At 44.0% G+C, this 57,671-nt stretch carries 50 protein-coding genes (1 of these 50 running past the window's edge); 24 read left to right on the top strand and 26 right to left on the bottom strand.

Annotated elements, in window-relative coordinates; translation table 11 throughout:
* From kaiC to IGQ44_07060, 4 genes are all read left to right on the top strand, one after another.
* A protein-coding gene (gene kaiC, locus IGQ44_07075; protein HIK37734.1) for a circadian clock protein KaiC crosses the window boundary here: on the top strand, positions 1 to 1,086 show its 3' portion. 435 nt of this gene lie to the left of the window's left edge; 1,086 of the gene's 1,521 nt are visible here — the last part of the coding sequence; the start codon falls outside the window, past its left edge; it ends in the stop codon at positions 1,084 to 1,086.
* Position 1,087: 1 nt separating this feature from the next.
* Positions 1,088 to 1,705: an alpha/beta hydrolase gene (locus IGQ44_07070; GenBank protein HIK37733.1), complete on the top strand. Its 618-nt coding sequence runs from the start codon at positions 1,088 to 1,090 to the stop codon at positions 1,703 to 1,705.
* A 104-nt stretch (positions 1,706 to 1,809) separates the two neighbouring features.
* Positions 1,810 to 2,538: a heme oxygenase (biliverdin-producing) gene (locus IGQ44_07065; GenBank protein ID HIK37732.1), complete on the top strand. Its 729-nt coding sequence runs from the start codon at positions 1,810 to 1,812 to the stop codon at positions 2,536 to 2,538.
* Positions 2,539 to 2,623: 85 nt separating this feature from the next.
* Complete coding sequence (locus IGQ44_07060; GenBank protein ID HIK37731.1) at positions 2,624 to 3,799, top strand: aminotransferase class V-fold PLP-dependent enzyme; 1,176 nt, start codon at positions 2,624 to 2,626, stop codon at positions 3,797 to 3,799.
* A 61-nt stretch (positions 3,800 to 3,860) separates the two neighbouring features.
* Here IGQ44_07060 and IGQ44_07055 read toward each other — a convergent pair whose 3' ends face one another.
* Entirely contained in the window at positions 3,861 to 4,616 is a 756-nt protein-coding gene (locus IGQ44_07055; GenBank protein HIK37730.1) for a phycobilisome rod-core linker polypeptide, read from the bottom strand.
* A gap of 222 nt (positions 4,617 to 4,838) precedes the next feature.
* Here IGQ44_07055 and IGQ44_07050 point away from each other — a divergent pair, with 222 nt between their 5' ends.
* From IGQ44_07050 to IGQ44_07030, 5 genes are all read left to right on the top strand, one after another.
* Complete coding sequence (locus tag IGQ44_07050; GenBank protein HIK37729.1) at positions 4,839 to 5,741, top strand: RnfABCDGE type electron transport complex subunit D; 903 nt, start codon at positions 4,839 to 4,841, stop codon at positions 5,739 to 5,741.
* Positions 5,738 to 7,069 carry a DUF2330 domain-containing protein gene (locus IGQ44_07045; protein ID HIK37728.1) on the top strand — a complete coding sequence of 444 codons (1,332 nt, stop codon included), beginning with the start codon at positions 5,738 to 5,740 and terminating at the stop codon, positions 7,067 to 7,069. The genes IGQ44_07050 and IGQ44_07045 overlap by 4 nt, the downstream gene beginning before the upstream one ends.
* A gap of 79 nt (positions 7,070 to 7,148) precedes the next feature.
* Complete coding sequence (locus IGQ44_07040; protein HIK37727.1) at positions 7,149 to 8,078, top strand: SDR family oxidoreductase; 930 nt, start codon at positions 7,149 to 7,151, stop codon at positions 8,076 to 8,078.
* Positions 8,079 to 8,117: 39 nt separating this feature from the next.
* Positions 8,118 to 9,467 (top strand): UDP-glucose/GDP-mannose dehydrogenase family protein, encoded by a 1,350-nt coding sequence (locus IGQ44_07035; GenBank protein HIK37726.1) that lies wholly within the window; start codon positions 8,118 to 8,120, stop codon positions 9,465 to 9,467.
* Between the two features lie 23 nt (positions 9,468 to 9,490).
* A complete protein-coding gene (locus IGQ44_07030) occupies positions 9,491 to 10,561 on the top strand; it encodes a mannose-1-phosphate guanylyltransferase (protein HIK37725.1) in 1,071 nt (356 codons plus the stop codon).
* A gap of 54 nt (positions 10,562 to 10,615) precedes the next feature.
* On the opposite strand, the gene yqeK is transcribed toward IGQ44_07030, so the two are convergent.
* Positions 10,616 to 11,179, bottom strand: coding sequence for a bis(5'-nucleosyl)-tetraphosphatase (symmetrical) YqeK (gene yqeK, locus IGQ44_07025; protein HIK37724.1), 564 nt, complete (start codon positions 11,177 to 11,179; stop codon positions 10,616 to 10,618).
* Between the two features lie 72 nt (positions 11,180 to 11,251).
* Here yqeK and IGQ44_07020 point away from each other — a divergent pair, with 72 nt between their 5' ends.
* Positions 11,252 to 12,337 carry an AI-2E family transporter gene (locus IGQ44_07020; GenBank protein ID HIK37723.1) on the top strand — a complete coding sequence of 362 codons (1,086 nt, stop codon included), beginning with the start codon at positions 11,252 to 11,254 and terminating at the stop codon, positions 12,335 to 12,337.
* Positions 12,338 to 12,381: 44 nt separating this feature from the next.
* The gene (locus IGQ44_07015) at positions 12,382 to 14,745 is read left to right on the top strand and encodes a dynamin family protein (protein ID HIK37722.1); all 2,364 of its coding nucleotides are present in this window, start codon (positions 12,382 to 12,384) and stop codon (positions 14,743 to 14,745) included.
* 58 nt (positions 14,746 to 14,803) lie between these two features.
* Here the strand turns inward: IGQ44_07015 and IGQ44_07010 are convergent, their stop codons facing one another.
* From IGQ44_07010 to IGQ44_06960, 11 genes are all read right to left on the bottom strand, one after another.
* Complete coding sequence (locus IGQ44_07010) at positions 14,804 to 16,993, bottom strand: lipase (protein ID HIK37721.1); 2,190 nt, start codon at positions 16,991 to 16,993, stop codon at positions 14,804 to 14,806.
* A 53-nt stretch (positions 16,994 to 17,046) separates the two neighbouring features.
* Positions 17,047 to 18,219, bottom strand: a complete 1,173-nt coding sequence (locus IGQ44_07005; protein HIK37720.1) for an aldo/keto reductase — start codon at positions 18,217 to 18,219, stop codon at positions 17,047 to 17,049.
* Between the two features lie 103 nt (positions 18,220 to 18,322).
* Positions 18,323 to 19,909, bottom strand: a complete 1,587-nt coding sequence (locus tag IGQ44_07000) for a serine/threonine protein kinase (protein HIK37719.1) — start codon at positions 19,907 to 19,909, stop codon at positions 18,323 to 18,325.
* 87 nt (positions 19,910 to 19,996) lie between these two features.
* The gene (locus IGQ44_06995; GenBank protein HIK37718.1) at positions 19,997 to 20,464 is read right to left on the bottom strand and encodes a hypothetical protein; all 468 of its coding nucleotides are present in this window, start codon (positions 20,462 to 20,464) and stop codon (positions 19,997 to 19,999) included.
* Between the two features lie 76 nt (positions 20,465 to 20,540).
* Positions 20,541 to 21,203 (bottom strand): class I SAM-dependent methyltransferase, encoded by a 663-nt coding sequence (locus IGQ44_06990; GenBank protein HIK37717.1) that lies wholly within the window; start codon positions 21,201 to 21,203, stop codon positions 20,541 to 20,543.
* Between the two features lie 116 nt (positions 21,204 to 21,319).
* The gene (gene sppA / locus IGQ44_06985; GenBank protein HIK37716.1) at positions 21,320 to 23,104 is read right to left on the bottom strand and encodes a signal peptide peptidase SppA; all 1,785 of its coding nucleotides are present in this window, start codon (positions 23,102 to 23,104) and stop codon (positions 21,320 to 21,322) included.
* A gap of 33 nt (positions 23,105 to 23,137) precedes the next feature.
* Positions 23,138 to 25,543 (bottom strand): HDIG domain-containing protein, encoded by a 2,406-nt coding sequence (locus tag IGQ44_06980; protein HIK37715.1) that lies wholly within the window; start codon positions 25,541 to 25,543, stop codon positions 23,138 to 23,140.
* Positions 25,544 to 26,202: 659 nt separating this feature from the next.
* Entirely contained in the window at positions 26,203 to 26,892 is a 690-nt protein-coding gene (locus IGQ44_06975; GenBank protein ID HIK37714.1) for a phosphatidate cytidylyltransferase, read from the bottom strand.
* A complete protein-coding gene (gene ictB, locus IGQ44_06970; protein HIK37713.1) occupies positions 26,873 to 28,273 on the bottom strand; it encodes a putative bicarbonate transporter, IctB family in 1,401 nt (466 codons plus the stop codon). The genes IGQ44_06975 and ictB overlap by 20 nt, the downstream gene beginning before the upstream one ends.
* A 77-nt stretch (positions 28,274 to 28,350) precedes the next feature.
* On the bottom strand, positions 28,351 to 28,824 hold the full coding sequence (locus IGQ44_06965; protein HIK37712.1) for a hypothetical protein: 474 nt from the start codon (positions 28,822 to 28,824) through the stop codon (positions 28,351 to 28,353).
* Positions 28,821 to 29,159 (bottom strand): STAS domain-containing protein, encoded by a 339-nt coding sequence (locus IGQ44_06960; GenBank protein ID HIK37711.1) that lies wholly within the window; start codon positions 29,157 to 29,159, stop codon positions 28,821 to 28,823. The genes IGQ44_06965 and IGQ44_06960 overlap by 4 nt, the downstream gene beginning before the upstream one ends.
* A 209-nt stretch (positions 29,160 to 29,368) precedes the next feature.
* Between IGQ44_06960 and IGQ44_06955 the strand changes: the two genes are divergently transcribed.
* The gene (locus IGQ44_06955) at positions 29,369 to 29,644 is read left to right on the top strand and encodes a hypothetical protein (protein HIK37710.1); all 276 of its coding nucleotides are present in this window, start codon (positions 29,369 to 29,371) and stop codon (positions 29,642 to 29,644) included.
* A 102-nt stretch (positions 29,645 to 29,746) separates the two neighbouring features.
* On the opposite strand, the gene IGQ44_06950 is transcribed toward IGQ44_06955, so the two are convergent.
* The 4 genes from IGQ44_06950 to IGQ44_06935 all read right to left on the bottom strand — a co-directional run bounded on the left by IGQ44_06950 (position 29,747) and on the right by IGQ44_06935 (position 33,947).
* A complete protein-coding gene (locus tag IGQ44_06950) occupies positions 29,747 to 30,376 on the bottom strand; it encodes an RNA-binding protein (GenBank protein HIK37709.1) in 630 nt (209 codons plus the stop codon).
* A gap of 1,054 nt (positions 30,377 to 31,430) precedes the next feature.
* Complete coding sequence (locus tag IGQ44_06945) at positions 31,431 to 31,676, bottom strand: hypothetical protein (protein HIK37708.1); 246 nt, start codon at positions 31,674 to 31,676, stop codon at positions 31,431 to 31,433.
* Positions 31,677 to 32,277: 601 nt separating this feature from the next.
* A complete protein-coding gene (locus tag IGQ44_06940) occupies positions 32,278 to 33,465 on the bottom strand; it encodes a DNA double-strand break repair nuclease NurA (protein ID HIK37707.1) in 1,188 nt (395 codons plus the stop codon).
* A gap of 20 nt (positions 33,466 to 33,485) precedes the next feature.
* Positions 33,486 to 33,947 (bottom strand): phosphoribosyltransferase, encoded by a 462-nt coding sequence (locus tag IGQ44_06935; protein ID HIK37706.1) that lies wholly within the window; start codon positions 33,945 to 33,947, stop codon positions 33,486 to 33,488.
* An 84-nt stretch (positions 33,948 to 34,031) separates the two neighbouring features.
* Between IGQ44_06935 and IGQ44_06930 the strand changes: the two genes are divergently transcribed.
* Positions 34,032 to 36,905 carry a UPF0182 family protein gene (locus tag IGQ44_06930; protein ID HIK37705.1) on the top strand — a complete coding sequence of 958 codons (2,874 nt, stop codon included), beginning with the start codon at positions 34,032 to 34,034 and terminating at the stop codon, positions 36,903 to 36,905.
* Between the two features lie 91 nt (positions 36,906 to 36,996).
* On the opposite strand, the gene IGQ44_06925 is transcribed toward IGQ44_06930, so the two are convergent.
* The gene (locus IGQ44_06925) at positions 36,997 to 37,266 is read right to left on the bottom strand and encodes a hypothetical protein (protein ID HIK37704.1); all 270 of its coding nucleotides are present in this window, start codon (positions 37,264 to 37,266) and stop codon (positions 36,997 to 36,999) included.
* A 103-nt stretch (positions 37,267 to 37,369) separates the two neighbouring features.
* A complete protein-coding gene (locus IGQ44_06920) occupies positions 37,370 to 38,077 on the bottom strand; it encodes a DUF3120 domain-containing protein (protein ID HIK37703.1) in 708 nt (235 codons plus the stop codon).
* 136 nt (positions 38,078 to 38,213) lie between these two features.
* Here IGQ44_06920 and IGQ44_06915 point away from each other — a divergent pair, with 136 nt between their 5' ends.
* From IGQ44_06915 to IGQ44_06900, 4 genes are all read left to right on the top strand, one after another.
* Positions 38,214 to 39,509 carry an NAD(P)/FAD-dependent oxidoreductase gene (locus IGQ44_06915; protein ID HIK37702.1) on the top strand — a complete coding sequence of 432 codons (1,296 nt, stop codon included), beginning with the start codon at positions 38,214 to 38,216 and terminating at the stop codon, positions 39,507 to 39,509.
* Entirely contained in the window at positions 39,506 to 40,156 is a 651-nt protein-coding gene (gene tmk, locus IGQ44_06910) for a dTMP kinase (protein HIK37701.1), read from the top strand. Before IGQ44_06915 ends, tmk begins: the two co-directional genes overlap by 4 nt.
* A 202-nt stretch (positions 40,157 to 40,358) precedes the next feature.
* A complete protein-coding gene (locus IGQ44_06905) occupies positions 40,359 to 40,745 on the top strand; it encodes a hypothetical protein (protein HIK37700.1) in 387 nt (128 codons plus the stop codon).
* 126 nt (positions 40,746 to 40,871) lie between these two features.
* On the top strand, positions 40,872 to 41,339 hold the full coding sequence (locus tag IGQ44_06900) for a hypothetical protein (protein HIK37699.1): 468 nt from the start codon (positions 40,872 to 40,874) through the stop codon (positions 41,337 to 41,339).
* A gap of 551 nt (positions 41,340 to 41,890) precedes the next feature.
* On the opposite strand, the gene IGQ44_06895 is transcribed toward IGQ44_06900, so the two are convergent.
* From IGQ44_06895 to IGQ44_06880, 4 genes are all read right to left on the bottom strand, one after another.
* Complete coding sequence (locus tag IGQ44_06895; GenBank protein ID HIK37698.1) at positions 41,891 to 42,514, bottom strand: DUF3038 domain-containing protein; 624 nt, start codon at positions 42,512 to 42,514, stop codon at positions 41,891 to 41,893.
* Positions 42,515 to 42,583: 69 nt separating this feature from the next.
* The gene (locus IGQ44_06890; GenBank protein ID HIK37697.1) at positions 42,584 to 43,003 is read right to left on the bottom strand and encodes a TerB family tellurite resistance protein; all 420 of its coding nucleotides are present in this window, start codon (positions 43,001 to 43,003) and stop codon (positions 42,584 to 42,586) included.
* A 3-nt stretch (positions 43,004 to 43,006) separates the two neighbouring features.
* The gene (locus tag IGQ44_06885) at positions 43,007 to 44,368 is read right to left on the bottom strand and encodes a 16S rRNA (cytosine(967)-C(5))-methyltransferase (GenBank protein HIK37696.1); all 1,362 of its coding nucleotides are present in this window, start codon (positions 44,366 to 44,368) and stop codon (positions 43,007 to 43,009) included.
* Between the two features lie 39 nt (positions 44,369 to 44,407).
* On the bottom strand, positions 44,408 to 45,571 hold the full coding sequence (locus tag IGQ44_06880) for a glycosyltransferase family 4 protein (protein ID HIK37695.1): 1,164 nt from the start codon (positions 45,569 to 45,571) through the stop codon (positions 44,408 to 44,410).
* 222 nt (positions 45,572 to 45,793) lie between these two features.
* On the opposite strand from IGQ44_06880, the gene IGQ44_06875 reads away from it, so the two are divergent.
* The 3 genes from IGQ44_06875 to IGQ44_06865 are packed head-to-tail and all read left to right on the top strand — an operon-like array spanning position 45,794 to position 48,891.
* Entirely contained in the window at positions 45,794 to 47,710 is a 1,917-nt protein-coding gene (locus tag IGQ44_06875; GenBank protein ID HIK37694.1) for a 1-deoxy-D-xylulose-5-phosphate synthase, read from the top strand.
* A 50-nt stretch (positions 47,711 to 47,760) separates the two neighbouring features.
* Positions 47,761 to 48,447 carry a LapA family protein gene (locus IGQ44_06870; GenBank protein HIK37693.1) on the top strand — a complete coding sequence of 229 codons (687 nt, stop codon included), beginning with the start codon at positions 47,761 to 47,763 and terminating at the stop codon, positions 48,445 to 48,447.
* Positions 48,448 to 48,465: 18 nt separating this feature from the next.
* A complete protein-coding gene (locus IGQ44_06865) occupies positions 48,466 to 48,891 on the top strand; it encodes a PPC domain-containing protein (GenBank protein ID HIK37692.1) in 426 nt (141 codons plus the stop codon).
* A gap of 6 nt (positions 48,892 to 48,897) precedes the next feature.
* Here IGQ44_06865 and IGQ44_06860 read toward each other — a convergent pair whose 3' ends face one another.
* Together IGQ44_06860 and IGQ44_06855 are read right to left on the bottom strand one after the other, a co-directional pair.
* Positions 48,898 to 50,430: a hypothetical protein gene (locus IGQ44_06860; GenBank protein ID HIK37691.1), complete on the bottom strand. Its 1,533-nt coding sequence runs from the start codon at positions 50,428 to 50,430 to the stop codon at positions 48,898 to 48,900.
* Between the two features lie 15 nt (positions 50,431 to 50,445).
* Positions 50,446 to 51,669 (bottom strand): ABC transporter ATP-binding protein, encoded by a 1,224-nt coding sequence (locus IGQ44_06855; protein HIK37690.1) that lies wholly within the window; start codon positions 51,667 to 51,669, stop codon positions 50,446 to 50,448.
* Between the two features lie 160 nt (positions 51,670 to 51,829).
* Between IGQ44_06855 and xth the strand changes: the two genes are divergently transcribed.
* The 3 genes from xth to cobQ all read left to right on the top strand — a co-directional run bounded on the left by xth (position 51,830) and on the right by cobQ (position 54,782).
* Complete coding sequence (xth, locus tag IGQ44_06850; protein ID HIK37689.1) at positions 51,830 to 52,615, top strand: exodeoxyribonuclease III; 786 nt, start codon at positions 51,830 to 51,832, stop codon at positions 52,613 to 52,615.
* A gap of 92 nt (positions 52,616 to 52,707) precedes the next feature.
* The gene (locus tag IGQ44_06845; GenBank protein ID HIK37688.1) at positions 52,708 to 53,289 is read left to right on the top strand and encodes an AAA family ATPase; all 582 of its coding nucleotides are present in this window, start codon (positions 52,708 to 52,710) and stop codon (positions 53,287 to 53,289) included.
* Positions 53,290 to 53,297: 8 nt separating this feature from the next.
* Positions 53,298 to 54,782, top strand: coding sequence for a cobyric acid synthase CobQ (cobQ, locus tag IGQ44_06840; protein HIK37687.1), 1,485 nt, complete (start codon positions 53,298 to 53,300; stop codon positions 54,780 to 54,782).
* An 8-nt stretch (positions 54,783 to 54,790) separates the two neighbouring features.
* On the opposite strand, the gene IGQ44_06835 is transcribed toward cobQ, so the two are convergent.
* Positions 54,791 to 55,999, bottom strand: a complete 1,209-nt coding sequence (locus IGQ44_06835) for an argininosuccinate synthase (GenBank protein HIK37686.1) — start codon at positions 55,997 to 55,999, stop codon at positions 54,791 to 54,793.
* 173 nt (positions 56,000 to 56,172) lie between these two features.
* Between IGQ44_06835 and IGQ44_06830 the strand changes: the two genes are divergently transcribed.
* Positions 56,173 to 57,357: an N-acetyltransferase gene (locus IGQ44_06830; GenBank protein HIK37685.1), complete on the top strand. Its 1,185-nt coding sequence runs from the start codon at positions 56,173 to 56,175 to the stop codon at positions 57,355 to 57,357.
* Positions 57,358 to 57,671: the final 314 nt, after the last annotated feature.

Raw genomic sequence — 57,671 nt, 5'->3', positions numbered from 1 at the left:
ACCCACCTCAACGACAGTGCCCAGGTGCGGAGTGACTTATTCCGTCTGGCCTCTGCTTTGAGGGAGTTGGGCGTCACTGCCGTAATGACTGCTGAAAGAACCGAAGAATACGGGGAAATCAGCCGTTACGGCGTGGAGGAATTTGTAGCCGACAATGTGGTTATCCTCCGCAACGTACTCAGTGATGAGAAACGTCGTCGGACGATTGAAATACTGAAGTATAGAGGGACAGACCACCAAAAGGGAGAATATCCCTTCACCATCGTTAAGGGCAAGGGGATTGTTATTATACCTCTGTCGGCCATAGAATTAGAACAAAGATCCTCCAATATCCGCATCACCTCGGGCAACAAGGAATTGGATCGGATGTGCGGTGGGGGCTTCTTCCGCGACTCCATCATCCTGGTGTCAGGGGCAACCGGCACTGGCAAAACCCTAATGGTGACAGAATTTATGGCCGGGGGGGTGCGCAACAACGAACGTTGTCTCATTTTTGCCTTCGAGGAAAGCAGGGAACAACTCTTCCGCAATGCCATCGGTTGGGGAGTAGACTTTGAACAAATGGAAAAAGAAGGCAAATTGAAGGTGGTTTGTCGTTACCCCGAGGCAACCGGCTTGGAAAACCACCTCATCAATATGAAGGAAATTATCGAGGAATTCAAACCCAACCGGGTGGCAGTGGACAGTCTCTCCGCTTTGGAAAGGGTTTCTACCCTCAAAGGCTTCCGGGAGTTTATAATCGGTTTGACCTCTTTCATAAAACAAAAAGAAATCGGCGGCCTGTTTACGGCTACCACCCCCACCCTCCTAGGGGGCACTTCCATCACCGAAGCCCACATCTCTACCATCACCGACTCTATTATCCTCCTCCGTTACGTGGAGATGTATGGGGAAATGCGTCGCGGCATAACCGTCCTAAAGATGCGCGGGTCAATGCACGACAAGGATATCCGCGAATTTACCATTGACAACAAGGGCATGCATATAGGGGCTCCCTTCCGCAATGTGACGGGGATTCTCTCTGGCACCCCTGTATATGCTACCCAGTCCGAGGTGGAACGTTTGAGCAGTCTATTTGAGGAATAACATGGAACTGGAATTCCTCTCCTCTCAGCCCAGTAGTGGACAACCGCCGGAGTTGGTTTTCGTCTTGCTACATGGTTGGGGCGCCAATTACCGTGACTTAATGGCCCTTACCCCCATGCTCAATCTCCCCTCCTGTCTTTTCCTCTTCCCCAATGCCCCCTTCCCCCACCCCCATGTGCCCAGCGGCAGGGCCTGGTATGCCCTGGAAAACGACAATCAGGGATTAGAAGAAAGTGCCCAAACCCTTTACCGCTGGCTGTTGTCCCTGGAAGATACTACCGGGGTGCCCTTGAGCAAAACTTTTTTAGGGGGATTCTCCCAGGGAGGAGCTATGAGTTTGGACGTGGGCCTGCAGTTGCCCCTAGCCGGCGTTGTCTGTCTCAGCGGTTACCTCCACTTCCAGCCTACCAGTGATCGTCATCCCTTCCCCCCTGTCCTAATCTGCCATGGCACCCTCGACAACATCGTGCCTATCTCCGCTGCCCGGGTGGCCAAGGAGAATCTAGAAAGGGTGGGAGTTTCCGTCCAATACCATGAATTTGACATCGGCCATGAAATCATCCCCGCTGAGGCCGATTTAGTCCATGATTTTGTCCTCCAGCAACTTAAAAAATCTTAATATAAATCGGGTCTGATTCGGTTTATGGTTAAGGATTAGTAATTATCGCTGTTTTGTTAAGTTTTATAAACGAAATTTAAGCAGGACGAGGAAATAAAACAACCATGAGCGTGAATCTAGCCACGATGTTGAGGGAAGGGACCAAGAAATCCCATACTATGGCCGAGAATATGGGGTTTATTAAATGCTTTCTTAAGGGGGTTGTTGAAAAAAATTCCTATCGCAAGCTGGTAGCTAATTTATACTTTGTCTACGGGGCAATGGAAGAGGAAATGGAAAAACTACAAAACCACCCTATAGTAGGCAAAATATACTTCCCCGAATTGAATCGACAACCCAGTTTGGCTAAAGACCTACAATACTACTACGGCAGTAATTGGAAAAACGAAATCCAACTAAGCCCGGCAGGACAAAATTATGTAAACCGGATTCGGGAAATTGCCGCCCACAGCCCAGAATTGTTTGTGGCCCACTCTTACACTCGTTATCTGGGGGACTTATCTGGAGGTCAAATCCTTAAAACCATTGCCCAAAAAGCCATGAATTTGAATGGCCAGGGCACTGCTTTTTACGAATTCGAGCAAATTAGTGATGAGAAGGCCTTTAAAAACAAATATCGTCAAGCCCTCAACCAATTGCCCGTAGACTTGGCCACCGCCCAGAGGATTGTAGACGAGGCTAACTATGCCTTCAAACTCAACATGGACATGTTCAAAGAATTAGAGGGGAATCTCATCCTTGCCATTGGCAAAATGTTGTTTAACACCCTTACTTCCCGTCGCAGTCGTGGCAGCACAGAAACCAAAGAGGGGGAATTAGCTACTGCCGAATAGGACTGCTGGAAAACAGGAGGGGATGAGATACAATTGAGATACAATGGGGACAATTGCCCGTATCCGCCCCTTCTTTTCTCCCCCTATGACGGTGAAAAAGCCAATATATCTAGACAATCATGCTACCACTAAACCTGATCCACGGGTAATTGAAGCCACTTTGCCCTTTTTGACGGACTATTTTGGCAATCCCGCCAGTGTGGGGCATCTTTACGGCTGGGAAGCAGAAGCCGGCGTTAAAAAGGCGCGTCAGATTATTGCCCAAGCCATCAATGCCCAGGAGGAGGAAATTATCTTCACCAGTGGCGCCACGGAAGCCAACAATTTGGCCATAAAGGGAGTGGCGGAAGCCTATTTTCAAAAAGGCCGACATATCGTCACCGTCTCCACTGAGCATAATGCCGTCCTGGAGCCCTGTCAATACCTCCAAAAACTGGGGTTCGAGGTGACCTATCTCCCCGTCAAGAAAAATGGCCTGTTAGACTTGGATTTATTGGCAGATAGTATCCGTACTGACACCATCCTGGTCTCCGTGATGACAGCTAATAATGAGATAGGTGTCATCCAGGACATAGAGAAAATAGGGGCCATCTGTAGAGAAAGGGGGGTCATTTTCCACACCGATGCCGCCCAGGCAATAGGCAAAGTCCCCCTGGATGTAGAGAAGATGAATATAGACTTGATGTCTCTCACTGCCCACAAGATTCACGGCATCAAAGGAATAGGGGCACTGTATGTACGCTCCCGTAATCCCCGGGTAAAGCTGGCTCCCCAAATCCATGGTGGGGGGCAAGAAAGGGGTTTACGCTCTGGTACCCTGTCTCCCCCCCTAATCGTTAGCTTTGGGGAAACTATTAGAATTGCCCTCCAGGAGATGCCCCGGGAAAATGAGCGTCAACGGCAATTACGAGACTATCTGTGGCACAAACTCAGTCAACTGGACGGTATCCGCCTCAATGGTGATCTCCAGCAACGACTCCCCGGCAACTTGAATGTGAGCATAGAGGGAGTAAATGGCCCAGCTTTACTGCTGGCCCTAAACTCCAAAATAGCTATCTCTTCCGGCGCCGCCTGTTCCTCCGGTAACCCCAAACCCTCCCATGTGTTGAAGGCATTAGGGCACTCTGACCAGTTGGCCAAGGCTTCTCTGCGTTTTGGCCTCGGCCGTTTTACCACCCAGGAAGAAATCGAAGAAGCCGCCGAGTTTGTCCTGGAAACCATCAAAATCCTCCGACGACAAAAAATAGCTCCCCACCAATAATAAAACCCCCCCTCAGGGGGATGACATGTGACAAGAGCCCGCTATGGCCAACAATTAACAATTATTTTTTGCCGCGATAGGGCACTTTGTCTAGACTGATATTTTGGGCAGAGACACGGGGTATAGGGGCTGGTTTAGGATTGATACTACGTGCCATGTTCAAGTATAGTGCAGGGTCGCCAGCCCTGGGTTTTCTGTCTTGGGGTGTATAACGACGGACTTCGTTTTGCCAGATGATTTGTGGGAAGCCCAAAATGGCACGATAGTAGGCATCGTAACGAGGGGACTTGATGTTAAAGGGAATCTCACCCCTGTCACGCCCAGGTAGTACCCGACGACGTTGATAGGGGACGGTATCGTAGCCGAAGTTTTCTAGATACTCGTCGCTGTTGAGCAATTCGTCCACAAAGCCCTTAATCCCCTTGGTGGCCACCACAATAGACCAGGCAATTTTCTCCCTTTCGCTGTAGGGATCACGCCCCAAAACCCTTTGAATACACTGTTCTACAAAACGATAGTTGCTATTTTTGTCGTAAAAGCTATTCTTAAAGGTTTTTGATAATAGTAGGCCACGGATAAAATCACGCACAGTGATTTGTCTGTTGCGCAACTGGGATTCTAAGAAGGGCTCACGATCCCATTTGAAGGCGTGGAAGAAAATCTGACGATAGGCCGCCTCTATCAACTCATCCCACTCAGAGGGGCTGTATATGTTCTCCGCGTTGTAAATTCTGGGCTGCTCGTCTCCGCCCACCTCATACCCAGGCACACGGCTATTCTGGGTGCGGGGTGCATATTCTAATAGAGGAATAGCCAAGGTTTGACCTCCGTACTTGTATTCTCATGTTCTTCCCTTAAATAAGGATAATCCACAAGGGGCTCTCACCTTAATAAACGTAAAGATTTGTTACATCCGTTCCCTAAGACTCTTATTTTCCTCCACAATCAAGGCAAAAAAGGAACTTCTACATGGTTTTCCTGTCCATAGTCCTGTCTGTAAAAAAACAGCTAATGACACTTTATTATGATACTCTTCCCTATGAAGTTAAAACTGTTTGTCGACCCTCGAGACTATCAAATTTGTTTTCTCATCCTCTTTCTTTTACTGGGTATATTCAACCGGGATTGGCATCTCTCTTGTTCTCATTTTATTTCTATTATACTCTCCTGTTTATTGACGCAATTTATAGCGGAAAATATAGCCAATATAAGAGAAATATTTAGCTTTTTTTCTTTGAAAATTTGCCATTACAACCAAGATTTTAATTGGAAAATAACGGGATTAAAAAGTGCCCTGACAACCAGCCTAGGTCTGTCACTTTTAATAAGGTCAAATGGGGTTTTTCCCCTGGTAGTTGCAGGGGTGACTGCTATAGCATCAAAATTCATTTTTTCTGTGGGCAAGAAGCACTTTTTTAATCCTGGCAATTTTGGGATTATTTCCGCCTTGGCTCTTACCCATAACGCTTGGGTATCACCTGGACAGTGGGGGCACGAGTGGTTTTATTTAGCCCTGTTTATATGCACTGGCGCCTTGGTTCTAAACAAGGTAGGGCGCTGGGAAACTACCGGTGCTTTCCTGATAACCTACATCCTCTTGTCCTGTATGTATAACTGTTATTTGGGATGGGAATGGGATGTGGTTTGGCATCAACTAGGCACAGGAAGTCTACTGGTTTTTGCCTTCTTTATGATTAGTGATCCCCGCTCAATTCCCGACAGTAAAATAGGAAGGACAATCTGGTCAATTCTCGTGGCCACCCTAGCATTTGTCCTGGGAAGTCTCTTCTATGTTTACAATGCCATTTTCATATCCCTATTTGTCCTGTCTCCCCTTACTGTTTTGTTAGACAAAATCTGGGAAGGTCAACGATTTTACTGGCCTATTCCCCAAGTACAGTCAGAACATAAATTGAGTGTTGCAAATGGAGGCCAGGCATGAAAAAAATTCTATTAACAGTGGCAATATTACTAGCAGTTTGTCTTAGTTTCCCCCAACAGGTATGGGCCTTTTGTGGTTTCTACGTAGCAAAAGCTGATACTAAACTATACAACCAAGCCTCTCAGGTAATTATTGCCCGCAAAGGCGATCGCACAGTTTTAACCATGGCCAATGACTACCAGGGAGATGTCAAAGACTTTGCCGTGGTAGTACCAATACCAGTCTCTGTAACCAAAGATCAAGTCAATGTGGGCAATCCCAAAATCCTAGAAAGACTGGACGCCTTTAGTGCCCCCAGATTGGTAGAATACTACGACTATGACCCCTGTGCCCCCCCATTGCCAATATATAGAACACAACAAGAAGCCCCAAATGTGGCAGGAGGGGGAAGAAGAGGGGCAATGAGTGACCAGGCCCTTGGTGTTACAGTAGAAAGTAAGTTCACTGTGGGAGAATACGACATAGTTGTCCTCAGCGCCAAAGAATCCCAGGGATTAGAAACCTGGCTTATCCAAAACGGCTATAAAATCCCTAGAGGCGCCAAGGAATTGTTAGCCCCCTATATCCGTCAGAAAATGAAATTCTTTGTGGCTAGGGTAAATCTAGAGGAATATGAAAAAGGCGGCTATGTTAACCTGCGCCCCCTACAGGTAGCCTATGAATACCCCAAATTCATGCTACCTATCCGCCTGGGGATGATTAACAGCAAAAAAGAACAGGATTTGATCATCTACCTCCTCTCAGACACCGGGCAAACGGAATTAACCAACTATCGCACTGTCAAAATCCCCTCTAATGTAGATGTGCCGGAATTCGTGGAAAAACAGTTTGGGGATTTCTATAAGGCCATGTTTACCCGTAGTTATGAGCGGGAAGGGAAGAGAGTAGCCTTTTTGGAATATGCTTGGAACATGGGATGGTGTGACCCCTGTGCCGCCGAGCCCCTCACCCCTGACGAGTTGAGACAAGCCGGCGTCTTCTGGTATGACCCTAATCGCCCCAGTGATGTATTTATAACGAGATTACATGTAAGATACGAAAGAGCTCATTTCCCAGAGGATCTGAGATTTCAAAACACCCCAAATCAGGAACTATTCCAAGGCCGTTATGTCATCCGCCACCCCTTCCGAGGCCCCATCTCCTGTGAGGCGGGCAAAGACTATCTCCGTAAAACTCGGCAGCGACAAGAAAAAGAAGCCCAAACCCTAGCAATTCTCACTGGTTGGGACATAAACAAAATCAGACGGCAAATCGACTTCGTAAACGTCCATGTGAAAATCGAAGAAACTCCCTGGTGGCGCAGACTTTGGCCAGAGAGAAACCGATAACAAGATTTGCCCTGGGTGTACCTTATCGGTTACCCTGAAAATGGATTTTTAGTCCAAGGAAAGGGTAACACTGTCTGGTATGAGAATCCTAGTCACCGGGGGTGCCGGTTTTATTGGTTCACATCTGGTAGATCGCCTAATGGAAGAGGGGCATGAGGTATTATGTTTGGACAACTTTTATACGGGCACCAAGGCAAATATTCAACAGTGGTTGGGGCACCCCCGCTTTGAATTAATCCGCCATGATATTACCGAACCAATACGTCTAGAAGTGGATCAAATTTACCATCTCGCCTGCCCCGCCTCCCCTGTCCACTATCAGTATAATCCTATCAAAACTACAAAGGTGAGTTTTATGGGCACTCTCCACATGTTGGGGTTGGCCAAGAGGGTTAAGGCTAGATTCCTCCTGGCTTCCACCTCCGAGGTATATGGAGATCCCCTTGTGCACCCTCAACCAGAGGAATACAGGGGTAATGTCAACTGCATCGGTGTCCGTGCCTGTTATGATGAGGGTAAGAGAATTGCAGAAACCCTCACCTTTGACTATTACAGAGAACACAAAATAGAAGTCAGAATAGCACGGATCTTTAACACCTATGGCCCTAGGATGTTAGAAAATGACGGGCGGGTGGTGAGTAATTTCATCGTCCAGGCTTTAAGGGGAATGCCCCTCACGGTTTACGGCGATGGCAGTCAAACCCGCAGTTTTTGTTATGTGTCTGACTTGGTAGATGGGTTAATAAAACTGATGAATAGCGATTACACTGGCCCTGTGAATTTGGGCAACCCGGAGGAGTATACAATCCTACAACTGGCTAAGACTATCCAAAATCTCGTTAACCCGGGAGTGGAAATAGTCTTTAAACCCCTCCCAGAAGATGACCCAAAACAACGACAACCCGACATCACCAAGGCGAAAACCTATCTTCACTGGCAACCAAAAGTCCCCCTCCTGGAAGGTTTGCAGAGGACTATAGAAGACTTCCGTCGTCGTCTTTCCCTGTAACAGTGTCATAACACCATGAAAAGTGTAGGTATTTGAAGTATGCGAGTATCAGTAGTGGGCACAGGATATGTAGGACTGGTAACAGGAGTTTGTTTGGCACACATCGGCCATGATGTCATCTGCATCGACAACAACGAGGAAAAGGTCAAACTGATGAAACAAGGGCAATCCCCTATTTATGAGCCCGGGTTGTCGGAGTTAATGCAAGAAACCATGGCCAAGGGAAGACTAGACTTCTCCACCGATTTGGGAGTGGGAGTCAGTCATGGGGAGATTATTTTCATCGCGGTGGGCACCCCCGCTTTACCCACAGGAGAAACCGATACCCGTTATGTGGAAGCAGTAGCTCGTGGTATTGGTTATCACCTTCAACAGGACTACAAGGTGGTGGTAAACAAATCCACAGTGCCCATAGGCTCGGGAGATTGGGTGCGGCTACTGGTTTTGGAGGGCTATAGGGAAAAAAATCCTAATGGCGGTGAGCCCCTTTTCGATGTAGTTAGCAATCCTGAGTTTCTGCGGGAAGGCAGTGCCGTCTATGACACCTTTAACCCCGATCGCATCGTTTTGGGAGGCAACAGCGAAAAGGCTATTGCCATGATGAAAGAATTGTATCACCCTATAATTAAAAGGCAATTCAGCGAAAATCCCCACCTGCCCCCCGTGCCCCTGGTAGTCACAGACTTGAGTTCGGCGGAGATGATTAAATATGCGGCCAATGCCTTCCTGGCTACCAAAATCAGCTTTATTAATGAAATCGCCAATATATGCGATCGGGTGGGGGCAGATGTGACTCAGGTAGCCCTGGGAATAGGCTTGGACTCCCGCATAGGCCCTAAATTTCTTCAGGCTGGCATTGGCTGGGGGGGATCATGCTTCCCCAAAGATGTTGCTGCTTTGATTCATACTGCTCAAGACTACGGCTATACTGCAGAACTTTTAATGGCTACCGTCAACGTCAACAGGCGTCAAAGAATGGTTGTAATCGAAAAGTTACAACACGAACTAAAAATCCTTAAGGGAAAGGTAATTGGCCTATTGGGTTTGACCTTCAAACCAGACACCGACGACATGCGAGATGCCCCCTCTTTGGACATTATCAAGGAGTTGAATCGTTTGGGGGCCTTTATCAAAGCCTATGACCCCATTGTATCCCAGAGTGGCCTCAGTCATGGCCTTTCCAGTGTTACCATTGAAACCAGTGTGGAGATGTTGGCCGACGGTTGTGATGCCCTTGTATTGGTCACCGAGTGGCAAGAATTCCTCCGCCTAGACTGGGAGAAAATCCGTCTGCGTCTCAAACAACCTATTGTCATCGATGGGCGTAATTTCCTCGACAAAAAGGCATTAGAGGCACTCGGTTTCCGTTATATTGGTGTTGGTCGCTGATGGGTATTATACTGGCCTGAACTATGACTGAAATTAAGTTTATTCCCATTATTCTGGCGGGTGGGAAGGGAGAAAGATTTTGGCCCCTTAGCCGCTTGAATCGTCCAAAACAGTTTTTAAGTCTGGATGGCAGTGGCAATACCCTCCTGCAAAACACCGCCCAACGTTTATTGTCTCTAGCCGGTGGTTGGGAGGGGCTAATGGTAATCACCTCCGAGGTGTTGGCAGAGGGGGTAAGACAGCAACTGCCTCACCTGCCTCAGGATAACATACTAGTAGAACCCATGGGGAAAGACACCGCCCCAGCAGTGGCATGGGCAAGTCTAGAAGTTAAACGCCGCTATGGGGATGAGCCCAATCTCATTGTGGGCTTTTTCCCTGCTGACCATCATATCGGCAATACTGCCGAGTTTGCCAGAATCCTCCATAGGGCCATCCATTTTGCCGCCGAGAAACAGGGTATTATCACTCTTGGCATCCAACCCAACTATCCCGCCACTGGTTACGGCTACATAGAACAAGGAGAGCTCCAATGTCAAGAAGATGACATAATTCTTTACAAAGTGGCCAGATTCACGGAAAAACCAAACCAAGACACTGCCAAACAGTTTATCGCCACAGGGAGGTATAGTTGGAATAGTGGCATGTTTATTTTCCCCGTGGCAGTGGTATTGGCGGAATTAGAAAAACACTCCCCTGACATACTCTTACCGCTGCTGGAGGGGGGAAAATCTGCCTATCCCCAGTTACCCAAAATTAGCATTGACTATGCCTTGATGGAGAAGACTTCTCTGGCTTACGTTATTCCCGCTAACTTTGGTTGGGATGATTTGGGTGACTGGAATGCTTTGGAGAGACTCTTGCAAAAACAGGATGGCAATGTAGTGGTGGGCAATTGTTTAGTCACCAATACGGAAAACTGTATCCTCTACAATCATCAACCAGAGGAGATTGTGGTGGCCATTGGTGTCAGGGATTTAGTAGTGGTGAGGGTAGAAAATGCCACTTTGATTGTGCCTAAATCTGAAACTCAGAATATCAAAAAGGCGCTACAATTACTCCAGCAAGGGGGAAACAGTCATCTTTTTCTCTGACAAACCGATTCTTTGACGGGCAAAATATTCCCTTGACAAACTGACTGGACAAAACTAGTGGTGAGATAATGTCCAATTACGGGTTAAAATGGTGCGGGGGTGGATGACTTTACATCTTTGCAGTAAATCGCAAATAGAATAATCACACACCATCCTCAACCCCCTCATTAAATCCTCGTAACTCACTTGACGCATGTGATTTAGTTGGGGGGTGTCTCCCCTCGACTTTTCCAATTTGTCGGCAATGAAAACAATACAACTCAACTTGCTCATCTGGGGACGTCCTAGGGTATGATTGCCGATAGCCTCTAGAATCTCCTCATTGTCTACCCCAAATTCCTGTTTTGCCACAATGGCACTCACTTCTGCATGGAGTAAATGGGGGTGACTACTGGTTATCTCATCCAATTCTATCCCATTTTCCCTTGCCATCTGTAACAGTCGCTGGGGTGGGAAAAACTTGGCTAAATCGTGTAATAAACCAGCAGTGGCGGCTTGGTAAACATCCACTCCATGACGTTTGGCAAGCTGGATACACATTTCTTCCACCCCCAGAATGTGTTTCACCCTTTCCGGTGGCATGTTTTGATTTAACCAGTCTATCACCCGCTGCCGCATATTCCCCCAAGACGGTTTTTGTTATGCTATAGCTTAGCATGATCCCCATCCGCCCGCCAAGAGGACTTAGACATGAATTTTAGTCAGTCTTTAGGATTCCTTGCCTTTCTTATTTCCCTTTATATTCTTTGGGAAATTCGTTATTTGCTGTTGCTGATTTTCTCTGCTGTTGTCTTTGCCATTCCCCTCAACCGTCTCGTAAAAAAAATACAACTTTATGGTTTAACTCGTTTTCAGGCTACTGTGGTTGTCTTTTTCTGTTTGCTTTTCGTCCTTTCCCTTATTATTTTCCTAGTTTTACCTCCATTTATTTCCGAATTTACACTTCTCCTCAAATTGTTACCCAAGGCGCCCAATAAAATCGAAGAACTCCTTAAAAAAAGTCAGTTTTACAATGCCGAATTATATCAATTCCTCTTCCAACAAATTAACAGTTATTGGAAGCAAAACGAGCTCTTGCCCACCAGAATATACAACAACTTTTTAGCCTTGTTTTCCAATGTCCTAAGTATAGTATTCCAGGTAATATTCGTCATTGTTTTGACTTTTGTATTCCTTCTTAATCCTCAACAATACCGTGGCCGTGTAGTAAAAATGTTTCCTGCCTTTTATCGTCAGCGTATATCGGAAATTCTAGACAAAACTGAGGACTCCATCTGCAACTGGCTGGCAGGGGTAACCATTAATTGTATTTTCATCGGAATTTTAAGTGCCATTGGCTTGTGGATTCTACAGGTAAAATTGGTTTTAGTACATGGATTGTTGGCTGGATTGCTCAATTTTATACCTAATATTGGCCCCACCTTGAGTGTAGTCTTTCCCGTCACCACTGCCCTAGTAGATGAGCCCTGGAAGATTATACCAATTGTCGTTTGGTATTTTATCGTCCAACATATCGAGAGTTATTGGCTAACCCCCAGGGTAATGGCTGACAAAGTCTCTCTTTTGCCTGCCATAACTCTCTTTTGCCAAATCTTTTTTGCTACCATTTTTGGCGCCTTGGGTTTAATATTGGCACTACCCTTAACAGTAGTAGCTAAAACCTGGATTGAAGAAATCCTCTTTCATGACATTCTAGACCAATGGCAACTAGACAAACACCCCGGCAAACAAAAATTAATCTCCCCACTGCATAAATCTGGCGATAATGATGGATAAACCAATGGAGTGTATGAGAGCACATCAAAGGAGTTTATCAGGCTATGATCCCTGGCCCATGTCAGAATATTGCCGAGACTGTTGATGCCATCCTTGAGCTACTTAAAAAACACAAAGAACTTCAAAAAATCGACCCCTCCGGAGTACAACTGGCGTTGAGAAAGGCAATATCCCCCCGTTTTGAAATTGTCTTCGCTGGAGCCTTCAGTGCGGGTAAATCCATGTTAATCAATGCCCTTTTGGGCAGAGAACTATTATACAGTGCAGAAGGACACGCCACCGGTACTGAGTGTTACATAGAATACGCACCGGCTCATCAGGAAAGAGTAGTATTAACCTTCCTCAGCCGACAGGAGATTGTGGAACAAATTAGAGCCCTTTGTCAACTGCTCAACATAAATCTTAATGAAATCCCCCTTGAAAGTACCACTTTTATAGAGGATATTAAAAATAAGTGTCGTCAAATTATTGAAACCGAGGGAGGAGTCAACAAATCCGAATTGGCAAAACGGGCTAACGCTTTGCTGTTGCTGTTGGAGGGGTTTGAGGAAAACAAGGATAAGATTAAAGCTACGGAAAATGCCACTTATTCCATGGAACAGTTTAATTTTAGCACCCTGGCAGAGGCGGCAAGTTATGCCAGAAGGGGTAGGAATTCTGCTGTCTTGAAACGCATTGATTATTTTTGTCACCGTCCCCTCTTAGAAGACGGTAATGTTTTAGTAGACTTACCGGGAATTGACGCCCCGGTGGAAAAAGATGCCCTTCTCTCTTTTGAGAAGATTACTAATCCCGACACCTCCCTTGTGGTTTGTGTTTTAAAAAGTGCTTCTGCCGGGGATTTAACCCAAAGGGAAACAGAATTATTGGAGGCTATCAAATCCAATCCTGCCATTGGCAACAGGGTATTTTATGTGTTTAATAGGGTGGATGAAACTTGGTATAACAGTGATTTGAGGAAGAGACTAGATAACCTTATCAAGTCGGAGTTTAGTCATACCAAAAGGGTATATAAAACCAGCGGCTTGTTAGGCTTTTATGGCACTCAGGTGAAGAAATACACCTCTGCCGAAGACAGGTTTGGGTTGGACAGTATTTTTGCAGAGGAAGTCAAGGGTGAGGATGGGATTGAAGATACTCCTAAATTTGTCAGTGAATTTAACAATTATTGTGCCTCTTCTGGCAAATTAACTACCACCGCCTTTCGGATTTCTGTTAACAGTTATGAAACCCCTAATCAAAACTATGTGCGGATTTTAAAAGAGTGTGGCATGTCCCTAATTGACAAACTTATTGAAGACAGTGGGGGGGAGAATTTTAAAGATGAAATAACCAGTTATCTTAGAGAAGAAAAACATCCTGAATTATTCAGAAACTTGGCTGACGAATTACAAAAAATATGCCTGGCTATGAGGAGGTATTATCAAGACACCCAACTGGAATTAGAAAGTCAGCCCAAAGACATCCAGGAAATGAAGCGGACAGAATTGAGTAAAATCAAAACCAGACTCAAGGAAATCGGCGACGAGTTTTCTGCCTACCTTGAGGAAAAAATTAACAGTTATGTCAACGGAAAGAATACTAGCTTTAATCAACGGATGAAACAAATAGAATATGCCTTTGTTTCCAGTCTACAAGAACTTCTACAAACCTTTTCTGTCACTGACGCCTATGGTTTAGCTTTGAAGAGACACCCTCGTAATCAGACTGCCCCGTTTTTGGCTGTATTAGTGGAAGCCTTTTATTACATCGCCAACTCTTTAGAAGATGTTTTAACCAAGGAATGTGAGCGTCTTGCTTATGGTTTTGTGGGGGATTTAATTGAGGATATAAGACGCAAGAGTTTTTATGGAGAATTATGTCATATTTTGGGTAATGATGCGGGAATTGTTGATATTTTATTGTCCCAAACCAAGACGCTGTCTGCCGCTTTCCAAAGCCTGGCAACAGCAGAATGTGATCGCTATGTGAGGGAAACAGGATTTAATTGGAATTCTTGTGTTAATCTAGAGGAAATTTTTAAGAAAACATCCCAGACATACGACGTATCTTCTATTTTAGATGCTGAGGGCCAAATCCGCAATTTGTTAAAGCAAGACTTTGAGCAAAAAGTCAATAGAACCATCTATAGCACTTTCCCACAATCTGTCAAGCAAAATATCAAGAAAATCTTTATCCCTCTCAGGGAGAAAATAGCAGATGTCATCCTGGATAGATACGAGGAATATCTCCATGAAATAACACGTGATCTGGAGGAAAAGGCTAAGAAAAAACTGGAAGAAAACCAGAAGAGGTTGGAACAATTGCGTCAGGAAATTGACATATATAACGAGGCAGTAAATCAGATTAATAATTGCTTAGAAAGCTGGCAAATCTATGGCTACTTGCCCTTGATAATTAAATATTAAAACCAAGAGGGAATTGGTGGGGGTTGAAAGGGAAAAACAATTCAACTCCCACTGAAGCCTATATATTAGGAGGACACCAGAAAAGATTCTTAGTAGAAATGCCAAAAGAATTAAGAATTTGACGCATTATTTCTGTGCATTGTAACCAATAGTCCAGGTTGTTATACATGTGATCAGGATTGAAATAACGGTTTTCATGAAATACATTTTCCAAACCAGCAAATTCTTGAGAGGACTGTTCTGATAAAATCAAAAGACGAAATGGTTTGCCCTGACATTTACTCTTAAGTTTAGCCATTAAATCTTCCACCTGTCCCCTGGTGGCATAACCAGTGCGGATAAAGAGGATTTCATCGCTATTTTGGATAGTAAACCAGAATCGTTTTGCCCTAGCCTGATAACGTTTTCTCATGCGCTGGAGGATGGGATACATGTTTTCTAGGGGATTTTCCCCCTCTTCCACCTCATGGGCGAAAGACAATCCCGTCCACTTGGTATGATAGATCCTGCCATGTTCGGGGTTATAATGCAAATAGGCAGGATTCCACATGTCATCAAACCCCGTTTCTATTATATGGGCGACATCACTGAGATTGGTGGTGCGGGTTAAATCAAAGGGATAGGCCGGGCCATCATATTCCATCTTATGTAATAACATTCTAACAGCACATCTGTCTCCCAGGGGTAGGATAGCAATTCGTTTTCTCTCTGAGAGGCTACAGGTGTGGGTGAAGAAAAGGGCTTGGCGGGGGGGCACTTTAACTCGACTTTCTAAGCCATATTGGCCTATAATCATGGTACGGAAGGGGGTGTCGGGATTGAGGCTGTCTTCGTAGAAACCCTGGGGGAGGGATTTTAAGGAATCAGACACCTCCTGCCACATGGGATGCACATTATACTCATGGGGGGAGAGATTAATGAGATAGACACTTTTACTGTCTCGTTGCAGAATAGCAAGATTGCCGTCATAAAATAAGACTTGGGTTTGGGTAGGGGAAAAGAAGAAGGATAGAGGGAAGTATTCTAACCGGGTGGAGGGGGGTATATTTAAGGTAGGGTTATCTTTAGGGGTGAAAGAGAAACAAGCCAGCTTACATGGCTGTTTTAGGAGATAGAAGTGGGATTGTAGCCATTGTGAGGGAATGACATTTACATTGATGGTGAAGGGGAGGTTACTAGTGTTGCTGAAGAAAAGACTACCGTAGGTGGGGTTATAACTTACAGTTAGCCCCTGACGACTATACAGCTTTACTGGAGAAGCAGATTTTTTTTTTGTCTCGGCTGCCGTACCAGTTAGCCTCTCAGGGGAAAAGAGGGTGATATCAATAACAGAAAACATGCGACGGTGTCCCTCACTGTTGGGATGGGCAGCATCGAATTCTAAACCGGGGGCGAACCTTCCATGGCCATCGTTTAGCACTGTCAGCCAATCTAATACCGGCACACCCCAACTCAACATGCGGTCATGACTGTCGTACAACAACCAGTTATGTTCTGGTGTATAATGAGAATGGGGGTATAGTGACCCCAGAATGGGAATGGCCCCAATCTCCCTTGTCATGCGGATTAATTCCTGTAAGCCACTTTCAAATCGTTGTTGCAATGCCCGCCGTTGATGGGGTGGACAGTAGGCGAATCCCTCATTACCCAGAGAAAGGGAGATAATTACCACATCGGGATTGTAGGGGGTTACCACCTGGGGGAAGCGTTTAATAGTTGTGGTAACATTGGCGCCTATTTCTGAAACGTTAATTAACTGGTGGCCGTATTTCTCTTCAAGGGTTTCTTTCAATAACTGAGCCCACCCTCGTAATAACCAGGCACTACAGCCCAGAGCTACCGAACTACCTATAACTACAATTCTCTTGCCGTTTTCTTTTGGGGGGATTGGGGGCGTTGGTATAGGTTTTTCCCAATAGCCGTACGGATATGGATTGACTTTCCCAAATTGTAAATCCTCCACGACGATGGTGTATTTTTCCGCGGAGGCGTCAAGGATAATCCAACGGTTGTCACCAAGGCATTCCCACTCAAAAGTGCCATCTTTCTTCTTTTTCAGGTATTTGTATTCTACTTTTTGGCCGTCTCCAGGAAGGTCCACCTCCACCCACCAGAGGGGATAGGTGTGAGTGTCAGTGTAAAGGGGAAGGGATTTAGATACATCCCATTGACCTAATTGGGATACTGAGCCGACAATAGCGATAGACTCCCCCAATTGTGTGTGTGCCGTAACCTGAAAGCGATACATAGGAATTGCCCACCCGCGTAAAAGCCATGCTTAAATTTTTATCATATTTAGACTTAGGTTTGAGACAGACGTTTGACGGCTTCTCCCCCCAGCATGGCGTCTGTTTCTGCCAAAAGTCGGGGGATGACGTGTCGGTGGGGGCTATTTTTGAGACATTCAGACAAGTCGAATTCCGCCACCCTATTTGCCTTTTCGCCGGGAAACCAGTGGCTGCCATTGCCCAACAGATTATAACGGTTTTTAGCAAACTCCACTAGGTCATAGGCCAAGGCCAAATTGCGCAACCAGAGAATCACGGGGATGTTTATATTACCGGGGGTTTCTTCGTAACTAGGCAAGCCAACCCGCCAGCTATACCACCATTCTTCTCCTAATACCCTTTTGGCTTCGTTTTCCAGACGTTCAATAATAGGGGGTAGGATTTGGTGGGCATGGGGGAGGAGAGGTATAGTTTTCAAATGTTCGTCAAAGTCGGTGGGTTTGGCAGCACCAATGCTGAGGGTGTGCACCTGGGGGTGGGAAAGACAAAATAAATCATTAAATACCATGGGGCTTAGTGGCTGACACAGTTGTACTAGTTTTTTGGGAGGCTTATATAACATTCCCCCCTTATCTGATGGACTAATGATAAACACCCCCATGTCGTACTTGTGGGCAGTTTCTATAGCCTTCCAGTTATCTTGAAAAATCCAATACCAGTGGAGGTTAACATAGTCAAACTGGTTAGTTTCAATGGTTTGGATAATCAAATTCGTTGCCCCATGGGTAGAAAAGCCGAGGAAACGCACCTTCCCCTCTTGTTGTAATTTTCTGGCCTCTTCCAGACACCTAAGGCTGTATTCTAAAAGTTGGGGGGTGTTGATTCCATGGAAGGATAACAAGTCTACATATTCCAGACGCAGGTTGGCGAGGGATTGCTCAAAGATCTGCCTAAACTTCTTACCGTCTTCTTGGGGGGGCACCTTGGTTTGGACTATTATACTATCTCTAGGAATATGGGGAAGAATTCTGCCCAACTGCATCTCGGAGGTGCCATAATAACGGGCAGTTTCGATGTGATTGATTCCCAATTCCACACTGCGACGGATGGTGGCTTCCAGATTGGCTTGGTTGTCGGGGGGTATTTCTTGCCAAGAGACGTCCTGCCATTTATACTGATAACGCATGCCGCCGCAGGAGAATACGGGCATTTGTAATTCCGTCCTGCCAAACCTACGATAAAGCATCTATGCCACTTACTAATCCACTACGACAATATAGTTATATCTTGACGAAGTCCTGCTAGTAGCGGCAACAAACACCCTTAGCCCCCATTGGCCATAGACGTTTTTACTTGTAGCTTTCCGCCAGCTTAGCCAGGATTTTGGGTTTAAGACGCTCAAATTCTTCTTTTAGTCTCCTCTTGCTGACGGCCGGCTCACCACTGGTTTTTATGGTGGCGGTGATTCTGAGCCATTCTTTCATGATTTTACACTGATTAGCGGCAATAGTAGACATCATACTATGTTGACAGTGGTCTGGTTCTTCTATGGCAAAAAAGAGAATGCGGTAACTGCCAGTGTCTGCCAGGAGAGAAACTACTTGTCGGGAGGATTCACTTTTTAGGTCTAAATAACAGGGTAGCCATCTGGGGCCATGAGTGGGATTGTATATAACTGTAATCCAAAGAATCATGGGATGGGGGGTTTGGAGAAAGAGAAACTGATTGTAGCGCACACTGACGAGTCGATTGATAATGTCTTGTTTATCCAACATTACCCAGAGACTGGCAAAGGTCTCGGTTTCGGTGGTAACGATACGGGGGAAGACGATTTTTTGCAGAGGCTTGTTTTTGGGCCAAGTTAGTTTGCTGAGGGTACTACCGGCGGATACTTGGGTAACAACTTCGGTGGGACTAGTATCTATTCTGTTTTTCTGTCTGGGGGTTTGGACTGCAATGGTTGGGGTATCGTCTCCTCTTATGACTTCTTTGTTTACATCAGAAGCTATAGTAGGGTGGCCGGAAAAGTAAGTTCTTTCGTTAGTGGCTGATTCCTGGATTCCCTTTTCGATATTGTCAATTACCTTAATGATTTCCCCTACTGTCTGAGGACGATCCTCCCGGGATTTGGCCATGCACTTCAATATGATACTCTTTAACTCTGAGGGGATGTTTAAACGGGGGTCAAAGGGCCGCGGTTCGTACTCATGATGGGCTTTATACCAGGCGCCAAAGGAGGAGGAGTCCGGCAGGATGGGCATTTCTAGGGTTAACATCTCATACATCATCACCCCTAGACTGTAAATATCCGAACGGTTGTCTAGTTTTTTCCCCTCCATCTGTTCCGGTGAGCAATAGGCCAAAGTCCCCATGAATGAATGGGTTTGAGTTGCATTGGCCTGTACTAACCTTGCAATACCAAAGTCCAGGATTTTGATCAGCTCTCCCAGTGTAGGCTCTTTTGTTACCAGTATATTACTCGGTTTTATATCCCGGTGGACAACCTGGCATAGTTCTCCGTGTAGCATGATACCCGTATGGGCAGCTTCAAGGCCAACGCATATTTGGCGGGTGAGGCGTAAAAAGCGCTTTAGTTCAAGGGGTTGGAACTTGATGATGTCGCTTAAACTTTGTCCTTCCAAAAACTCCATGACGTAGAAGGGCACATCATTCTCATCCACCCCGTAATCCCGCACTTTGACGATGTGGAGGCTTTTTTCTCCCAACAGGGCGCTGATGGTGGCCTCTCGTTCAAACCGCTGTCTCATTTTATCATTGAGGAGGGTATGGGAGAGGAATTTCACGGCCACGGTGACACCTCCCAACACCTTATCCTCGGCTCGATAAACCTGCCCCATTGCCCCCGAGCCCACCAATTCTACCAGATGGTAGCGCCCTGCAAGTATCCTATCTTCCCTTTTCTTGTCTGAGTTCATATTGCCAGTCCCTTCCTATTTCCTAGTTTATCTTTATTTTCACTGATGGATTAACTTTCTTTTTTTTGTTTTGTTAATACCCTTGTTTTAACGGTGTCGTTGTAAAATTGCTTCTAGGGTGTATAGCAGATTATTTCCCGTCATCATGATGCTAGTGAGGTGGTAGGTGTTTTCCTCCAAATGGTAGAAGGTTTCCACACCGTGGAGACGCATGTTACTCCCCAATACCCAATAGCGTTGGATGATGGAGTAATCAGTTATCCACCCTTCTCCTTCTATTTTTTCCACGTCACTTCGTTTTAAAACAAAAGCATACTGTGGTCTTCCCGTGGCTATATTTCCCTTATAATGGAAGGTGATATGGGGGTTTTTGTTAAAATTGCCATAGCGGGGCATACTCTGGGGGAAGACTAGTTTCATTTGTAGGGAAAACCAACTTTGTTCTTCCCAACCAATAATTATCGCACCCTTGCAAGGCACTGAGACTTGGGCTTTATCAAGCCAACTCCCTTCTAAAACCCAGGCGCCACTTTCTAACAAAAAAGTATGACTCATTATAAGTAGAGACTACTTGTGTTTCAAAAACAAATACAATCTCCCCCTCACATTTTAACCCAATATCCTGTCTCTTCTATCTTTTTAGAGCCAGGGTTAGTCCATCTCCTATGGGTAACACGGTTAAGTCTATTCTTTCGTCTCTTAACAGTTTCTGGTTAAATTCTCTGATTTTTTTCGTTGTTTCGTCGTCTACTTCCGGTTGTGCTACCCTACCATACCATAATACATTGTCTACGGCAATTATTCCCCCTTTTCTTACCAGTTGTAGGGAATACTCATAATACTGTTCTTGATTCTCCTTGTCAGCATCTATAAATACAAAGTCAAAAGTACCGCCCTCTCCCTCTTGTAACAATTCTTCCAGGGTATTGATAGCGGGGGCCAATTTAAGGGTTATTTTAGATTCCACTTTAGCTTTTTGCCAGTTAGTGCGGGCCATTTCTGCGAATTGGGGATTGTTATCACAGGCGATTAGTTTTCCATCTGGCGGCAGGGCCAAAGCCATTGCAGTGGAACTGTAACCTAGGAAAACACCTATTTCTAGTACTTTTTTTGCCCCCATGGATTTTAGCAGGAAAGAGAGAAACTGTGCTTGTTCTGGGGCTATTTGCATTCTTCCCATAGGGTGGGAGTAGCCTCGTTGGCGAATTTCTTTTAGTATAGGCGACTCTCTAAGGGAAATGGATAGAAAATAATCATACAGCTGGGGTGTTAGGCTTAGGGTTTTAATGCTCATAATCTGTTTCTTCTTGTTTTCCGCACCAGTTTCTATTTAAGAGAATAACATTTTTTCCTTTTTCTTTGGGTTTCCCATTTCTTCTTCCTTTCTTTTTCCTTGTTTTTTGTGTTCTTTCATTTTATCTCCAGTTCATAGGGGAGAATGCTGTAAATTTTAAACCCATCTGAAGACAGGGCATCTGCGATTATTCTCCTAATGCTCCTCTCCCCTGGCCAGCAGCAAAAACCTGAAATATTTCTGGTTATTTCCTCTCTCTTACTAATCGTTTCAATGCCACCAAAATTTTGGAGTAAATCGAATATAAAGTGTTGGCTTTCTGGGTAGGTAACTATCTGATAATTGTCGTTCAGTTGCAGTTTCTCACTCAGGTAGGATATGGCCTCCTCCAAACCCCCTAACTCGTCCACCAATCCAATTTCTTTTGCCCTTTCCCCTGACCAAATTCTTCCCTCTGCTATCTGAATTACCCTATTAACGGGCATTTTTCTTGACTGGGAGACTCGTTGCAAGAATAGCTCGTACACCCTGTCCACCCCTTTTTGAAAGATTGCCAATTCCCTCTCGTCTTTTTGGGAAAAACTATTATTTAAATCTGCCAAATCGTTGGTTTTGATTACATCATTGTTTATGCCATTGTTACGGGCTAAATTCTGAAAATTAAAAATTAAACCAAAAACGCCAATGGAGCCAGTTATAGTATTATGGTCAGCAAAAATCCTCTCTCCTGCTGTGGCCACCCAGTAACCCCCAGAGGCGGCTACATCCCCCATAGACACCACCAGGGGTTTTTCCTTTGCCAGGAGTTGTAGCTGACGCCAAATACTATCAGAAGCAGGGGCACTACCCCCTGGACTATTTATCCTCAGGACTACACCCTTTATGTTATCATCCTGGCGTATTTTTCTGATTTCTTTCACAAAGTCTTCACTTCCTACTTCTCCTACTTTCCCCCTTCCATCCACAATAGTGCCTTCCAGATAGAGGATGGCAATTCTATTTTTTGCCTTGGTGGTTGATTTAGCTGCCACATAGTCACTAATAGTTATTTGAGGAAAGTCTTCTTCCTCTTTGCTATTAGTTATCTGTTTAATCTCTTCAGTAACTTCATCTGGGTATTTTACCTTATCAACCAGTTTAATTTTTTCCGCCTCGTGAGATAATAATATGCCTTTATTGTTAGCTATATCGTCTATAATACTTTCGTTTAAATTGCGAGATTTGGATACACTCCTCCTTAAGTTAACCCATATATCTGATAGTATTTCTTTGGTTTGGCTCCGGTTTTCTTCACTGAATTTGTCCATGGTAAAAGGCTCAACTGCCGACTTATATTTACCCGCCCTTATTACCTGAACACCTATGCCATATCTTTTCAATGCCGAGGCGAAAAACAATTGAGAAGTGGCTAATCCATTTATTTCTATGCCCCCCAGGGGGTTGATTACAATTTCATCGGCTACTGATGCTAAAAGATAATCAGACTCCTGAGCAGAGTTTAGATATGCTATTATTTTTTTCCCGCTTTTTTTGAATTTTTCCAGGGCTTTTCTAATTTCCGAGATGGAAGCATAACCGGTGGAAATATTGCCCTTACTCCCGTCAATATACAATGCATAAATCCGTGGGTCCTCTGCCGCCTTATTAACAGCATATATTATATCATTTAGTCCGATGTAATTGTCCCCAGTAATTTCACCAAAAACGGAGGAATTATTGTAGTCACGCACTGTATTTTTTAGCTCAAAAACCAGTACGGATTTGTCTTCTATGGTAGGAGGAATAGACGACAGATAAGAGGTCAAAAGAACAAGGGCACCTCCTGAGGTGAAGACAACAAAAAATAGGCCGGACACGGTGCCTATAAAACTAGCAAATGTATGTTTTAAAAAGTCTTTCATAGTGGCTAAGTTGAGAAGGAAATCATGGCTTGTTTAGGAAGAAATATGGGCGGTGGATTTTGGGGAGGATTGTGCTTCTAATATGGCTGGCGGATAGGGAATTCTTTGATGGTTGAATTGTTGCCAGACTTCGACGAAAACCTCGGCAATTACAGGTAATTCTTCATATTTAATACCGCTGTCATCTAACTGATGATCGCGCCAACGAGCCTGAAATATTTTATGTATCATTGTCCTAGCCTGTTCAGGTGTAGCATTTTTGAGGGAGCGAAGAGCTGCTTCACAACTGTCGGCTAACATAACTATGGCAGTTTCTCTGGATTGGGGAATAGGGCCATCATAACGGAAATCGGCTTCATCTACAATTAAATCGGGGTTTTCCTTTTGAAGATTTTTAGCTTGGTAATAGAAATAAGAAATAAGAAGAGTGCCCTGATGTTCTGGAATAAAATCTCTTATAGCCTTGGGGAGGCCAGCTTTTTTGGCCATTATCAGGCCTTCAGTTACATGTTTTTTGATGATTTCTGCACTTTTCCAAGGGTCATTTATAATATCGTGTTTGTTAACACCTCCCATCTGATTTTCGATAAAGGCAAGAGGATCATGCATTTTTCCTATATCATGATAAAGGGTGCCGGCTCTTACCAATTCAACATTACAGTGGAGACGACGGGCGGCGGCCTCTGCTAGACTTGCTACAAATAGGGTATGCTGGAAAGTACCCGGGGCTTCTATGGCCAGTCTTTTTAAAAGGGGGCGATTGGGATTGGACAATTCTGCCAGTCTGATGGGTGTGATTAAGTCAAAAAAGCGTTCCAGATAAGGTGAAACACCAAGAGCTACAATAGTGTAGGCAAGACCTACCAGGCCATGCCAGGAGGAGATGGGTAAAAGGGTATACCAGATGGGGCCGCCAGAAGCTCCTTGGACGAGGGATATGATAAAATGGACCGTGCCCTGGGTTGTGCCCACTCCCACTCCCAAGAGGGCCAATTCTTCCCGGGAATAGAGACGACTGGCTACGATGCTAGCTACTACTGCACCAGCGAAGGAGGATACCAAATATGGCCATTGGGAGGCTTCTGTTTGGAAAAGGGTTAATCCTGTAATGAGGCTAACCTGGGTTAAGGCTAGAGTAGTGCCATAGAAGGTGCTACTCAAAAAGCCTACTGCTGGGAGGGGGTTGTATTGGGCATCAAAAATGGAACTGGATAAGACACAAAGGCTTAACAACAAAAATAAAATCTGGTCCCTACGCCGTAGTTTCTTTTGTATTTTTGCGGTAACAGCACCGAAAACGATGACAGAGGCAGAAACGAGGAGACTGCTAACAGTAATCCCATGCCAGTTAACCCCCCTACGACTCAATCCCAAATTGTCGAGGATGACAAAGTCTGTCTGGGTGATTTTCTCACCGGCGGCTACGATTATGTCTCCTTTTCTGACAGACACCACCACCGTTTCCACTTCTTCTGCCGCTTTTTCTGCCCTCGATATTGTTTTTTCCCTGTCTATGGTTAAATTAGGAGTCAGGTGGGGCAGAAGCAATTTAATCGCCAACTGTTGAGTGGTGGGGTGGGAATTTTCTAAATGCAGGAGGATAGCATCTCGTTTGATGTAGTCTGGCAAACCCGTGGGGATTCCTTGGAGTAACATCAATCGTTGTATTTTCAAAACCCCCTGTTTTAGTTGTTGCCAACTCGCCTCATCCAGGGTTAGCAGGGAATTTATTTCCTCCCTACTCCAAGGCATACTGTTAGATTGCTTCAGTTTGCGAAGGGATTCATAATCTCTTCTTGCCAACTCCAGACTAGCAATAAAAGCCTGAAGAGTTTTGGCATCCACCCTGTTGCTATACTGCCACAACTCTGATAGGGCCCTATCTTTTTCTCCTGCCGGCGGGGTTTTTGATGGGGATAACAGTTTTTCTTTTAGAAAGTGCCACCTATCCTCCGGCATGCTGTACAATTCGACCACAGAGGTGAGAGAAATACCATTTAAAGCTTGCCCACGTCTGCGGAGATTTTCTATTTGCTCAAGAGTATTTTCCAACTCCCTTTGCAGACTTGCCGTTACCTCGTAGTCTCTACTCAGTACAGGCAGAATGCCCTGTTTAATTTTTCTTCTAAGTTCTTCTGTGGTTTTATGATCTACAAAAGTGCCATCTCTAGGGGAGATGATGGTAACAGGGGAGGTAGTGCCAACTGCCAATTCTGGTTGGTTATAAAAGCGATAACTAGTAATAGAGGTGAGGGCGGAAACGGAAACGATAATCATTATGGGAGATTGTACTTTATTTAGCCAACGCCACCCCCCCTCATTGTCTTCTACATCGCCATTCTTTCCATTTTTGCTACTTTTTTTTCCACTACCACTGTTTTGGGGATGAAACATTCTCTGCCACCTCTCAAAGGCATTACCAATAAACCCTATGTTCATAGTTTCATGATTTTTTGGCCCCGTCTAGGAAAGTCCACCTCCACATCCCTCTTCCCGGCCACTGGCCTTTAGAAAGAACTACCTGTTCCCTATTTTCCAGCTAAACCTATTATACATGCTTTACAGACGGCTGGGGCGACTGGCCAACTTCCCACCCCATGAAGCCGAAATCTGGTATTATTACCCCAGTACGAGTTTCTATGAACAGCCTTAGGTAGGGTGGATTTTAATCCCACTGGGGGTATTATTTACTAACCTGAAATTGTAGATTCTATGGGGAGAGGGGATGGATAAACAGTGTCCAAAAATTCAAGGGCCACTGTTCAGGGCTAAGATGATAACATGGTCTGATGAAAAGTGAAAGGCACATGACAGCCGAGATCAAATCAATCAAATCTGGTGTACAATAGCTAAACCATCCTATCGCTTCGGCCATAATTTTGAACAGCAGGGTAGAGGAGGCACTAAATTTTGTAGCTATTTCAGTATAATTTTTTTCAACAAAAAATTCTAATGGCCAACAGTGGATGTTGGTATTGGAAAAAGGGGGATTGTAAGGGGCATACAATCATAGAATCTTGCCGGCAGTGGGTCCTGAAATTTTGTATTTCGTTTGTTTTTTTTATATTTAAAGAGCCGCATCTTATGGGAATAAACCCTTACAGGGGTTGAGCAAGTTGCTGAAGACAATAGGCAAGGACACTGGTAAAAACAGGCACGGTTAAATTGTCAATACCTATGAAGGAGAAAATTTCCAAAAAGGTAGCCGTTATAGCCACCGTGGCAGAGATGAGGGGATAGTTGTACCAACCATCGCCGGTGAGGGGGAGAAGGAGGAGGGTGATAATCATGCTAACAAAAAACATGGTCAAAGATCCCTCCCAGCTTTTCTTATTCCCCCAGAGTATATAAGGATGTCTACCCCATTTTTGGCCAATTAAAGCCGCTAAGCCGTCACCATAACTCATAATTAGGATGCCTAGGATAGTAAACAGTTTAGTGTCTTCTCGCCAAAACAAAAGAGTAAGAATACCTATACTGATGGCATAAAACAAGGTGCCTAAACTCCTCCTGCCGACGCTGTTAACACTGGGTAGGATGGGCACATAATAGGACATTACTGCTATTGTACTAGCCACCAGGGCAGCCAAGAGGATAATGTCAGCAGTGATATTCAACCACCACGCCAGTAGGATAACATTGCCACTACCTATATGAACTATTTTACGAGTCAACTCAGCATCGGTCTTGAGGTGACGGTTGAGTAATTCTGCTAGGATTAATAGGCAGCCCAGATATGAGAATATAATCAAAAGAGCCGGGGTTTGACTATAAATGCTGGCTAACATGACTTTGTTGAGGGGGGGCAGATGATGGGTTATAGGAGTATAATCTAGCAATGACTGCCACGGCTAACCACCATAATGTATTTACCTGTGGGCGATACCAGACGGTATCAAATAACCCCTGGGTGGCCAATCCTGCCATGGCTGCCAAGGCGGCAATTACCCATACCCCCTGCAAATCCTGTTTGGGTTTCATTTGTTGTAATAACCCTATCCCTCTTTTAACAGTAGACACTATAATTCCCATGAAGGCAACAAAACCGATTATACCCGTTTCTATTGCCACCTCTAGGAAGATACAATAGGTACTTAGGGCAGTGTATTTTGTCTGCATGTACAGGGGGTATATTTGGTTGAATACCTTGTTGCCTAACCCTATACCCAGCCAGAAATAGTCTTTAAACATTTGTATTGCTGCCATCCACACGTTTATCCGGAAGTTATTACTGCTATCCTCCCTCCAGGCAAAAAGACTGAATATTCTTAGTCTTAGGGGCTCACTGAGAATTATTCCCATTCCCACCAAGGCTAAAAAGCCAGCCAGGGCTATTGGTATTAACCATTTACGCCAAAAAGGTGACAAGTAGCGGGACCACCAGAATTTAAATCCTAACAGAAAGACAATGGCTGTGGCCACTAATCCTAGCCAGCCACCTCGGCTACCGGTGTAGTATATACAACTGACACTAATCAGCAAACAGAAGGCGGCTAGGAATTTTTGGGCGCCGGTTTTCCAGACAACCAAAGCCAAAACAGAAAAGGCTACGGCAGGGATTAGATAGCCTGCTAAAAGATTGGGGTTACCCAGAAAACTGTATACTCTTGTCTGTTCTGCCAACGGTGAAGTAGGATCGTTCCAGGTAGCTAGGGGTTTGACACCAATTAGTTTTTGTCTTATGCCATATGCACCCACAATAAGGGCTACTAGGAGGTATACAGTTATTATCCACCAACCATAACGAGGAGAGGCTAAAATTCTAGCACATAGGCAGAAAAAAAGAAGATACAGGGTGAATTTGACTAACCCCACCAGTGCCGCCAGTTTTAGGGGAGAGAAGGCGGTAGCCACCACGGAAATCAGAAAATAGGCAAAAACCCACAGATGAATGGCGGTTATTTGATTGTTTTTTGTTTCTGCCAGGGTTAGCAGTAGCCAAAACCCCCCGGCTGCCACTAAAAAGACTCCCACCAAACTGTTTTCCGCAAAGGGGGAGGCAATTATTACTAAGCATACCAGGACTGTGGCGATGGGCTCACTGTAGGCTAGCAGATAACTGTCTTCCCGCCAGGGGGATAATATGCCTACCAGTTTCCCAATCCAACTGTGTTTACGCCAAGATAGCCAGGGAGATGAGGAGACTGGAGAATAGTCGGCAGACTGCATATTAACGGGACTTTTAGCCAATATTCTTCTGAAGTACTATAACACCCTTTGGTCAGGACAGGCAATTGTGCCCCGTTTCATTTCAGTTCCAACTGTGATAGGATGTAGTGCAGACGGTTTTGGTCACACAGATACAAGTACCCCAATAGGGTTTCAAAGGCACTGGCGGCCTGGTACACTTTTAATGGTAGACTGCCACGAGGTGAACGGTTTACCGCATTACGTCCTCTTTTCACCCATTCCTTCTCTTTCTCATTAAGCAGAGGGTAAATGGTCAATAGCTGTTGTGCTTGATATTCCGCACGTACTTTTTCCACTACTAGGCTGTGGTAGTGGGAGATTTTCCTTGGGGGCCACAGGTAATAACAGCGTATATACAGCTCGTACACGGCATCCCCTAGATAAGCCAGGGAGGTGGGGGATAGTTGAGAGAGGAGGGGGGGAGGGGATTCCACCTCCTTTTGGGGTAAACTGGGGCAATGGTCACTATTTTCCGGTAGGTTTTGGTTATTTGTTAAACAACGGAAAAATCTAACTACTCCCAGACTCATTCAATCCCTTTCAAAGCCTCGTCAAGAGAATTATATAGTTTTAAGAACTTTTCTAGTCTTACCATTTTTACGGTTTGTGTCACCCTGGCATTAGACACAATTGCCATTTTCCCTTTTACACTTTCTACCTGTTTGGCAATGCGCACTAGGGCGCCCAAACCTGAGCTATCTATGAAATCAATCTGGGACAAATCCAAGACAATTTTGTTGGCCTTTTCGTTGATGTATCCCAAAATAACCCTTTGGAAAGTGGGCTCAGAAAAAGCGTCTAATTGCCCCAACAGGTGGAAGATTTGACAATTATTCTTGATTTCGCGAGTCCCCCTCAGACTCACCGTCAAATTCAGTTGTTCGTTCAGAGTGACCTCCTTATTTTCACTAGTGATTATCTCTGCTTTCGGCACTGCTTTCAGAGAAATCTCCTTTGGCTGTGCCTGTTTTTTGGTTGTTTATTGGCGTTAGGATAATAGTATAATATAGGGGAGGATTTTGGTCAAATTAAAAGAGAAAAGAAAGCAAAATTTCTACATGATATATGGGATTGATGGCCTTGTCTTTAAGTTGTCTTTTCTTCCTGCCCTCATTGCCCCTCGCAGCCGCACTCCCCCCGCCTACAGATATACCAGAGGAGATTTTGGCTACAGAAATTTTACTCCAAGGGCGCGATAATGAAGGGAAACCCCTGGAAGCTGGGGAATATGCCATGATGAGGGAAAAGGAGAAGGAAGGAGTCTACCCCCCCACTATTTCACCACGGCTAAGGGAAAAGATATTTCTGTTGCAACTGTTACACATGTTTCGCACCTTCACCCCTTTTTAAAAAAAAATTTAAAAAAAACTAAAAAAAATTTAAAAAAAGAGAAGCCTTGCCCCCCAAAGGCAAAGCCCCCGGATGGTATAATAGTGGTGGCCGTAGACTGGGCTAGTTGGAAGTCTGAGCAGCCAACATCTCTTTTAGTTTAGCTAACTCGTTGGCCCAACGTGGGTCGGGCTGAACTGACTCGGAGACGGAGGTGGGTTTTTGCGCCTTGATTTTGGCGGGCGATTTCCTGCGGGATTTTTTCTTCTTGCGACGCTGAGGCTTGTCTACTGCTTTCTTTTCTTTCTCCCCTTCCTCTACCGCCGTCGTTCTTTCTGTATTTTTCTGTACTTCAGCCCCCGTGGGGGTTTCTGTAGTACTAGTTTGCTCTGTATTATTGGAAGCAGGGGAAGACTCGCCCTGAGTTTCCCCTTGAGATTCAGAGGCTTGCTGGGGTTTTGTTTTCTTCTTCCGGGGTAATGCCCTTTCGATGACTAAAAGAAAATCATTCCCATTCTCATCTTTATACACCTCCCCATTGTAAATGAGAGGTTTTTGGTTGTATCTACTTATGAATTCCTCCGCAGCTTCCTCTGTAGGCACAGTCACGAAACCGAATCCCCGGCATTCTTTCTTCCTTCTCTCCTTGATGAGTTTGGCGGTAAAGGGGGTTTGAAAATCACTGAACATCTTAAGTAGAATTTCTTTATCCAGTTCCGCCTTTGGTAGTTTAAGATAAAGACGTACAGACATTTACTTCTCCTCCATTTGTTATAAGTCTACTTACTGTTATCCGCAAAAATGATACAATACCACAAATGAACTCTTAATATTCACAATAAATGAGCTAGCCCCCCTTGCGGTGCAACTAACTCTATCATTGTTGATGTCCGAGTTTTTTAGTTGGTGTATTGAAGCTATTATGCTCATTGACTGTTACTGTGGCAGTAGATAACAGGGAATTTCATTTTTCCACAACCACTGTTTTTGTCTTGGCCATTTACCTGTTGGTTAGGTGACAATGTCAGACAGTGTCACTACTTTCCATTCCTTTTTCTTATATTATCATACCCATTCGTCTCTGTTTAGTCCAGTTCCGACTCGGTTTTCACTCAATTTCTTTCTGGAATTGTTGACACCACCCTTCCTCCCCCCACCCACTCCTTTTTAACCCTTTTAGTCTGACGGGATAAATCATAGGTTTCCCCACCCTCCCCTCTCGTAGGCAATTGTACAGTTAGCTGCCACTATGAGGGGATTTTTATTCTTCCAAAAGTTCGTAATTCCATAATGGGCACCACTCATCTTCTTCCTTCTGTCTAAACCGAGAATGTCTTTTGGTCAGTTGTTTTCAGGCCTCACTTGTTATACAATCCATGTAAAATTCCCCTTGAGCCCTTGCCAGTTTGAAATACTGATGGCGGGGGCAATTTTCTAGTATGGTTTTTGGCTTTAAATCAAACAGTTCATTGTGATAGTCTTTATTTTACTCTTTTTTTGGTGTCTTTACTGAGGGCGAATTCCTCCCTCGGCGCATAACAAACAAAATGTAAAACCTTTCCTCAACGGCCTTCTGGTTAAATACTTGGTTGTCTTTATAGCCAAGCCACTCCCTGCTATTTCACTATCAAAATACTTGGTAATTACCCCAATATAGTCACATATTTACCCCAAAGGATTCTCGTCAATCCTTCTAGACAAACCCTGTATGCTTGCCATGATCTCATGCTGAGGGTATGCTTTTATCAACTTAAAAATTATCCTGGAAAACCGTCTATCAAGATGGTAATATTCTCAGCCAAAATGTCTATATATTCCCAAAAATATTTGTATATATCCTGGTTTTTCTGGTTTCTTTTGACGGTATCCTTATCCCCTTTGACAACATAATTGTGCCGTTGCCAGCCGTTGGGCTTCTCCTTTTTTCCTCAATTGGTTTGCCATATACAGATGAGTAGATAGTCTTCTTATAATCAACTCCGGCTGTGTTATCTGTAATAGACATCTGGGCCCAATTTTGCCCAATATCGGGTAAGTAAAAATCTTCTCTCATAGTGGTATTTTCCCCCTTTATATTCTTCGGCACAGGATGAAAGGCAACTAGTTGTCGTCTGGCGGTATAATCCAATAGCAAGGCTAGGGAATGTAAATCATAATCGTGCCTCCTATATTCTGGGTATATTTCCACATAATCCACATACGCTCAATGATTAGGAGAAAGACTATAATCACCCACACATTGCCACAATAAATCACTACCCTCTTCCTAGTAAAAACAGCGAATAATCCCCTTTAAATCGGCACTTGTGCTGTCAGCAAATAGGTATAAATCGCCCTAAGCATAGTCTAACAAATTGAAACCATGACACTCGCTCTAGCCAATTTCAACTAGGGTATATTCATGCTTTGATTCTTTTTCCGACAACTCGTCTAGAAAAATTCTGGCTCCGATACAAGATACTAAAAACTCCTCATCCTAGCTACTTCAAACAACTGTAATTTGAATACCCCCACCCGAATCATTGACAAAAATCCTATCTATGGTATAGTATGGAGTGTGGGCCCCTGTTTTTTAAACATAGAACCCGGGGCAGGTACAAAGTAAATCCGTACCGGCCTGTAATCGTAACCCCCTCCACCCCATACCCTACTCCCTAAACTATAGTGGTACGTTTGCGCATCTCTTTGTAGGATGGCGCGACATTGGTTAGTCCGGCTTTAATCATCTCCTCCTGCAAAAGGGCAAAAAAACGGGTTCTGTCGCTACCTTTGACTACGGCCATGTTGTGGGCCTCAGCGAGAATGACGGGATAGCCAAAACCTTTGTCTACCTGGGTGAGGGTGATACTTAAAGCTTGTTGAAGTAGGGGGAAGTTTCCGGCTACCCACGCAGGAAATTCAATCCTGGCAATCTCCGAGCCTACGTTAAGATAACAAAAGTAAATCTGTTGCGAAGGGCCATAATAGTCAAGAATACGAGAGTTGCTGCGAAATATGGCACTCCTATGGCGCGGCGGGAGGATGTGTTTCCAGAAGGTTACATCCCGTAATGGTTCAATCTTTTGACAGGGGGTTTCCTCTTCTTCCTCGGCACAGTATGATAGACAATCAGGTTGAGCATAGGGGCAAGCTGGAAAACGGAGAAAGTTGATGGCTTCGCTGCTTCGGGAAGCACTCACATAACCTACTAGGGGGATATTGTTTTCTTCCAGTTGTCGCCATGCGGCTAAAATGGGATTCAACACTTCCTCCCGGGCAAGGGAAGGTAAATTTTCTAAGTACCAGTATATCAACGACCCGTCCATTATTGCCAGTTTTGGGGTTTCGGCGTGTCTTTTTACCCACTTGCAGGCCATCTCACTTAAAATCTGCGCTTCTGCAATGTTTCTCTTGTATACCAGCCATTCTTCTGTGCGAATTCCCCATTGCCGCGACTCCTGTAGTTCTTCTGATTTATAATACACCTGGGGGATGCTGTCTAAGAGAGGGTGAAGGTTTTGGTGGTAGTGTAGCATAACACGACCAATATTAATCAGGTAGCAATAGGCAACCTCATGGTGCGAGGGTGCAATTTGTGACCCATCGGTGGAAAATACACTATGGGGCATTGATGCTGGGATTATTTCCACTTTGGTGTCGATAGCTTCTACTGGTGTGGCTGCTGTGAATATGAGGCCATTTTGCCATTGTTGCTGATAAGCTATGAAGGTATCTTGTTTTTTTGCCGCCTCTTGTAGGAGGAAAAAGGCTTCTCCCAGTCTCTGATGACTCCTCCATATTTCCTTTTGGATTTCTTCCCGAATTGCGGGTATTTCTTTCGCTATTTTTCCCAGGTTCAACATTTTCTTGTTACAATTAATGGTTACTGTCTTTCAAATGGTTGTACTATCCAACGGTCACTTGGTGCTAGAGAATAGAAATAAGTTGCCTTAAACTGGCTATGATATTTTTGCCAGATAACAGCTGTGTCTACTTCTACATCCCATTCCTCTTCCAGCTTTCCCTTAATAACTTTCATTGTAACTCCAGTATCCAACAGGTCGTCTACTAGGAGTATTTTGCCCTTAGGGGGAGTAATATAGGATAGACTGCCTACTTGAATATTCTCCTGTTGGTTGTTTTGATTATAACTTTGTACCACCATGGCCGAGATAGGTATTTTCAAGCGACGGGAGATATAGTCTCCTAGATAAAACCCCCCTCTAAGGATACATATTATCTGGGAGTATTGTTTGTTACTAGATAGGATTTGTCCGGTAACAATATTACAATATTGCCAGTACTCATCCCAACCACAAATTAACTCTTTATTATTGTGTCTCATATTCGGAAAGGGCTCATAGTATTTCTTGAAATAACCAGCTAAGTTGCCTACCCTCTTTCGATAATTTTATCAGTAATCCCCGCCATGTTTATTAAAAAAAGACTAATTTTTTTCCTGGCAATACTTCCCCTCACTCTCTGGCTTTTCATTTTCCTAGTTGTCAATATCCTTTGGTATCAAGAAGTAGGTTATTTAAACACCTTTTTGAAGATACTTATTAGCCGGAGAATACTAGAGATAACTGCCTTTCTTATCTCTTTTGCCTTCTTGTGGTCGAATCTCAAATTAGCCCTTCGTCTCAGGGAAGAATACCCCAAAGAGTTGCCTCAATCCCCTGAAATAAAACTATATCTTCTTCTTCCCCTTGGACTTTTCTTTTCTGTTATCATTATCTTGGTTATTTACTTCTTTACTGAATTCTTACTGACCATTTATAGGAATAATCTTTTTCTGCCCAATTTTAGCACTTCATCTATCCCCTTCCAGTTGAAGATTATTGAGGATATACTTGATAACTTTCCCACTCAAATTACTTCGATACTTTCCCTGTTTTTAGTCGGTATTTTCATTATACTAAAAACGGAAATTGCCCTTGAATTGGTAAGCATATTTATAAGCGTTTTAATAGCTATAATAGTCTCCCGCTATTGGGAGAGGTTCCTGCAATTCTTTAATAGTATAGCTTATGGGGAAAAGGATCCCATATTCGGCCTAGACATCAGCTTTTACCTGTTTAAAGTGCCTGTATTACAGATAATTTATATTTGGGTTTTGGTTCTAAACATACTGACAATATCAAAGGTAGTGCTGTTATATCTCTTATCAAACGACAGTATTTCTGAGGGAAGATTTAGGGGTTTTTCCCGCAGCCAACTCCGTCATATTTATGGCTTAGTGTCCCTTTTAATGTTTATATTGTCGGGAGGACATTGGCTCAACCGCTACTTACTTTTATTCTCGTCGGAAGGGGTGGTGTATGGTGCGGGATATACTGACATTCATGTAAATTTACCAAGGGAGACTCTTGCCAGCATCTACACTTTTATTGTGGGGATATGGCTATCATATAAGGCAATAGATAAAGGAGAAAACACCACCTATTATTCCCTGAGAAAAAAGAAAAAAGGTAAGGGAGTTATCTCTTTTTCCCCACTTCCCTTTCTGGTTTATGCAGTGTTATACTCCCTGGGACTATTTTTAGCATTTTTGGTGCAGAAAACCATCGTACAACCAGACGAATTGTCACTGGAGAAACCCTACATCACTAATAATATTAAGGCAACAAGGGCCGCATTTAATTTAGACAAAATAGAAGTGCGAATTTTTGAGCCCCAGGGAAAACTAACACTAGAAGACATCAAGAAAAACCACCTAACCATTGATAACATCCGCCTGTGGGATACTCGTCCTATTCTACAGGCTAACCGCCAATTACAACAAATTCGCCCCTATTATGTATTCGCTGGTGCTGACATCGACCGCTACACCATCAAAAATGATAACCAAGTACCAGAAAATACACAAGTAATCGTAGCCGCAAGGGAGTTGGACACAAAACTATTACCATCACAGGCGCAAACCTGGGTAAACCAACACCTAGTTTACACCCATGGTTATGGTTTAACCATGTCACCGGTAAACCGAGTGGCAGAGGGAGGGTTGCCCTATTATTTTATCAAAGACATTGGCACGGTAGAGGACCCAGGTGCTTTACATTTTACCAGTGAAAATATCCGTCGAAGTCTCCCTCCCTTCAACCCTCGTATTTACTACGGGGAGGCGACTAATGACTACGTGTTGGTGAAAACAAAAGTCAAGGAATTTGATTTCCCTAGTGGAGAAGGCAATGCCTATTACACCTATGACGGCAAGGGAGGTATTGAGATAGGTAATTTTTGGCGTCGTTTAGTGTTTTCCCTCTATCTAAGGGATTGGCGTTTACTTCTCACCCCTAACCTCACTCCTCAAACCCGCATCCTATTCCGTCGCAGTCTTACAGAAAGGCTCAAGGCTATCGCCCCCTTTTTATACTATGATAGGGATCCCTACTTGGTAGTAGCCCAAAAAAATCCCGGTGACAGCAATAACCTCTACTGGATAATAGACGGTTATACCATTTCTGCCTATTACCCCTATTCCGACGGCGGTGACAACAAATTCAATTATATTCGCAACTCTGTGAAGGTGGTCATCAACGCCGAGAATGGGGAAACTAATTTTTATATCAGCGATGAGGAAGATCCTATTATCAGAGTATGGCAGAAAATCTTCCCCCAATTGTTCAAACCTCTTGCCTCAATGCCTGACAGTCTTAGACGGCATCTTCGTTATCCCACTGACTATTTCAACACTCAATCAGAAAGACTACTCACCTATCATGTGACTGACCCTCAGGTATTTTACAACAGAGAGGACCAGTGGCAAATACCAGAAGAAAGTTACGGCAATGAGCCATTAGCCATAGAACCATACTATCTTATCATGAAACTACCTATAGGTAAAGAAGAGGAATTTATCCTCCTACACCCCTATACTCCCATTTCCCGTGCCAATCTTATTGCTTGGTTAGCGGCTCGTTCCGATGGCGACTATTATGGTAAACTACTATTGTACCAGTTCCCTAAAGAAAGACTGGTCTATGGCCCTAATCAGATAGAGGCTTTAATTAATCAAGATCCAGTCATTTCTGGACAAATATCCCTTTGGAATCGTCAAGGGGCAAAAGCTATACAAGGTCATCTTCTTATTATACCCATCGAACAGTCCCTCTTGTATGTGGAGCCCGTATATCTGGAAGCTGACAGAAATAGTGTACCAACCCTGGCGAGAGTAATTGTCGCTTATGACAACCAGATAGTAATGGCAAGCAGCCTTCAGAAGGCTTTAGACATAATCTTTGGCGGCGGCGTGACAGACGAATCCACCATCATTCGCCCGTTTGGAGATATACCCCAGTAGGAGCTCTGTTGGTGGATTCCTGCTAACATATAGCTGTTATTTTGTCCCCGTATGATTGGCTATCTTATTAGGTAAGAAGACAACTGGGAGTCTATAGGTGGGATAAGGGGGGTTTTTTTTCACGTCTACTTTTTTTTTCCCTTTCCCTTGCTATTGTTTTCCCCTTCTCACAATAGGGGCAGGGTACAGGATAATAGTCATAGGAACCAGGATATTCTGATGGCCTTTTTTCTAGTATAATGCCAGTATTCTTGCACCTAAGACAAAATTGTATTGCCATACACATTTTTCCTTCAATTTCCCTTTCTATATCATGGTAGGTGGAAATTATATTGCCATGAGAAATTATGACCCACTTCACTGCTTTTAACAGTGTTTTTTAATAATCTTTTCGAGAAGATTATAAAAGCCTTAAAAACCAGAATAAAACCACACCATTTTGCCGCCCAAGATGAGCAAAATTGTTATGTCAATTTGAAATAAATACCTAGGAGAAAAAGAGCATCGGTGAAAATAGTGCCAATAGTGGCACCGGAAAATACAAAGTAGTGGGTTTCTCGTTTTGCCAACCCCCATACACTGACAGCCAAAAGGAGATTGGCTAAAACTATTGCCCAACTAATACCCCATGGGGTTTGCACTCGAGCCAGACAATGGTGTAGAATGGGGGCCGCTGGGTTGGAATCGTTCACCATCAGCACACGCCAATAAGGGATTAAACCAGTGATGTAGAAGTATAAATCAGTGGCAGTAGTGCCCAACAATGAGCCAAGATAGAAATAATTACCAGTGAGATTCCAGCGGCGAAGAATCCCCCAAATGGCAATAGGTAGGGCGATGCCTTCCAGAGGAAGATGAATGGCGGGATAGTAACGAAACCATCCCCAGTAAATTGAACCACAAAACCAGGTCAGACTAAAACCCCATAGTAAATCACTCCACAGGGGATGACTCTTACGCCACCTAAAACTGACAATCCCCCAAAGCGGGGTTAGTAATAGACTCACCCAGGGTAGTATTCTAACTAAAGGTGCCTGGAAAAATACAGGGATAGACACCAATAATCCCCCCGTCAGTAATATTCTCCACTTAAGATGTCTTTGCCACCACCACAAAAGTGGCAGCCTAAGTGTTATTGTGGTTATTTGGGGCAACAAACTCTGATTTCTCAAGATTCCTTAAAATTTCTTTACTAATCTTTACTAAGTCTTAGAGTATTTTAAACCTAAAGGGGAATTTTGAGCAATTGTTCCTATTGTCCACTTCTAGATGGCTGGCAATTAGGAAAATACTGGTCAAACAAAGAGGATGAAAATAGACTATGATTTGATTGTCATTGGCGACACCAAGGCAGCAATTTTCGCGGTGGAGTATGCCTTACAGTTCGACGCCAAGGTGGCACTTTTTTTAGACAATAAATCCTATAATAATCCTCTAGTCACTATTAGGATGTTAAATGAGTATTGGCAGAACTATCATCATACTACTTGGGAGCATTTTTGCGAATTTAAACAGCTCATATTTCTGGAAAAATTGAATAATCTGCATTCAGTTGGAGTTGATATATACAGAGGTAGCTTTAGGGTAATAAACGGCAAAAAAATCCTACTATCTCTTGAGGGCCTCCTGATTAAATCCTCTGGCATTATCCTAGCAGCTTACCCCTGTTGCGAGTGGCTATATCCCCAATACAATCTTCTTATTAATCATTCTATTGGAGAAATCAATAAACTGGCAAAAGCTGCCGCTAAATTTGTAATATTTGGTGACGATATTGAGGCTATTATCCTGGCACAAAATCTCTCTAATTTTGGCAATAAAGTAACTTTGATTACCCAAAACAAATGCCTGCTTCCAAGTGAAGACGAAGACATATCTTGGCAGTACCAGTTACACCTAGAATCCCAAGGTGTTGATATAAGGCTGGAATCAGAAATAGGAGAACAACTAGAGGTAAATGGAGATAAATTGATCATAACAAGGTTAAAACAGAAAAACAACCAGGCAACTGAATTGTATGAAAACCTTGGTATATGCTGGGATGATAATCGCATCTTGGTGAATGAAAGACTACAAACCCACAACCCGAAAGTATTTGCATGTGGCGAGATATTAGGTGGCTATGATTTAGACAACTTATCCTACCATGAGGCTAGAGTTGCGGTTAACAATAGTCTTTTTCTCCCTTGGCAAAGGATTGACTATAACAACCTTGGCTATTGTCTAAATACTTCCCCCAAAATTACAAGAATCGGCTACTCAGAATACGAAGCAATGGTTTTGTTTGGAAATAACCTAAGAATCTTAAAGTTTCACCTTGACGAGTTAGATTTATTTGTGAAATTTGTTATCAGCAATGACGGCGATATATTGGGTTTTCACTCCTTGGGAGATGGGTTGGAGGAAATTCTAAATATAGTAAACGCAATAAAGCTAAGGAGAGAGAAAATTTCAAGTCTATTCTCCGCTACTTTTGCCGACATCCGCAGCTATAAGATAGTAGAAACCTTGAAAGAAGAGTGGTTGCAACACGCAAAAAAACGCCGGAAAATTATAATGGATACCTGTCAGAATTTCTTTCTGTGGAAACGCACTTTGCTATGATTAGTAATAAGAAAAAACGGGGCTATTTTATAGTGTTTGAGGGGATAGATGGTGCGGGCAGTTCTACCCAGGCATTAATGTTGCAAGAATACTTCAGTCGCTGTCAGCAAAAATCAGTGATAAGCCCCGAGCCCACCCACAGTAAAATAGGAAAACTAATTAGAGAATTCCTCTCAATCCCACCAGCCTTTGCCAGTGAGGAGTTGTTTGAACAACAAATGGCCTATCTTTTCTCCGCCGATAGGCACTATCACCTCTATAATACCACAGATGGTGTCAAAAAAATGGTAGAAGATAATATTCATGTGATCGCTACTCGTTATTATTTTTCCTCCCTTGCCTACAATGCCAGTAACCCTCAACAATACGAGTTTGTCTCTCTTTTAAACAGAAATTTTCCACCACCAGATTTTCTCATCTATTTGGATATTCCCGTGGATGTGGCTTTGGCAAGGATAGAAAACCGCCACAGGAAAGAAGTGTATGAAAACAGGAAAAAACTGCTATTAGTTAGGGAAAACTTTGAGAAAATCCTCAGCAACTATCCTTACCCCCACCTCCGAGTAGATGCCACCAAGAGTAAGCTGGAGATACACCAACAGATAGTTTCTTATCTAGAAACAATTGCTTTTGGTAAAGTATTGTAAAGAAATGGCAATAGGAAATGTCCCTATTGGAGAAAGAAGCAAAGATCTGATATATTCGATTATGGTTGGAGACGGATACGAAAAGGAGAGTGCGTCTCTGGCCGTCAACACAGGAGAGATTAAAACTCTCGAATCCGTGTAGTCATAATTACTTTTAGAGGATTTGTGAATAAACCTAGTTATAGACAAGGGAGAAGAAAAGGTGTTAAATAAACTGTTTGGCTTCGGCAAAAAAAAGGAAGAATACTTTTTAGAATTTAAAAAACCAGAAGAGGGGGAAACAAAAGTTGCTACTGTCGCCGCTGAAAAGAAGGAAAACACGGCGGCTGCGGCTAGTGAGAAGCCGGCAGATTCTGCCACTGTTGTCACTGCTCCAGTTACTCCAGTCCCCGCTAATATAGAAGTAAGTTATGAGCCACCAGAGTGGGTAAAAGCCATTAAGAATTACTCCACCCCCAGTGACAAAAACAAGGAGGAATCCCTCTTTGCCGGCAAGTATATCAGCAATAGTATACCTTTGTCTCGTCGTCGTCCAGGCCCTAGTTTAGCACCTTTTAAGAATATGGCATCTCAACTGGGGAAAAAATAATCATAATCAACTCATAACCTTAGCCATCACTGATACATAGAAATTGATATCAATGATGGCAGTTTCCCCAGTATTTCCTCCTCTGGCAATGAATCCAGACTATTAGTATTCTTAAAGGGGATTAATATGTTGAAGCCTTTTCGCCTACCAATTTTTCCTTTTTCCTTCTTTCTTTCTCTTTTCCTCCTCCTGACTAGTATACTGACTAGTATAATTGTCATGCCCCCTGCTATAGCCGCTGTACCTATAAAGATTACAGACGTATCTTACAAAGAATGTCCACCGGGGGTGGGGGAGGGGAGTGTTACCAGTGGGGGAAATACTATGCCTGCTACATGTTATCTTATCACTGGCAAAGCCCATAACAATTCTGGGAAAACCCTATATGATGCTGATGTTTTTGGGAGAGTATATGATGCCAACAATGAGCCCATTCTACAAAATCGTGGTAGACTAGGTTCGATAGCAGAAGTGCCACCGGGCGTTAGTGATTTTGAGATACGTATTAGTGTACCATCAAATCAGCCCACCCCTCTCAGATTACAACAATTCAAAGCCACCGGCTTTACTGCTAGGGTTACTCCCAGCTTTTAATCTTACCACTATTGCCCCATTTCAGCCCCTATCTCCTGCCAACGTACCATTAAAACCATCCCAGTGTTTTACCAACTCAATCCACAAATTATTCCCTTCTCCCATTGGCTGGTAATTATTATTGGCTTAACAATAACAATAGTAACCCGCCTTTCCCCATCCTCCCAATCCCAGTTTTTTTCAGCCATCCTCTCCCCAACCATTACCCCGCCTCACCCTACCATAGCAAGCTTCTTCCTTTCCCAAACATTTAGGATATATTTAGTTATATTTTTCCCCTTGTATTATATATATTTTCTTATGCTGGAAAAAGCCAGTCTTCTTCTTTCCCCCATTTCTATAACCTTTTTTTTCCTCTTTCCCCACTGACTTATTGCCACTGCAACCTAATCCCTATTTCCCAATTTTTCCTTGACAAAAGAGAGGGGGCTGTGTTAGGATGGTGGTTGTAGGAGGTAGGCGGAGGGACTACCGAGAAACTGGGGCTGTCCCAAATATTAATGACAATAGATATCAAAAATAAAGGAAGGAAGAGGGGGAAGAGAGGGGGACTAGAGCTCGCCGTCGAAGAGACGAATCCAAAGTCTTTCCTCGCCCCGGGCGCCGGTGTAGAATAACAATTCCTGGAGGAGGGAGAGGGCTAGTTGATTTAATTTCTCAGGATGGGAGGCATAAATAGAGACCTTGGCGCGTAGTGGATTCATGCGGCGGAGGAAGTAGGATTGAAAGCGGGAGAAGTAATCCCAAAGGCGGAAGTGATTTTCGGGGGGTAAGCCCTTGTCTTCCATCTGTTGGGAGTAAATAAGTAGTTGGCGGAGGGGGACAACAAATTTTTGGGCGCATCTGACAACAAGGAGAATTAGGGCTTTGAGTTGAGGGAGGGTGAGGATTTCCCTGGTATAACATTTTCGCCAGGGGTTACTGCAACGAAGACGCCAGAGGGAAATTCGATTTTTGATAATGTGATTCAATCCCAACTCCCTAGCTATTGCCAACATTTCCTCTCCTCCACCTATTTGTAAAGCCTCCAGTGCCAACAGGAGTAAATCTAGGTGTTGTTGTACTCGCATCATCCCATTGGCGGGGGGTAGACTAAAATTGGGGATTGGTGCGAGGTTTGCGGCGGGAGGAAATTGGGATTGGCTAGTAACAAGATTGGCGTGGGAGTCAGTCATTAAAATACAGATTGAATTATTCAAAGATAATTTTAGAGAAACACTGGCCAGTTGGCAAATGACTAGCCTTTACTGCCCCTCTACGGCTTGACGATATAATTTGCGTATGGCATTGAGTGCCTTTTGGAGAAAAGGAATGTTGTTATTACCATTAGTCTCCCATTCTTGGAGATGGGTTAAAAGTTTAGCCTCTTGGGTGTGGATGTCGTCATCGCTGTAAACTATGGCACTAATTGACTCCAGAAGGTGTTGAAAATCCGCCTGGCTGGGATTATCTCCAAGATACTCATCCAACCACTGGTAACACTGTTGGGGGTTAATAGCCTTTATTCCCGAGAGTAATGATTTGATTTCCCCATCATCTCCCAACTGATGTTTTGCCACCACTTTTTTCAGGTATTCTCTTTCCTGAGGTTGGATAACGCCATCAATCCAGGCAACACCTATTAAGATTTTTACTAGTAGCCTTGTCTTTTCATTGTTTTTCATGTGCTAATCTCCCTTTCTCAATTTTGCCATAAAGAAGCCATCCAGATGGTGAAGAGGGGGTAGTATAGTAACCATAGACTCGGTTCTACCCTTTTTCTCTGATAGTAGCCAAGAAATCTGACAAAGTTCATCATTTTTTGTTTCCCACTGCCACTGGGGGTGAGACTGCAAAAAGCGAAGGATTATCGCCTCATTTTCTGCCTGATTGAGGGTGCAGGTTGAGTACACTAAAATTCCCCCTTTTTTCACCCATTTACTGCAATTTTCCAACAATTGCCCTTGTAATTCCGTCAAATGTTGAATTTGTTGGGGTTTACGAAGCCAACGAATGTCCGGGTTTCTGTGTAGTATACCCAATCCTGAACAAGGTACATCTATTAACACCCTATCAGCCATCCCTTCCCACTGGTTAAGATGGCGACTATCTCCCTGATGGATTTCCACAGAAGTTAAACCCAACCGTTGGACATTTTCTTGGATTTTGGCAAGGCGTTGGGGGTGATATTCCACAGCTATAATTTTGCCCCTATCCCCCATCAACTCAGCCATATGAGTAGTTTTACCACCTGGCGCGGCACAGGCGTCAATAACTATTTCCCCCGGTTGAGGATTGAGAAAATGTGTTACCAGTTGTGCACTTCCGTCTTGTATAGTAAACCAACCACTTTTGAAGAGGGAAGTCTCTGCCAGATTACCTGCTGGGGATTTTATTCTTAAGGCTTGGGGTAGATATGGGATTGTTTCTGTTTCTATCCCCTCCTCCTGTAGCGTTTCCTGTAGTTTTTCTCTAGTAGTCAAAAGGATATTAACTCTAATATCGATGGTAGGGGTTTGATTGAACCATTGTAAAAGCTCTTCAGTCAGTGAGCCACCAAATTGTTTTTGGAAAAGACTTACTATCCAGTCTGGGAAACTATATTTTACTCCCAGATGGGCTATCCTGTCCGTGGGCAGTACCAAGGGCTCTTGTGTGCTAGACTTGCGAATATAGTTTCTCAAGATAGCATTGACCACTGGTGCTAATTTGCCCAAACCATTTGCCTTAGCCAATTCCACACTGGTGTCGACGGCGGCAAAAGGGGGTATTTTCTCCAGGTAACGTAACTGATATAAACCTATTTGCAGTATAATTCTCAGGGGCAAAGGTTGAGAGGATGCCTTTTTTGTTCCCAGTTGATTGATCAGACTGTCTAGGGTGCGTTTTCTTCTCAAAATACCATATACCAGTTCAGATGCCAGATGTCTGTCTTTAGCCTCAGTGGGGTAATTTTGCAAAATCCTTTCCAACGCCACATCCCCGTAGGCATGGTGTTGGTAAAACTCCTGTAGGGCCAGAAAAGCCACTTGACGAGGATTACTAGTCATCAAGGCTGTATCTCCTTGTGTTGGCCATAAAAACAAAACCTATCCTGGCATAACTGGCAGGCGAGATGAAAGCAGTTGGGAGTACAACCTCTCTAGTTGCGAAACATTATTACTCAGAGTATATTTTTCCACCACCCTATTGCGTGCCTTTCTCCCCAATATCTGAGTCATTTCAGGATGGTCGCAGAAAATAGGCAAAATGGTTTTAAGTTGACTGGCAACCCCCTGAGTGGAAATGACTATGCCAGCCCCAGCTAGTACTTCCCCGTCGGCGCCGGCATCGGTGGCAACACAGGCCAAACCGCACGCCATAGCCTCCAGAAGGGACAGAGACAAACCCTCCACCAGGGAAGGCAAAACGAATACGTCAACACCACGGAGGATGTCGATTCTTTTCTCCTCTTCGGCAATGGCGCCCAGCCAGTGAATGCCATCTCCCTCATTGTACAGCAATTTCAGCGTGGATGCAAGGGGGCCATCGCCTACTAGGAATAATTTTGCCTGACGACTGGCCAAATTCTTCTGCTTCCAGGCTTTTAGGAGAGACTCAACATTTTTCTCTGCGGCGATTCTACCTTGATAGAGAAAGAGGAGGTGATCGGGGTATTGTTGTTTAAAGAGGGACTTTCCAGGGCTATACTTTTGGGTATCAACTCCATTAGGTATTATAGCCAATCTTTCCGGTGGCACTCCCAGTTTTACCAATAAATCCCGTTGTGACTCTGAAAAGACAATAGTTTTGTCATACTTGGCCAAAAAGGGCGCATACAGCTGATAGGTGAGATATTGAGTACTAGAGGTAAGATTACGTAGACGACGATGGAAGGGGGGATGGAAAGTTGCCACTAGGGGTATATTGAGTTTTTGACAAATTTCTGGTAGGCTAAAGTCCAGGGGGGATAGTGTCAGAGAGGCATGTACCAGGTCTGGTTTTAGCTGTTGTAGGGATTGATGGAGGATTTTGCTAGACTTGGGCGCCGGTATTGTGTATATTTGCGACTTGTAAATACATGGCAGGGGCACTTCCTTAGTATGACTGTAGCCCTTAAAGCTACAAAACTCATTGTCATTCTCTTCACTCTCCTGAGTAAAATGGAGAAAAGTGACCTGATGGCCTCTTTCTATCAGGGAGTTGGTGATTTCTCTGCTATAGGTGACGTTGCCACAAAAGGGTGTTTTTTTTCCTAACCAGGCAATATGCATCCGGTTTTAGTTTCTAACGACGGTTAACTTATTTTAAATGTATCTTTGGGCAGTCCAAACGGAATATTTCTTTTTGTCTTAACATAAATAAATAATCTAAGTTGGTCTTCTGGACAAGGGGAGCAGAAAGGGAGAAATTAAGACAAAATAAAGAAGGGGAGTCTAAAAGACCCCGGGAATAGATAAAAAATAACCAATGGATATTATAGGGGAGATAGAATAATGCACATCAGCGAGATAACCCACCCCAATCAGCTACACAAATTGTCCATAAGGGAGTTAGAGGATTTAGCCAAACAAATCAGGGAAAAGCACATACAAACGGTGGCAGCCACTGGCGGACATCTAGGGCCGGGTTTAGGAGTGGTGGAATTGACCTTGGCTTTGTATAAAACTCTAGATTTAGATCGGGATAAAGTCATCTGGGATGTGGGGCACCAAGCTTATGCCCATAAAATGTTAACGGGGCGCTATCACAATTTCCACACCCTCCGACAAAAAAATGGAATTGCAGGATACCTCAGACGTAGCGAGAGCCGATTCGACCATTTTGGTGCTGGACATGCCTCTACCAGCATCTCTGCGGCTTTGGGCATGGCCATCGCCAGAGACATGAAGGGAGAAAACTTCAAGGTGGTGGCCATTATTGGCGATGGGGCTTTAACTGGGGGTATGGCCCTAGAGGCTATCAACCATGCGGGGCATTTGCCTAATACTAACCTCATGGTGGTGTTAAATGACAACGAGATGTCCATTTCTCCCAACGTGGGGGCCATTTCCCGTTACCTAAACAAAGTACGTTTGTCGGAGCCCATACAGTTCATTGCTGGGAATCTAGAAGAACAATTTAAACACCTGCCTCTGTTTGGGGATGGGGAGAATTTATCCGTGGAGATGAAAAACCTGAAAGAGGCCCTAAAACGCCTTGCCATGCCCAAGGTGGGGGCAGTTATTGAAGAGTTAGGCTTCACCTATTTTGGCCCTGTGGATGGCCATAACCTCAGTGAGTTGATAGACACCTTTGAAAAAGCACATCGAGTAAAGGGGCCAGTGTTTGTCCATGTGGCCACCATCAAGGGTAAAGGATACGCCCCCGCCGAGAAAGACAAAGTGGGGTATCATGCCCAAAATCCCTTCAACATAACCACCGGCAAACCCCTTCCCCCCAGCAAGCCACAACCCCCCAGCTACTCCAAGGGGTTTGGCCACACCCTCACCACCCTTGCCTCCCGCAATCCTCGTATTGTCGGTATCACCGCCGCCATGGCCACCGGCACCGGCTTAGATAAACTACAAGAAAAACTACCAAACCAATACATAGATGTGGGCATTGCTGAACAACATGCAGTGACGTTGGCCGCGGGATTGGCCTGTGAGGGGATGCGCCCGGTAGTGGCCATTTATTCCACCTTCCTGCAAAGGGCCTATGACCAGGTAATCCACGATGTATGCATTCAGAAGCTGCCTGTATTCTTCTGCATGGACCGTGCGGGCATTGTGGGGGCAGATGGCCCAACCCACCAAGGCATGTACGACATTGCCTATCTCCGTTGCATCCCCAATATTGTCGTCATGGCGCCTAAGGATGAGGCGGAAATGCAGCGGATGATTGTAACTGGGGTGAATTACACAGAGGGTCCCATAGCCATGCGTTACCCCCGTGGCAGTGGCGTAGGTGTGCCTTTAGCAGAAGACGGTTGGCAGCCGCTGGAAATAGGCAAGGCAGAAGTACTCCGTCACGGAGATGATTTGTTGTTGCTGGGTTATGGTACCATGGTCTATACTGCCCTACAAGTAGCCGAGCTTCTGGGAGAACATGGTATTAGTTCCACTGTCGTCAATGCCCGTTTTGTCAAACCCCTAGACACCGAGTTGATTCTCCCCTTGGCCGAAAAAATCGGCAGGGTGGTAACCCTGGAAGAGGGTTGTCTAATGGGCGGTTTTGGCTCAGCCGTATTGGAAGCCTTGGCCGATGCGGAAATCATGGTCAAAGTAAAACGGTTTGGAGTACCAGATGTTTTGGTGGAACATGCCAAACCAGAGGAATCCCTTGCCGACTTGGGCCTGACTGCGCCCCAGATTGCCGAGAAAATTCTCTCTTCTTGGTTTGCGCCTAAGCCCACTGTTAATGTAGTCTAGAGGCCCATGGGGTTTGTTATCATGGGAATATACTCTATCTAGTCCAGGGGATGGGTGCTCAAGGGCTAATACTGATTGTACTGCTTTGTGCTTTGGGTTTGTTCTATGTGCAAAACCTGACGCCATTAGCCCTTGTTTTCTTAGGTTTTAACCTTCCCACTCTGCCTCTATCCCTCTGGGTAATATCAGCCTTTGCCGCTGGGTTTATCTCCAGTTGGCTTATTAGCCTTCTTAGTTATAGTCCCCCCCTTTTTCCCAAAACCAGTCCTATTTCTCCCCCTTCTCCCCCTCCACCACGGGAAATGGAAGACATACCCTCCTCCAAGCCTGACAGGGAGGCATATCCCTCCCCACAAAACCAACGGAAGGCCACCACAGCCCCAGAAGAGGTGCCCCTTTCATACTACAATAATTACACAGAAGAGTTACCGGGAGATTCAGTGGGACAAAGCCAAAGAGAGACAGACATGACCCCCCACCACGAAGATGAAGAAAAACCCCTGGAGAGGGCGGTAGAAGGGGAAATTAACAAAGATGAGGAGCAGTGGCTAAAACCTAGGCCAGCAGCAACCTATTCCTATACACCCCGGGAGAAGACTGTAATCCGCGTTAAGCCTTCTGATTCCCCCAAGTCTGCCAAAGACTCCCCCGATATTTATGATGCCCCATATCGTCTTATTTCCCCCCCCCTTGACGAGCCTCCCATGGACGAGGATGATGATGATTGGGATTTTTAGGTAGCAGCCAGTGTCTCGATGATTTCTAGGATTTTAGTGTTCCCCTTTCTTTTTCTCTTTTCCTGCCATCCTATACTTGCCCAGTCTCGAGTTTATCATCCCATCCCTCTTTCCCCCAATCAGACTATTACTGATCAACTCACCCTGGAGGATATTCCCACCGGGGATGGGGGTTTTGCCAAGGATTATGTGCTACAGTTGCAAAAGGGGCAACAGATTGCCATAGATGTTATTTCTGAAGAGTTTGACCCCTTGGTAATTCTTATGTCAGAAGACGGTAGTACCCTAGCTGAAAATGACGACGCCCCTGATGGTAGTACTAACGCACTACTATTCACTCGTATACCCCACACCGGCAAGTATATCATCAGAGTGAGGGCCTTTGGCATTACCGGCATTGGCAGTTTTCAGCTCAAGGTTACCCTTCTACAGCCCGTGAAATGATTATAATCATGGACTCCATTGGGGTTTTAATCCGGCAATCGGCAATTCTTCCAAGGAAGGGGAGGGAGAGGCGGCTGTAGGCAATTTTAGCAACCACAACCGGCTACTTACTATCAATTCTGCCGAGTCGGTTACCAAGTCTTCGTTGGTTTCTGCATCTAAACTCTTCCATGCCTTTTTTGGCAGGTCGTTTTCTGTTATTATCTGGTCGAACAACAATCCCAATCCATCTGGAGCCATGCTTATTTTTATGTCTTGATATTTAGGGAGTGCCAGTAGAGGTATAATTTTTCCTGATTTTATGTCTATAGCTACAAAATAGGGTTTTTCTACTATTTCCGTTTCCTTGGTTTTTGCCTCAGTCAGAAGACAAAAAAGTTGTGTCCCGTAATGATTAAATTTACAGTCAATAATAGAGCCATTTGTGTCTAAAAGTTTCTTTTCCAATCCCAGATTATTCACATAGTATAATGAACGAGTGTAAAGAAGATTGGAATTGTCTTGATTGAAGTTGATCATCGCCGCACTGCTTCCATCTTTACTAAAGGTTAAAACCTGTCCGTATCTTGGAAGGAAATTGACTATTTTGTTCTGTTTATCCCCCGTGATAGGGATTATGGCGATTCCTTGCCCTCTTGCAATTGCTACCGCTTTTCTATCGGGAGTAACTAAAAAATCTCCCCCCTCACTGTCTATCTTTTCCGGTGACTTATTCCCCTCAATTTTCCACAGTCCGAAATCCCTTGGATCATCTATTTTTATTCTCTGTACTAGCAGTATTTCTTGATTCTCTCCCGCTAAATCAAACCTGTTGTTTTGATACTCTTTTCCGTCTAACAGTAATCTTAATTGACCCGGTATTTTTGTTTCAAAGTCCTTGGATAATCCCGTGGTCACCTCGTATATGTCTATCTGTTTGTAATTGGGATCTTTGTTATCCTCATTGATGGCAGAGAAGACTATTTTCTCACTGTCGTCGGTAAATTTAAAATCCAGTACTGTCAGGTTTTCTGGGGTTAGTATTGTCTTATTTTGTTTAGTCAAATTGGTTAGAACAAGTCTACCACTCTCCTCTCCCTGAATACCGATATAGGCAAAGGCTCTATCCCTACTCTGAAATTCTGCCACAAATGGTTCCATCTCTAACCCCAATTTTTGAGCCCTGAATTTCTCTCTGGCATTTTTCAGGGATAGGCGATAATTTCTGCCATAGGGTATTACCTGATTTAAGGTGTAAACCAAACGTCTACCAGACCAACTTATTTTACCATCTAGTGGGGGTTCTATTTTTAAATTTTCCTCCACATCTTCCTGTGACATTGGCCTGTCAAATTCTAAGTAAAAAGCCTGATCCATCGCCCCCACTTTTTTGTTATGCCAGCTAAATTCTTTTACCCTGGGCCTGTGGTTAAATATACATTTTGTCTCGTCACATATCCTGTTCCCATTTAACAGAAGCACTATGGCAATGGTCAAGGTGAAAATTGTGGCAAAACACACCCTGTCCAAGGGCTCATTCAAATAACTTCTAACATTCATTTCTCGGAGCCGCAACTACATCAACTCTACATTCTTTTTCTGGTAGTAATCAAAGAGACTTATCTGTTCCATTCTAATGCCTAAATTGAGTTTATCTCCTATCCTAAAAGAGTAATCCTCAAACAATTTTACCTGCAGGAGCATGTCAGAATCCTCGGCGACGGTAACAGTTAAAATTACCTCTGCCCCCAGAGGCTCAATGAGTCGGATTATAACAGGAATAGCTCCTTCGGAATTCTGGGACAAATAGAAAGATTCTGGCCTGATTCCTAGCCATATTTTCTCATAGTTGTAGTTGGCTAAAACCTGCTGCCATTGGGGAGTTAATTCTATCTTGAAACAGGGATGAATTAGAAGATTAGGCCTTTCATATTTTAGCTCTAACAAATTCATAGGAGGACTGCCAATAAATTGGGCAACAAAAGTATTAACCGGTTGTCGGTATACAGACATAGGTGTGGCTATTTGTTGAATTTCCCCCTTGTTTATAACCGCAATCCTATCCCCCATCGTCATGGCTTCCGTCTGATCGTGTGTAACATAAATGGTAGTGACCCCTAACTGTCTTTGCAATTGTAGAATTTGTAATCGTGTTTCTGTCCTCAATTTGGCATCCAGGTTGGATAATGGTTCATCCATGAGGAATACCTTGGGATTTCTTGCAATTGCCCTTCCTAAAGCCACTCTCTGTTTTTGTCCACCAGACAGTTGTTTTGGCATTCTATCTAACAGGTGTTCTATTTGTAACATTTTAGCTACTTCCATCACCCGGGCGGAAATAGCTTTTTCCTTCGCAGACACATAACGCCACTGGCTAGGCAAGAAAGAGGTAATAAGGGAAAGGAATTTGTCTTGCCAGGATTCCGGAGGGAGTTTTTCCTTATTCATCCTCCTCAAGCCAAAGGCAATGTTGTCATACACCCTCATGTGAGGGTAAAGGGCATAATTCTGGAAAACCATGGCAACATTTCTCGCCTTTGGTGGCAAGTCGTTAACACACACCTCGTCTATCCATATTTTTCCTGCCGTCACCGACTCTAAGCCAGCTATTAGACGCAATAGAGTACTTTTACCACATCCAGAGGGCCCCACTAACACCATAAATTCCCCATCCTGGATGTCTAGATTAATACCCTTCAACACCCAGCTGCTATTCTGTGACAATTCTGGGTTGTCTGGGCTGTTTATCTTTTGTTCACTATAGGTTTTATAAAGATTCTCTATTTTTACCCTTGCCAAGACTCTTCCCCTCACTGCCATCTTCAAGGTTCAGATTATAACACATATTTTATTTTTGGAGCTATTTTCCTCTTTCTTTTTTTACTCGTGCCCTTAAAATTTTCTGAAAATATTCAGCCTATTTTGTTACAATATAATATAGTTTTATGAGGCCAAGAATATGAAAATTGCCACCTGGAATGTCAATTCAATCCGGACTCGCAAACAACAGGTGAGGGATTGGTTGTCTCAACAGGACGTTGACATATTGTGTGTGCAAGAAACAAAAGTTACCGACGAAGAATTCCCAAAAGATTACTTTGAAGAAACGGGGTATAAATGTTATTTTTATGGCCAAAAGTCCTATAACGGAGTAGCTATTTTAAGTCGAAGTAGCCTGGAATGCCTATACGGTTTTTCCGGTGTAATTCCTGGGGAAAACAGCAGTATTCTAGACAAACAAAGAAGATTAATGGCAGCCAAGATAGGGGAAATTATAATCGTCAACGTTTATGTGCCCAACGGAAACTCTGTGGATTCTGAAAAGTACCATTATAAGTTAAACTGGCTAGCTAATTTGCGAAGATATTTAGAAGTTTTGAAGGAGAAACATGGGGATAAAATCATAATGTGTGGAGATTTTAACATTGCCCCAGAGGACATTGACATCTACAACCCTCAGGGAAAAGAAAATCACATAATGGCTTCGGAAAAAGAGAGAAAGGCCCTAAAGAGAATACTAGACTTAGGTTTCATCGACATTTTCAGAAAATTCAGAAAGGAGGGGAACAATTTTACCTGGTGGGATTACCGACAGAATGGTTTTGTAAGAAATCGCGGCTGGCGGATTGACCACATTTATGTTACTTCGGCCCTGGAAGAAGAAGTCTTAGACTGTCATATTGACATTTACCCCAGGAAACTGGAAAAACCAAGTGATCACGCCCCTGTAATTTGTAATTTGTAATATGCAGTTTTTTGTACAATTTAGAAGAGATATGGTATTATATTGGAGGTAAATTTTAACCGCCACTTTTGTAAAGTTATTCCTACAATTACATGGCGAATCCTTCTTTCTCCCACATTTTAATTGGTTGTCCTGCGAGCGGCAAGTCTACTCTGGCTCAATACTTAAAAAAGAAACAGAGTAGCTGTGAAATTGTGGCTACAGATGAAATAAGAAAAAAGTTATTCGGCGACGAAAACATCCAAGGAGACTGGCCAACAATTGCCAAAGAAGCATACCAACAAATCCACGAGCTGATTAAGAATGGGAGGGGGGTTATTTATGATGCCACAAATGCAAAGCCATCCTGGCGAATTGAATTGTTGATGCATCTAAAAAAGTACGAGAAAATAAACTGGATAGGCTGGTATTTAAAAACTCCTCTCCAGGTGTGTTTAGAGTGGAATAGGAAACGAAAAAGACAAGTGCCAGACGAGGTAATCACAGCAATGTTTTTGTCATTAGAAAATTCCCCCCCTAAAAGGGAAGAGGGTTTTTTTGAAGTCTATGAAGTACCCTTTTTGGAGGGAAACTTAGCAATTTCAAAAATAGATAATATTCTAGAGAATTTAGCCAAAGGGGCAACGGACATGGAAATAGGGGTTAAATTATCCTTAGGAACAAATAGTGGCTAAAAGAGACAATGAAAGCAATAATGGTAGTGGGGACAGCTTCCCATACAGGTAAATCATCCCTGGTGACAGCCTTGTGTCGAATAATGTGGCGACAGGGGTGGTTGGTAACGCCTTTTAAAGGGCAAAATATGGCCTTGAATGCCTATGTTACCCCCAGTGGCGGCGAAATCGGATACGCACAGGCTTTACAGGCTTGGGCGGCTAAAACTATCCCCAGGGTGGAAATGAATCCCATTCTCCTCAAACCCCAGGGCCATATGACTTCCCAGGTGATTATAAAAGGGAAACCAGTGGGGGTGACTAATGCCAAAGACTACTACCAAAACTATTTTGACCTTGGCTGGCAGGCCATTACCGAATCTATTTCTGTACTATCTGAAGAATATAACATGATTATAGCAGAGGGGGCGGGAAGTCCGGTGGAGGTGAATCTGAAACATAGAGACTTAACCAACATGCGGGTGGCGAAATACTTAAAGGCGGACACGATCCTAGTAGGGGATATAGAAAAGGGGGGCGTTTTTGCCCACATTGTGGGGACATTACAATTATTGGAACCAGAAGAGCGGGCTTTAGTCAAGGGGATAGTCATAAACAAATTCAGGGGGGACATGTCTATACTCCAGCCGGGGATAAAATGGTTACGGGATTACACCAAGATTCCAGTGTTGGGTGTTATACCCTGGTTTGACTGCCATATACCTGCAGAGGATTCTTTAAGTTTGTTGGAGCGTAGTAACAAGAAGACAAAATATCAGTTAAGAATAGTAATTATCAGGTTGCCCCATATTTCTAATTTTACCGACTTTGATCCCCTAGAAACAGAAGACAGTGTTTTGGTAGAATATCTTGAACCCGGGAAGCCATTGGGCCATCCGGATGCGGTAATCCTTCCTGGTAGTAAAAATACTATTTCTGACTTGGAATTATTACATAGTAGTGGAACTGCAAGACAAATTCAAGAGTATGTGGCGGCGGGAGGCACTGTTTTTGGCATTTGTGGTGGCTTTCAGATGTTGGGGCATGAAGTGTTAGACCCAAACCATATTGAGGGATTGACGGAGAAATGTCAAGGGTTGAACTTATTGCCCCTTCGTACAGTTTTAAGGCCAGAGAAAATCACCCGTCAACGGGAAACCACTGCCTTACAACCCCATGAGGGTTTACCCATAGACGGTTACGAAATACATCAAGGCTATACGGAAATAATTCCGTCTCTAGCAAAGGAGTGGAAACTGAAATGCCAACAGTTATTCCAGGATTCCAGTCTGGGGATGGTGACAGAAAATCAGCTGGTATGGGGGTGTTATCTTCATGGTATATTTGACAATGGGCCTTGGCGTCGGGCATGGTTGAATATTTTAAGGAAGAAACGAGGATTACCCTGTTTGCCTACGGGAATCCCCAATTTCCGACAACAGCGAGAGAGGATTCTCGACACCTTAGCCGACTTGGTAGCAGAGAATTTAGACCTGACCCCAATTATAGGATAACACGTTGGTTAAAAAGAACGGGTCTTAGAGGCCCAAATGCGGGAAGACAAACCCCAAATGTAGATAAACCCCTCTGCCGCCCTGTGGTCAAACTTGTCGTCTTCACCGTAGGTAGCCAGGGAGGGGGTGTATAGGGAGTTGTCTGATTGTCTCCCCACAATTATGGCATTACCCTTATGGAATTTCACTCTTACTACCCCACTCACCCTTTCCTGAGTCTTATCGATGAAGACATCCAAAGCCTCTTTTAGGGGACTATACCACAACCCCTCATAAACCAGACGGCTATAGGTCAAATCTACCTGAGCTCGCTTATAATGGGTGACATCACTAGTAAGAGTAAGACTTTCTAAATCCTCATGTGCCTTTATCAACACTAACAGGGCAGGGGTTTCATAGATTTCTCTAGATTTTATCCCCACCACCCTGTTTTCTATCATATCGATTCTCCCAACTCCATGATTACCCGCGATTTCATTTAGCCTACCTATTAGTTCCACGGGGGGGAGGGTTTCGCCATCTAAAGCCACAGGTATTCCCTTTTCAAAGGTGATTTCCACATACTGAGGCTCATTGGGTGCATCTTGGATGGACTTTGTCAATAGGTATATTTCCTCAGGAGGCTCGTTCATGGGATTTTCTAGAGGCCCAGCTTCGATACTACGTCCCAAAAGGTTACGATCTATACTATAAGGAGAGGATTTTTTAACAGGAAATTCAATCCCATATTTCTCCCCATAGGCGATAGTCTCTTCCCTACTCATGCCCCATTCCCTAGCGGGTGCTAGGATTTTTAGGGAGGGGTTTAAGGTGGCAATACCCAAGTCAAATCTTACCTGATCATTGCCTTTGCCTGTACAACCATGGGCTACGGCATCCGCGCCATACTTTTCTGCCGTTTCTACCAACAGTTTAGCAATTAGAGGACGAGCCAAGGCGGTGGAGAGGGGATAACGGTTTTCATACAGGGCGTTGGCTTTAATGGCGCGATAGGCATACTGGGTGACGAATTCCTCTTTAGCGTCTATTACCAAAGACTCATCCGCCCCACATTTTAACGCCTTCTGTTGAATAGACTGTAATTCATCCCCCTGTCCTAGGTCCACTGCCAGGGTAATTACCTCTTTTACCCCCCATTCATGTTTTAGGTAGGGTATACACACAGAAGTGTCTACACCGCCGGAATAAGCTAATACTACCTTGTTGGCACGACTCATGATCCCTTAAATCTCCTCAAATACCTGCTTATTTTAACAAGAAGTGTATTGTTTCCCAATCCCATGGATTTGTATCCAGTGTGACGACATCTTATGACAATTACAGTTGATGTAAAGAAACATTAAGTGGTTTAGCTATAATGGCCCATAACGCGGCGTTAAGGGAGGGTGTGATGAAGAATAGCGGCTATAGCCTAAGATGGCATGAGAAAATCAGCGAGATACCCCAATCAGCCTGGGATGAGATGGCATTACCGTTAAAGACTCCCTTTTTGGAGTGGGAATGGTTAAACAATTTGGAGACTTCCGGGAGTGTAAAAGGCAGTGTAGGCTGGCAACCCTGTCATCTCACGGTATGGAAGGGTAATCAACTGGTGGCCGCTGCCCCTTTATATATTAAGACACACAATTACGGGGAGTTTGTATTTGACCACCAGTGGGCCGATTTAGCTTATCGTTTAGGTATACGCTATTTTCCCAAATTAGTGGGGATGACCCCCTTTACCCCCGCAGTGGGTTATCGTTTTTTGATAGCTAGTGACGAGGATGAGTGGCAAATTACCGAGATGATGGTTGCCGCCATTGACCGTTTTTGCATTAATAATAAACTATCCGGTTGCAATTTCCTTTTTGTTGACCCAGAATGGGGGGAAATTATTTCTCAATTTGGTTTCTGTGGCTGGTTACATTATAGTTATATCTGGTCTAACCAAAACTTCCAATCCTTTGACGATTTTTTGCGGATTTTTAGTTCAGATCAGAGAAAAAATATAAAAAGGGAAAGGAGAATTGTCGAAAAAACCGGCCTTATTTTAAAACCGTTGATGGGGGAAGAAATACCTCATTTTTTGTACCCGGAAATCTATAGTTTTTATAGTAGCACTTGTGACAAATTCTATTGGGGAAGCAAATATCTAACCAAGAGATTTTTTGAGCAACTATATCCCAATTATTCCCACCGGGTGTTGTTAATGGTGGCATACCGTCAAGAAGACTTACACCATCCAGTGGGCATGTCTTTTTGTATTCGCAAAGGGGAAAATCTATATGGGCGTTATTGGGGGGCAACTCAAGAGTATAACTGTCTTCACTTTGAAACATGCTATTATAAACCCATAGAGTGGGCAATAGAAAATGGAATACAAATGTATGACCCTGGGGCCGGGGGGAGTCATAAACGCCGTCGCGGCTTCCCGGCAACCCCCAACTACAGTTTCCACCGTTTCTATCACCCCAGGATGCAGGCAATTTTAAACCACTACATTGACAAAATTAACGCGGCTACCATGGAGGAAATCAAGGCTATCAATGAGGATTTACCCTTCAACAAACAAGAAATCCAACTGAATATTATTTGATTTCCCAATCCCTCTTACACCTTCCACCCCCACATTCCTAAGGCAGCCCTACATTTTTCTCTCATATTGCTATTATTTTTCAACAGCTCGTTGCAATTACTCAAGTGATTATCATTTTAGTTAGGCTCGGTCACCCCTGCCGATGGTCATTATTTTTGGTTTTTGGGGTATGGCAGCATTAGTGTCACTAACACCCATCTTATCTCCCTATAATCCTCTAAAAGCTTAATGGCGCCTTTCTTATTCTCCTCCTTGCTTATTTTTTCCCCCTTCCCTTCTTTTATTCCTTTTTTCCCTTGACACTCCCTCCCTTT

Source organism: Geminocystis sp. M7585_C2015_104 (assembly GCA_015295805.1).
In the GTDB taxonomy this organism is placed as follows: domain Bacteria; phylum Cyanobacteriota; class Cyanobacteriia; order Cyanobacteriales; family Cyanobacteriaceae; genus DVEF01.
Note: the sequence above shows the minus strand (reverse complement) of the source record. Positions and strands in the feature narration are given on the sequence as shown.

Excerpts from the sequence above, each read along its gene's own strand:
- IGQ44_07000 (HIK37719.1), bottom strand. The coding sequence starts at position 19,909 with ATGAACTCAGACAAGAAAAGGGAAGATAGGATACTTGCAGGGCGCTAC.
- IGQ44_06870 (HIK37693.1), top strand. The coding sequence starts at position 47,761 with ATGGGTGCTCAAGGGCTAATACTGATTGTACTGCTTTGTGCTTTGGGT.
- sppA (HIK37716.1), bottom strand. The coding sequence starts at position 23,104 with ATGAAAGACTTTTTAAAACATACATTTGCTAGTTTTATAGGCACCGTG.
- ictB (HIK37713.1), bottom strand. The coding sequence starts at position 28,273 with ATGCAGTCTGCCGACTATTCTCCAGTCTCCTCATCTCCCTGGCTATCT.
- IGQ44_06980 (HIK37715.1), bottom strand. The coding sequence starts at position 25,543 with ATGAACATAGGGTTTATTGGTAATGCCTTTGAGAGGTGGCAGAGAATG.
- IGQ44_06835 (HIK37686.1), bottom strand. The coding sequence starts at position 55,999 with ATGAGTCGTGCCAACAAGGTAGTATTAGCTTATTCCGGCGGTGTAGAC.
- IGQ44_06990 (HIK37717.1), bottom strand. The coding sequence starts at position 21,203 with ATGAGCATTAAAACCCTAAGCCTAACACCCCAGCTGTATGATTATTTT.
- IGQ44_06860 (HIK37691.1), bottom strand. The coding sequence starts at position 50,430 with ATGAATGTTAGAAGTTATTTGAATGAGCCCTTGGACAGGGTGTGTTTT.
- IGQ44_06945 (HIK37708.1), bottom strand. The coding sequence starts at position 31,676 with ATGAGAGAAGATTTTTACTTACCCGATATTGGGCAAAATTGGGCCCAG.
- IGQ44_06845 (HIK37688.1), top strand. The coding sequence starts at position 52,708 with ATGGCGAATCCTTCTTTCTCCCACATTTTAATTGGTTGTCCTGCGAGC.
- xth (HIK37689.1), top strand. The coding sequence starts at position 51,830 with ATGAAAATTGCCACCTGGAATGTCAATTCAATCCGGACTCGCAAACAA.
- IGQ44_06950 (HIK37709.1), bottom strand. The coding sequence starts at position 30,376 with ATGTCTGTACGTCTTTATCTTAAACTACCAAAGGCGGAACTGGATAAA.
- IGQ44_06940 (HIK37707.1), bottom strand. The coding sequence starts at position 33,465 with ATGTTGAACCTGGGAAAAATAGCGAAAGAAATACCCGCAATTCGGGAA.
- IGQ44_07015 (HIK37722.1), top strand. The coding sequence starts at position 12,382 with ATGATCCCTGGCCCATGTCAGAATATTGCCGAGACTGTTGATGCCATC.
- IGQ44_06830 (HIK37685.1), top strand. The coding sequence starts at position 56,173 with ATGAAGAATAGCGGCTATAGCCTAAGATGGCATGAGAAAATCAGCGAG.
- IGQ44_07060 (HIK37731.1), top strand. The coding sequence starts at position 2,624 with ATGACGGTGAAAAAGCCAATATATCTAGACAATCATGCTACCACTAAA.
- yqeK (HIK37724.1), bottom strand. The coding sequence starts at position 11,179 with ATGCGGCAGCGGGTGATAGACTGGTTAAATCAAAACATGCCACCGGAA.
- IGQ44_07050 (HIK37729.1), top strand. The coding sequence starts at position 4,839 with ATGAAGTTAAAACTGTTTGTCGACCCTCGAGACTATCAAATTTGTTTT.
- IGQ44_06965 (HIK37712.1), bottom strand. The coding sequence starts at position 28,824 with ATGAGTCTGGGAGTAGTTAGATTTTTCCGTTGTTTAACAAATAACCAA.
- IGQ44_06865 (HIK37692.1), top strand. The coding sequence starts at position 48,466 with ATGATTTCTAGGATTTTAGTGTTCCCCTTTCTTTTTCTCTTTTCCTGC.
- IGQ44_06995 (HIK37718.1), bottom strand. The coding sequence starts at position 20,464 with ATGAGTCATACTTTTTTGTTAGAAAGTGGCGCCTGGGTTTTAGAAGGG.
- IGQ44_06885 (HIK37696.1), bottom strand. The coding sequence starts at position 44,368 with ATGACTAGTAATCCTCGTCAAGTGGCTTTTCTGGCCCTACAGGAGTTT.
- IGQ44_07020 (HIK37723.1), top strand. The coding sequence starts at position 11,252 with ATGAATTTTAGTCAGTCTTTAGGATTCCTTGCCTTTCTTATTTCCCTT.
- IGQ44_07030 (HIK37725.1), top strand. The coding sequence starts at position 9,491 with ATGACTGAAATTAAGTTTATTCCCATTATTCTGGCGGGTGGGAAGGGA.
- IGQ44_06955 (HIK37710.1), top strand. The coding sequence starts at position 29,369 with ATGGCCTTGTCTTTAAGTTGTCTTTTCTTCCTGCCCTCATTGCCCCTC.
- IGQ44_07040 (HIK37727.1), top strand. The coding sequence starts at position 7,149 with ATGAGAATCCTAGTCACCGGGGGTGCCGGTTTTATTGGTTCACATCTG.
- IGQ44_06895 (HIK37698.1), bottom strand. The coding sequence starts at position 42,514 with ATGACTGACTCCCACGCCAATCTTGTTACTAGCCAATCCCAATTTCCT.
- IGQ44_07065 (HIK37732.1), top strand. The coding sequence starts at position 1,810 with ATGAGCGTGAATCTAGCCACGATGTTGAGGGAAGGGACCAAGAAATCC.
- IGQ44_06900 (HIK37699.1), top strand. The coding sequence starts at position 40,872 with ATGTTGAAGCCTTTTCGCCTACCAATTTTTCCTTTTTCCTTCTTTCTT.
- IGQ44_07035 (HIK37726.1), top strand. The coding sequence starts at position 8,118 with ATGCGAGTATCAGTAGTGGGCACAGGATATGTAGGACTGGTAACAGGA.
- IGQ44_06890 (HIK37697.1), bottom strand. The coding sequence starts at position 43,003 with ATGAAAAACAATGAAAAGACAAGGCTACTAGTAAAAATCTTAATAGGT.
- tmk (HIK37701.1), top strand. The coding sequence starts at position 39,506 with ATGATTAGTAATAAGAAAAAACGGGGCTATTTTATAGTGTTTGAGGGG.
- IGQ44_06875 (HIK37694.1), top strand. The coding sequence starts at position 45,794 with ATGCACATCAGCGAGATAACCCACCCCAATCAGCTACACAAATTGTCC.
- IGQ44_06935 (HIK37706.1), bottom strand. The coding sequence starts at position 33,947 with ATGAGACACAATAATAAAGAGTTAATTTGTGGTTGGGATGAGTACTGG.
- IGQ44_06930 (HIK37705.1), top strand. The coding sequence starts at position 34,032 with ATGTTTATTAAAAAAAGACTAATTTTTTTCCTGGCAATACTTCCCCTC.
- IGQ44_06915 (HIK37702.1), top strand. The coding sequence starts at position 38,214 with ATGAAAATAGACTATGATTTGATTGTCATTGGCGACACCAAGGCAGCA.
- IGQ44_07010 (HIK37721.1), bottom strand. The coding sequence starts at position 16,993 with ATGTATCGCTTTCAGGTTACGGCACACACACAATTGGGGGAGTCTATC.
- IGQ44_06880 (HIK37695.1), bottom strand. The coding sequence starts at position 45,571 with ATGCATATTGCCTGGTTAGGAAAAAAAACACCCTTTTGTGGCAACGTC.
- IGQ44_07005 (HIK37720.1), bottom strand. The coding sequence starts at position 18,219 with ATGCTTTATCGTAGGTTTGGCAGGACGGAATTACAAATGCCCGTATTC.
- cobQ (HIK37687.1), top strand. The coding sequence starts at position 53,298 with ATGAAAGCAATAATGGTAGTGGGGACAGCTTCCCATACAGGTAAATCA.
- IGQ44_07070 (HIK37733.1), top strand. The coding sequence starts at position 1,088 with ATGGAACTGGAATTCCTCTCCTCTCAGCCCAGTAGTGGACAACCGCCG.
- IGQ44_06975 (HIK37714.1), bottom strand. The coding sequence starts at position 26,892 with ATGTTAGCCAGCATTTATAGTCAAACCCCGGCTCTTTTGATTATATTC.
- IGQ44_07045 (HIK37728.1), top strand. The coding sequence starts at position 5,738 with ATGAAAAAAATTCTATTAACAGTGGCAATATTACTAGCAGTTTGTCTT.